This window comes from Microbispora sp. NPDC088329 (assembly GCF_040685655.1).
GTDB lineage: Bacteria > Actinomycetota > Actinomycetes > Streptosporangiales > Streptosporangiaceae > Microbispora.
Map to the genome: position 1 here is coordinate 57672 of NZ_JBFBIP010000023.1, position 54589 is coordinate 112260.

Here is a 54589-nt window from a genome sequence, read left to right on the forward strand (position 1 = left end):
CGGGCCGCGTTCACCTTCCTGTCGGCTCAGCACGACTGCCCCGAGCCGTGGGCGCGAGCCGTCGCCCGATACGTGTCGGGCTTCGGCGCCCTGGGGGACAGGGACGTCGCACCGGCGGAGCGGGACTTCGGCGCGGCCGCCGAAGAGTTCCGCGTCCTCGGCGACCGATGGGGCACCGCGCTGGCTCTCGACATGCTCGCCGGGCTGGCGGGCGGGCGCGGCGACCACGCGCGGGCGATCGCGCTGACCGACGAGGCCCTCACCCTGACCGGCCTGCTCGGCGCCCGGGAGGACGCCGCCGATCTGCTGGTCAACCGGGGCGACTACCTTGTCGCCGCCGACGACGTGGAGGCGGCCCGCGCCGACTACGCGAAAGCCGCCGATCTTGCCCGCCGCGCCGGCAGCACCACCTGCTTGGGGGCCGCCCTGCGCGGGCTCGGCGACATCGCGCTGGGGGAGGGCGACCTGGACGAGGCGGAACGGTTGTACGCCGAGGCCGTGGAACGAATCGACCCCCACTGGATCAGAAGCCTCGGCCACCGGGTGCGTACGCTCGCCGGGCTGGGCCGCGTCGCCGAAGCGCGCGGCGATCACGCCACGGCCCGGGCACGTTACCGGGAGGCCGCCGAGGCCGCGGCGGTGGGCGGAATCCCGGTCTCGGACACGCTGCGCCTGCTGGGACTTTCCGGTGCCCTTTCCGTCGCCCTCACGGAGGCGGTGAGCCGGTGGTGAGCCTCCGGTGAGCCCTCACCGGCAGGCTCACCACCATGAACGACGCCATGACCAACCGCAGCGTGCTGATCTCCGGCGCCTCCGTCGCCGGCCCCGCCCTCGCCTACTGGCTCCACCGCCACGGCTTCACCCCCACCATCGTGGAACGCGCTCCGGCGCTGCGCGACGGCGGCTACGCCGTCGACTTCCGGGGCGAGGCGCACCTGTCGATCCTGCGCCGGATGGGCATCCTGGACGCCGTCGAACGGGCACGCACCGGCATGGGCTCCATGTCGTACGTCAACAGCACGGGCAAGCCGGTGGCCGAGCTGCCCGCCGACCTGTTCAGCGGAGACGTCGAGATCCTCCGCGGCGATCTGGCCCGCATCCTCTACGACGCGACCAAGGAGCGCACTGAGTATGTCTTCGGCGACTCCGTCACCTCGCTCACCGAGGACGCCGATGGGGTGACCGTCACCTTCGAACGCGGCGAGCCCCGCCGGTTCGACCTCGTGATCGGCGCGGACGGCCTGCATTCCACCACCCGGCGCCTGGCCTTCGGCCCCGAGGAGGACTACGTCCGGCATCTTGGCCTCTACTGCGCGATCTTCACCACCGGCAACCATCTCGGCCTCGACCACACCGGCCATGCCTACCGCACGGCGAACAAGCTGGTGGCGATGTACAGCGCCCGCCGCAACGCCGAGGCGAAGGCGGTTTTCTACTTCGGCTCGCCGCTCCTCGACCTGGACCGCCGCGACGTGGCCAGGCAGCAGGCCGTCCTCGCCGAGCAGTTCACCGGCAACGGCTGGCAGAGTGACCGGCTGCTGCGCGACATGCGCGTCGCGCCGGACTTCTACTTCGACTCGGTCGGCCAGGTTCACATGGACTCCTGGACCCGGGGCCGGGTGGCCCTGGTCGGGGACGCCGCCTACTGCCCGTCCTCCCTGTCCGGTATGGGGTCCGGCCTCGCCCTGGTCGGCGCGTACGTCCTGGCGGGCGAACTGGCGGCCGCGCGTGGCGACCACCGTGTGGCGTTCGCCCGCTACGAGCGGGAGATGCGCGAGTACGCGGAGGGCTGCCAGAAGATGGGCGACGGCGTGGCCAAGCTCATGGTCCCCGGCAGCCGTTTGCTGGCCTCGGTCCTCAACCGCTACTACAAGATCATGCCCTACCTGCCGGGGAAGAACATGGCTGCCAAGATGGCCCGGAAGACGGCCGAGAACATCACCCTCCGCGACTACACGGTGAACGACGCCCGCTCACGCTGATCGGAAAATCATCTCTGCCCGGGGCCGTCCACCACCTTGGCCTCCAGCAGGGCCGTCAGGGTGAGTGGCGTGCCGGCCTTGACGAGGTGGTTGGGGTCGTCGGTGTAGTCCGTCATCCGGTCCCGCACGGTCACCCCGTACGTCCCGAGAAAGTGGAAATCGACGGGATCCAGGATGAGGTCGTAACGGGTCCATCCGCCGGTGTAGCTGAACGCGACGCCCTGCCGGCCGTCGGCGTCCACGGCGTTCTGGTTGACGGTCACCCCGGGGATGGTGGCGAGGCCGCGGAACAAGGCGGCCCGCACCTCCGGCGGCAGCGCCTGGGTGGCCATGATCTGGTAGACGGCCTGGAACAGCTGCTCATCCATCGAGGGCGGCGCATCGGTTCCCCCCCACACCATGTGCAGATCCGTCAGCTTCTGACGGATCTTCGCGAGCACCGCCTCGGGAGTGACCGGCCGGCGGGCCAGCTCGTCCGCGCCCAGTCCGGGATGGTTGCCCTGCACCAGGAGCTTGCCGTTGGGGAACAGGGCCGCCGACTGCAGGCCGTCCACGCTGTTCCACTGTTCGCGTACCTCGCGTCTGGACAGGTCGACGCCGTAGCCGCCGTCCGCGGACCGCGGGGCCTGGAGCTCCTTGATGTACAGCCACTGGCCGGGGCCCGGCACCTGTCCGCGGTGGTCGTAGGCGGCCTGCGCGGCCCGCTCGCCGAGGTCGCGCACACTCGCCATCGGGACCGCGCGCGGATGATCCTTCGGCACCACCACGGCGACGCCGACGGCCACGGCCAGCGCACCCGCGAGCACCAGCCGCCGGCCGAGCCGAGGTCCGCGCCGGGGGCCGAGCCGGGGGCCGAGCCGGGGGCCGAGCCGGGGGTGACGGTGCGGTCCGGGCTCGCGTGCCGCCGCGAGGAGCCGGTTCCGGGCGGCGCTTTCCGCCTGTGCCGTCATCGGCGGGGTGTCCCGCCGGAAGTCCTTGATCGTGCTCATCACAGCTCCTCGTCTCCCAGTACGGCCCGCGTCTTCCGCCTGGCCCGGTGCAGTCGCGACCGCACCGTCCCCGGCGGGATGCCGAGCGCCTGGGCCACCTCCTCGTAGCTGAGGCCCTCCCACGCCACCAGCAGCAGCACGTCGCGGTCGCCGCGCGACAGCGACGCCAGCGCCTGCGCCAACTCGCGCTCCTTGTCCCGCGCGGCGACCCGCCGCACCACGGCGTCGGCGAGCGGTTCCGGCAGGGGATCGACACCGGTACGCGCCAGCGCGCGCAGCATCCGCTCCTCCTGCCGCCTGTGTCTGGCGACGAGCGTCGTGGCGATGCCGTACAGCCAGGGGCGTGCCAGCGGAAACGACATGTCGTACGAGCCGCGCCGCCGGAACGCGGCCAGGAACGTCTCGGCCACGATGTCGTCGGCGGCCTGCGTGCCGATGCGCCGGGCGGCGTACAGGTGGATCTGCCGTGCGTACCGGTCGAACAACGCCGCGAACTGCTCCGGGTCGCCGACGGATCGCCTGATCAACTCGGCGTCGTCGATCTCGGCCGTCTCAACGGTCAACGGCCCTCCTTAGGGTCGGTCGGTCACCCTGCTGTCTCCCGCACCCCGCGGTAGGGTTCTCGACCCGGAGGAAAAGCGACGGACGCCACAGGCGCCCCCGTCGAACGGCGCTTACGGCCGCGCTGTCAGAACAGGGCCAGGCCGAGGGTGAACAGGGCGCCGAAGACGAGTTGCAGCCGGCCGGTCTGCTGGAGGGTCGCGATGAGCGCGGGACCGGTCGCCCCCGAGCGGACCGTCTTGATCGGCGTCACCACGAGGGGGAGCGCCAGCACGGTCAGCGCGGCGAAGGGCCGGGCCGGCACCAGGGCGAGCGCGAACACGAAGGGCAGCACCAGGGTCGCCGAGTAGGCCAGGCGTGTACGGGCGTCACCCAGCACCACGGCCAGCGTGCGCTTGCCCGAGGGACCGTCGGTCACGATGTCGCGCAGGTTGTTGACCACGAGGAGCGCGCAGGCGAGCAGCCCCACGGGCACGGCCGCGGCCAGCGAGAGCCAGGTCAGCCGCTCCACCTGGACGTACGTCGTCCCGGCGACGGCGACGAGGCCGAAGAACACGAAGACCGAGATCTCCCCGAGCGCGCGGTAGCCGTACGGACGAGAGCCTCCCGTGTAGAACCAGGCGGCCAGGATGGAGGCGAGGCCGACAAGCAGCAGCCACCAGGCCCGGGTGGCCACGACCAGGACGAGACCGGCGACCGCGGCGGCGAGGAAGCAGCCGAGAGCGGCGGCGAGCACCTGCTTGGGGGCCGCGACGCCCGAGCCGACCAGCCGCAGGGGCCCCACCCGGTCCTTGTCGGTGCCCTTCACGCCGTCGCTGTAGTCGTTGGCGTAGTTGACGCCGACCTGCAGCGCCAGCGCGACGAACAGCGCGAGCAGGGCTCGCCACCAGACCGCGCCGTCCTCCGCGACGGCGACTCCGGTGCCGACGGCGACCGGGACGACGGCGGCGGGCAGCGTACGGGGGCGTGCGCCCGCTAACCATTGAGCTGGGGTGGCCACGTGACTCCCTTTTCCTACCTGTGCGTAGCCGGTGAGGGCGTACCTAGTCTGGCCAATCCCCCGTCACCTCGTGACGGCGGGGTTGGCGGACGCGACGCCACCGGGGGCTGAACGCCATGCGGACGGGCAGCGGGGGAGGTGTGACCATGGTCCGGCGCGGGCTCGGTGAGCGGATGGCCGTGGTCAGGACGGCCCTCTCCGCGGCGGATTCTCAGCTGATGTCGGTGGTGAGGCGGATCATCCTGATCGGGCGGCCCATGTCGAGGACACGCTCGGCCTCGTCCTCGCCCCAGCCGGTCGACTCCAGGAAGCCGAGCATCGGATGGTTGTCGGCGAACACCCAGGTGACCACCGTGCTGTAGCCGTCCTCGCGCAGGTGGTCGACCGTGGCGTTGAGCAGCCTGCTGCCGTGCCCGCGCCTGATGTGGTTGGGATCGACGAGCAGCGTCATCAGCTCGGCCGTCGTGGCCGGGTGAAGGTCGGGATCCTCGGCGGGTCCGTGCGACGCCAGTCCCACGACCCGGTCGGAGGCGCGCTGCGCCGCCGTCGCCAGGATGCCGCCGGGCCCGAGCGCGGTGAACGCGTCGGTGTCGGGCACCACCCGCTCGACGGCGACGAGCAGGCGGTGACGCGGCGTGGGCGGCGAGAGGATCGCCTCCTCCCACTGGCGGCGCCACATCTTCTCCGCTGCCGGCCCGGTCATCTGCTCCAGCGGGATCGGTGGCAGGAAGTCGCGATAGACCGCCTTCCACGCCCGGATCTGGGTGCTGGTCACCGCGTCGACGTCCTCGAGGCGGGCAGCTCTAACACCCATTCGGCGGGCTCCTTTCTTAGCCTGTAACACCGTACTGGTCAGGAGGGCCTCGGCGTACCTTCCGCGTGGCGTCGTGCCCGATATGCCCGGGTTTTTGTGCGGTTTCCGCAGACGCGCATGGAGCACCAGGAGCGAGACCGGTTTTTTGAGGAGTCAATGAACGCCCATTGACAGGTGCTCTCGGCACAGACCTTCAGCCGCGGCCAGGTGCCGTCGGCGTGGGCGGCCGGGATCAGCGCCGCGAGCCGCGCCAGCCCGCCCGCCACTCCGGACGCCGTCGGCTCCAGCGCCGGCGTCCCGGCCGAGAGCGTCACACGTATCGGCAGTCCCGCCAGCGCCGCGTCCAGCCCCTCCGGCACCTCGTACGGACCCCCGTCGTGGTTGCCGCGCAGTGCGGCCCGCAGTCCCTCGCGCAGCTGGGCGGCCACGGCGAGGTCCTCGTCGGCGGCGCGGTCGTCGTCGCCGATCAGTCCCCGTTCGCGCAGCCAGACGGACAGGTCGGCCGGCGAGGCCAGTTCGTCGGCGTCTCCCTCGACGTCGTAGGTGTTCACGAAGTCGCGGAGCAGCTCCGCCGGGCCCGTCATGATCGATCACCCCTCGTGACCACTGTACGACAGTCGGAGGTCGCGGAATAACAACACCGCCATAGACGTTTCACTGGTGTTCGCCATTCCCGAGGGGGATCTCATGCGTTTCGGTTACCTGGCCTATCTGGCGCTGCGGAACAGCGAGCGCCGCGAGCGTCTGTCACGGCACGGCCGGCGGGAAGAGCTCCGGGAAGAGCGCCGCTCCGGCCGCGAGCGTCGCTGACCCGGGGACCTAGAGTCCGAGCCGCCGCACGGCGGTCCGCCAGTCCTTGGCGATCGCCTGCTGCGCCTTGGCGAGCGGCACCTCGCCGTGGCAGACGGCCCTCCACAGGGTGAGCTCGACCTTGTCCTTGTCGGCCGGGGTCTTCCCCTTGCCCGCCAGCACCGGCTGCGGCCAGAGGTTCTTCACGCTCTTCGGCGCCCCGCCGAGGGACAGCGGGATGAGGTGGTCCTCCTTGTAGTGCGACGGCTTCCTGTCCGTGTGGCCGTACTGGGCGATCTGCGTGAGACGCAGGGCGTTGGTGTAGCTCGCCGGGGGCGCGGCCTTCCTGCTGTATCCGGCCGTGCAGATCGTCGACGTGATCGTCGCCTGGGCGACCTTCGGGTCACGCGCTCCGGGCTGGCACTTCGGGTCCGGGAGAGGCAGATACTTCCGCGAGCACTTCGACCCCGTCGGCTTGGCCGTCGGTTTCGGGGTCGGCTTGAGCGTCGGTTTCGGGGTCGGTTTCGGGGCCTGGCCGGTGGAGGAACCGGCCGGCTTCCACCGCCAGTAGGAACCGTCCTGCACGCATCGGTAGGAGTCCCCGTCTTCCGCGTACCCGTTCTTGCCGTGGGCCGCCGCAGGGCAGAACGCGCCGGGCGTGACGCACTCCCAGTGGTCCCCGGCCTGGCGGTAGCAGCCCGAGGAAGCCGAGGCCGAGGCCGCCGTCGCGGCGGACGGGACGACGAGCAGGCCGGCCGTCGTGAGCACGGCGTATAACGCGATCAACAGAGAGCGGACGCGCACGATGTCTCCTCTGTGAAGGGGTTTTTACAGAAGAGAGACGGTTCTGACGGGTCGCAGGTTGACCCGTGGGGCTGATGCGGCTGCTGTGACTAGTCGCGCCCTGCTCGCGACGCGGCCAGGACCGGGCCGAGGCGGCGCACGCCCTCTTCGAGCTCGGACAGGCCGGCCGCGGCGGTGTGAGTCAGCCGCAGATGCGGGCCCGGAGGCTCGGAGGGGTAGTAGATGCGCCCCGGGCTCACCAGCACCCCCTGTGCCTGCGCCGCCTCGGCCACCTCCGTTTCGTCGGCGCCGGGCGGCAGCCGCACCCAGACGTGCAGGCCGCCGGAAGGCACCAGGTGCACCTCGGCGGCGGGCGCGTGCCGGGCGAGCCCCGCCAGCAGCGCCGCCTGCCGTACGCCGATCTCCTGGCGGACGGTGCCGAGGTGGCGCCGCCAGGCGGGAGAGCCGGCGAACTCGGCCGCCGTCTCCTGCAGGGGCCGGGCGACGAAGAACGACTCCACCACTTGGCAGGCCCGCAGCCGGTGCGCGGCCGGGCCCCGCGCGATCAGGCCCGCCACCCGCAGGCTGGGTGAGGTGATCTTGCTCAGTGACAGGACGTGGACCGCCGTGCCATGGGCGTCCATGGTCACCATCGGCGGCGGCACCGGGCCGGTGGCGAGGTATCGCGCGTAGTCATCCTCGATCACGAACGCTCCCGCCGCCCGGGCCACGGCCAGCACCTGCTGCCTGCGCTCGCGGGTCAGCGTCGCCCCGGTGGGATTGTGCAGCGTCGGCTGGCAGTAGAACACCCGCGCTCCCGTCATCGCGAACGCCTCAGCGAGCAGGTCGGGCCGTACCCCGTCGTGGTCGACCGGCACGGCGGCCGGCCGTAGTCCGGCCGCCGTGGCCGCCGCGAGCGCTCCCGGGTAGGTGGGGGTCTCGACGAGGATCGGCGCGCCGGGGGCCGCCAGCGCGCGGAACGCGAGGGTGAGCGCCGTCTGGCCGCCGCTCACGACGAGCACGTCGTTCTGCGTCACCGCGCCGCCGACCTCCGTGGCGAACCATCGGCGCAGCTCCGGCAGGCCGTTGAGCGGGGGCATGCTCCACGCCTCCGCCCGGCGTACGGCTCGCGCGGCCGCCGCGGCCAGCGCCGCGACCGGACGCAGCTCGGGATTGAGGTAACCGCCGGTGAGCGGCACGACGCCGTCGGCGGGCTGGGCCAGCAGGCCGGTCACCGCCGAGTCGTCCACCATCCGATCGCCCAGGGCCACGGTTTGCCACGACAGATCGGGCGCCTCGGCGACCGGCCGCCGGGCCGGCGCCACGAACACGCCCGCGCCGGGGCGGGTGACGACTCGTCCCTCGGCCGCAAGCTGCGCGATGGCCCGGGAGACCGTCACCGGGCCGACGCCGTGGCGGCGCATGATCTCCCTGCTGGACGGCAGCCGGTCGCCGGGCCGCGACCGTTCCGTCTCCTCCCGCAGGATCGCGGCGAGACGGGCGATACTGCTATCGTCTTGCATGAAAGCCGACAATAGCGCTATCGCCGTCCTTTCGATAGCGGACGACTCTCACCGCCGAGCATCGAGGGGCAGCCTCCTGGCCGGCGCGGGCGTCCTGTCGTTCTCGGGGTCGCTTCCCGCGACCGCGCTCGCGATGCGGGGGTTTGATCCGTACCTCGTCGCGATCGGGCGCGCGGTGCTCGCCGCGCTCGTCGCGGTGATCTGCCTCAGGGCCGCCGGGGCGCCGCTCCTGCCGCCCCGCGCGCACCTGCGGGCGTACGCGTTGATCGTGCTGGGTGTGGTGATCGGTTTCCCGCTGTTCAGCGGCCTGGCCCTGGCCGCCGGTGCCACCACGGCCCACTCGGCCGTGGTCGTCGGCCTGCTCCCGGCCGCCACGGCCGTGTTCGCGGTGCTGCGGGCGGGGGAGCGGCCGCGGCCCCTGTTCTGGACCGCCTGCGCGGCCGGGGCGTTGTCGATCACCGTCTTCACCCTGACCCGGGGGACCGGCCGCTTCGCCGGGGCGGACGTGCTGCTCGTTCTCGCCCTGCTGTCGGCCGCGGTCGGCTACACCGAGGGCGGGCGCCTGGCCCGCGAGACGCCCGGCTGGCGTGTCATCTCGTACGCCCTGGTGCTGGCGGCCCCGATCACCGTGCCGGTGACGGCCGTGCTGGCGGTCGTCACCCCCCTGGAGCCCTCGGCCGAGTCGCTGGCCGGATTCGCGTACGTCGGGCTGGTGTCGATGTTCCTCGGGTTCATCCCCTGGTACGCCGGGCTCGCGATGGGCGGGATCGCGCGCGCCGGGCAGATCCAGCTCGCGCAGCCGCTGCTCAACCTGGTGTGGGCGTGGCTGCTGCTGCATGAGGAGATCGGCGCCGCGACGATCGCGGCGGCCCTGGCCGTGCTCGTGTGTGTCGCCGTCACGCAGGCCAGCCGGAGGCGGCCCGGTGTGGGCACTTGATTGGTGTGACGGTAGAGCGCAGGATGGGGCTGATGCTGTTACATGGTGACGTGGATCACAAGCTGCGGGGATGGTGAGGCGATGTCGGACGTCGTGGTTCCTGAGGGTGGCTTCTGGCCGGCGCCCGAGATCCCGCAGCCCAACATCTACCCGATGGAGTGGCGGGTGGAGACCGCGAAGCTCGCGGCGATCTACGAGAAGTCCAAGCGCGTGGTCTGGAACCCCGCCGACCTGCCGTGGGACCTGCTCGACCCCGGGGAGTTCACGGCCGAGCAGCGGCTGGGGATCATGTACTGGTTCTCCGTGCTGGCCAACTTCGACGCCTCGGGCCCCGCCGTCTTCGCCCGCGCCACGATCCAGGCGTTCGAGAAGCACGAGGAGGATCCCGTACGCAAGTGCTTCTTCTCGATCACCCGGGACGAGATGAACCACGAGGAGTGCTGCCAGCGCGCCATCGCGCGGTTGTGGCCCGGCGGCCCGCTCGACTGGCAGCCCTCCACCGACCTGGAACGGGCGGCGCACAACAACATCGGCTGGCTCTACCACAACGGCGGCCGCTACTGGAACGGCTACAACGCGGCCGTGGGCAAGTACTCCCTCGCCGTGCTGTTCACGAGCTTCATGATGGGGGAGATGGCGGCCTCGACGCTGTTTCGCGGGATGGCCTCCGGCACCGAGCACCCCCTGTTCTCGGACATGTTCCACAAGATCGGCCGGGACGAGTCGCGGCACCTCCAGATCTGCATGACGATCCTGGAGAACGAGTGGCCCGGGCTCACCGACGACGTACGCGGCCTGATCACGCGGCAACTGCGCGCCGGGTTCGTGTTCCTGTCGATGATCCTGTGGGAGCCGCCCGAGGGATTCTGGGAGCTCCCGCCATACTTCCTGCACAACCACCGCGTGCTGATGGACCACGCGCGGGAGGCCGGCCTCGGCGTGCTGTCGTACGAGGAGCAGGCCGACAACTGGCGGCTGGCGATGGCCCGCGTCCGCGCGATCGTCGAGCGGTGGGGCATCGAGTTCCCCGCGATCCCCGAACTCGACATCGACGGCGTGGACGTCGACGTCATCGACCCGGAGGACATCATCCCGGTGTTCTGATCCCTGTCGAACGCTCTATTGGACGGCGGAACGCAGGGCCGAGATCAGGGCGACGACGGCGGGGTGACCACCGGCGCCGCGGCGGAAGGCGACAAGGGTGCGGCGCCGCATGGACAGCCCGGTCAGCGCGACGCCTTCGGGCGGGTCGGCGGCTCCCAGCTCCGGCACGAGCGCCACGCCCTGCCCGACGGCGACCATGGAAAGGACCGTGGCGAAGTCGTCGATGTGGTGGCGTTCGCGAGGGGAGAAGCCGGCCGCCTGGCAGGCGCGCACGGTCATCGCGTGACAGAGCGTGCCGGGAGTGGAGACGATCCACGGCGCGTCCCTGCAGGTGAGGAGCGTGGCCGCGTCCCCCTCGCCGCCGACGGGGCGGACGGTGGCCAGATACATGGGTTCGTCGAGGAGGGGGACGGCGTCCAGGGCGAGGTCGGGCTCGGCCGGGACGAAGTCGTACTCGTGGACCAGCGCCACGTCGAGCTCGCCGGCGCGCAGGCGCGGCGCGACCTCGGCCGGGTCGACCTCGTCCACCATCGGATCCAGGCCCGGGTGGCTGCGCGCGAGCGCCGCCAGGGCCGAGGGCAGGATGGCGCGGGTCGCCGTGGGAAACGCGCCGATCCGCACGGTCCCGGCCAGGTGGGTTCCGGACAGGTCCGTCCTGGCCGCGGCGAGCTCCGCCGCGGCCTGCTCCAGCCGTTCGAGCACGGCCTCCGCGTGCCGCACCAGCGCCACTCCGGCGGGGGTGAGCACGACCCGGCGTCCGGTGCGCTCCAGCAGCGCGACCCCCGCTTCGCGTTCCAACGCGGCGAGCTGCTGGGAGACGGCCGACGGGGTGAACGTCAGCGCCTCGGCCACCGCCGCGATCGTGCCCCGATAGGCGAGCTCACGAAGCAGGCGGAGCCTGCGGACATCGAGCATCAGTTCACCTTAATGGTTTCGACAGAAATGCGAACTGGACCTACACAGTTGCTCGCCGGAAGGATCGCGGTATGACTCTTTCCGGTATTCATGTCCCGCTGATCACGCCGTTCGCCGAGGACGGCGAGATCGCGTTCGACGCGCTCGAAGGCCTGGCTCGCGGCGTGCTCGACGACGGCGCGTCCGGGCTCGTCGCGCTCGGCACCACCGCCGAGGTCGCCACCCTGACCGAGGAGGAACGGCGCGCGGTGATCGAGATCTGCGGCCGGGTCTGCCGCGAGCGGGGCGCCACGCTCACCGTCGGCGCGGGGTCGGCCGACACGCGGAGCACGGCCGAGGCGCTGCGCGCCCTGAAGGGGGAGGCGGACGCGGCGCTGGTGACGGTTCCCGCGTTCGTCCGCCCGTCCGAGGCCGGAGTGCTCGCCCACTTCACCGCGCTGGCCGAGCAGACCCCGGTGCCGCTGGTGGTCTACAACATCCCGTATCGGACCGGGCAGTCCGTGGGCGCGGCCACGCTGCGCCGGCTGGGCGAGCTGCCCATGGTGGCCGGAGTCAAGCACGCGGTCGGCGGCGTCGACCTCGACACGGTCGCCCTGCTCGCCGACCCGCCGGCGGACTTCGCGGTGCTCGCCGGGGACGACCCGTTCCTGTCCGCGCTGCTCGCGCTGGGCGCCTCCGGCGGCATCCTCGCCTCCGCCCACCTGCGTACCGGCGAGTTCGTCGAGCTCTTCCGGGCGTGGCGGGCCGGAGAGGCCGAGCACGCCCGTGCCCTCGGTCACCGGCTGTCGCTCATGTCGGCGGCCATGTTCGCCGAGCCCAATCCGACCGTCCTGAAGGGCGTCCTGCACGCCCAGGGCCGCATTCCCACCGCCGCCGTACGGCTCCCGCTCGTCCCGGCGAGTCCGGCGTCGATCGAGGCGGCCCTGCGGACGCTGTGACCTTTGGAGATAATCCGCAACCGGACGAATTGGTAGCCTGGACGCATGACCGCCATGGCGCCCTCGCGTAACGAGCCCGACCTGTCCTTTCTGCTCGATCACACCAGTCACGTGCTGCGGACGCAGATGGCGGCGGGCCTCGCCGAGATCGGCCTGACGGCGCGTATGCACTGCGTGCTCGTCCATGCCCTGGAGGAGGAGCGTACGCAGATCCAGCTCGCCGAGCTCGGCGACATGGACAAGACCACGATGGTGGTCACCCTCGACGCCCTGGAGAAGGCCGGCCTCGCCGAGCGCCGCCCGTCCAGCACCGACCGGCGCGCCCGGATCGTCGCGGTCACCGAGAAGGGCGCGCAGGTGGCGAAGCGGAGCCAGGAGATCGTCGACGGGGTCCACAGGGCCGCCCTCGGGTCGCTGCCGGAGGAGGAGGCGGAGGTGCTCGTACGCGCGCTCAACCGGCTGGTCACGGGGCATCTGGCCGCTCCGGTGGAGGCGCCGCAGGTGGTTCGGCGGGCGCGTCAGCGCGGATGACCGGTCCATAAAGGATCGTCTACAACAAAACTATCTGATACGGTCCTTCTTGTTCCCATGAACAGGAGGCGACCCCATGTCGCGCATATCCCGATCCCGTTGGCTCGTGCTGGGCGTGCTGTCCGCCACGATGCTGATGACGGTCCTCGACGGCAGCATCGTGACCGTGGCCATGCCCGCCATCCAGCGGGATCTCGGCTTCGCGCCCGCCGAGCTGAGCTGGACCGTGAACGCCTACCTCATCGCGTACGGCGGACTGCTCCTGCTGGCCGGCCGGCTGGGCGACCTGATCGGCCGCCGGGCCATGTTCCTTGCGGGCAACGTCGTCTTCACCGCCGCGTCCCTGCTGGCCGGAGCCGCCACGGGGCCGGGGACGCTGATCGGCGCCCGGTTCCTCCAGGGCGTCGGCAGCGCCATGGCCTCGGCGGTCGTGCTCGGAATCCTGGTGACGACCTTCACGGAGGCGGGGGAGCGGGCGAAGGCGATCGGCGTCTTCAGCTTCACCGGCGCCGCCGGGGCGTCGCTGGGCGCGGTGCTCGGCGGAGTCCTCACCGACGCGCTGGGCTGGAACTACATCTTCCTCATCAATGTGCCGATCGGCGTGGCCACGATCGTGCTGGCGCTCCGGGCGCTGCCCGCCGAGCGGGGGCTCGGGCTGTCGGCGGGCGCGGACGGATTGGGCGCCCTGCTGGTCACGGCCGGTCTCATGCTGGGCATCTACGCCGTGGTCCAGATCGAGCGGTATGGCATGCGCTCCCTGTGGTTCGGCGCGGTGTCGCTCGTGCTGCTGGCCGCGTTCCTCGTCCGCCAGGCGACCGCCCGGACCCCGCTCATGCCGCTGCGGATCCTCCGCTCGCGTTCTGTCGCCGGGGCCAACCTGGTGCAGATCCTGACGGTGGGTGCGATGTTCGCCTTCCAGGTCGTCGTGGCACTGTTCATGCAGCAGGTGCTCCGATATGACGCGCTCGGCACCGGCCTGGCCATGCTTCCGGCGGCGGTGTCCATCGCAGGCGTGTCGCTGTTCGTGTCCCCGCGGCTGAGCACCCGCTTCGGCGCGCGTGCCGTGCTGCTGGGCGGCCTGGTGCTCCTGATCGGCGCGATGGCCTGGCTCGCCCGCGTCCCTGTCGACGCCCGCTATGTGACCGACCTGCTCCCCGTGATGGTGCTCATCATGGGCGGAGGCCTGGTGCTTCCGGCGCTGACCGCGCTCGGCATGTCCGGCGCCCGTCCCGACGACGCGGGCCTGGTCTCGGGGTTCTTCAACACGACCCAGCAGGTCGGGATGGCCGTCGGCGTCGCGCTGCTGTCCACGCTGGCCGCCTCCCGCACGGAGGGGCTGCTGGCGGGCGGCGCGGGCGAGGCGGTCGCGCTGACCGGCGGCTACCGACTGGCCTTCACGGTCTCCCTCGTCCTGCTGGTCAGCGCCCTCGTGGCCGCGTACGTCATCCTGCGACGGCCCCGGGCCGACGTGGAACAGACGGCGGAGCTCCAGCCAGAACGGGTCTGAGAACCACGACCCGGGGCTCTGGTGACACCGGGTCCGGGCGCGGGACAAGGACGATTTCCCGATGATCAATTGTCAGGCTGTTCCTGACGATCTAGCCTGGAGTTGGACGTCAGGAACAGCCTGACACATGATCTCCCGGAGGGCGACATGCCGGCTCCTTCTCTGCAGGAACAGGACATCCGCTGCTCGTTTTGCTCGAAGTCCAAGAACGACGTGACCAAGATGATCGCCGGTGCCGGCGTCTACATCTGCAACGAGTGCGTCGGGCTCTGCGCCGAGATCCTGGCGGCGGAGTCCGTCGGGACTCCGGAGATTTCCTACACCGAGAGCATGACCGTCGAGCAGATCCTGGAGCTCCTTCCGCGCGTCGCCGAGGTGGGCGCGCGGGTCGAGGACAGCCTGCGGGTCTGGGTGCATCGGGCGCGCGACCGCGGCGCCACCTGGGCCAGGATCGGCGCCGCGCTCGGCATGACCCGCCAGTCCGCCTGGGAGAGGTTCTCCGGCGAGGAGTGACGCTCGCTCAGGGGGATTGTCGGTGCGGCCTGCCACGATGGCCCGCATGACGGCGACCGACCCTTTGGTTCCGTTTCAGTGGCTGAACGCTCCCGAGGTTGAGGGAGGCGTCCGCCGGCTGGGCGTGATCTTCAGCGTGGCCTTCTTCCGCGGGCTCGACCCGGCGGAGGTGGTGCGCCGCTTCAGCCGCGGCACGGACTCCGGCCAGGAGTCGGACTTCGACGCGCTCGACGACAAGGTGTACGAGTTCCTCGAGGAGACGGACGGCGGAGACGGCGGCGGTCACGTGGGCGTCTTCCGGGCCGGCGAGTGGTGTGTGGCCATCGAGCCCTTCGGCTGGATGGTCACGCTCGATGTGGTGCTGCCCAGGCTGTCGCGGGGCTGCGAGGTGGTGGGGGTGAGCCGGCACGACTACGCCGCCGAGCACGGCTTCGAGTACGCGATCGACGGCACGATCGTCACCGGCTACAGGCTGAGGCACCCGTACGAGCGGTACGGCTAAGATCCCGACCGGCTCAACGGCCTGATGCGCGAGCTGGGCATGGGACTGGACAGGCCGGAGGACGGTGATGCGCGGGACGCCGCCTGGGCGGACGACTACGACACCGCGGTGCCGAGGCGCTTCGCCCTGGCACCGCAACGACCGACGGAGTTCGCCCCGACGGGGATCGGGTGAATGGGAGCGCGTGACGCTGGACCCCCGGTTGTGATGCACATACTGTGCTATTTGACGGCTGATCAGCACATCCGAAGGCGAGGCCGGAATGCGTCCCGTGATGGTGTGTTTGACGCTGGCCGCTCTGTTGTCGGTCTCCGCCTGCTCGGGGGGCGGCTCTGAACGAAACGGCGCGTCGGACGACTCGGTGAAACGCGCCGTCGCCGGGTGGGGGGAATTCCCGGCTGAACGTCATCCTCGTCCCATTGTTCTCCTGGACGCCCTTCCTGCGACGAGCGGACCAGCCAAAGGTGTGAATCGCGCCGAAACATCCATTCCGCTTCCGACCAAGAACCCGGGGACCACCGTTGTCGCGCTCAGCGACGGAGACGCACCTCTCGAGCAGATCTCCGCGGCCGAGGCGTTCGGCGGATTGGCGGCACATGTCGCCAGAACTCCCGGCGAGCCGAAGCCGATCCGGATAGTCGGCAGCCGATACGGTGTGCGGGAATGGGCTACGGATCGCGGTTCGGCGAAGCTCCCCACCTGGACGTTCTTCACCGACTCCGGTGGAACGGCCGAGTGGCCGGCACTCGCCCCCGGCGCGTTCTGGAAGCTGGGCGAGCTGCGCTCCTCCGTATCCGTGCAGGTGACATCCGCCGGTCCGGAGCAGACCAGCCTGTCCGCGACCATGCTGGGGCCCGCGTCCGATTGCGGCGATGACAAATCCCAGGTCGACCTGCTGCGATACGAGTCCGAGTCGGCGGTGCTGATCGGTCTGCGGGAGGCCGGTCCCATCCGTAACGACTGCGATCAGAACGCCCTCGGCCGCACGAGCGAGCGCGTGATTCGGCTCGGCAAGCCGCTCGGTGGACGCGTCATCATCGATCCTCATGGCGACCCGATCCCAGTCCGGCAGTGAGCGGTCTTCTCCGGGGTGTGGCAGGAAGAAACAGGAGCGGCGGCGCCCGCCGTGACGGGTGAGGCCGCCGCTCCCTCAGGTGATCACCCGGTGTGGATCGTCACCGAGAAGTCTTGGAAGGCTGTGACGACGTCCTGGAAGATAAGGCCGTCGCTGCCGCGACGTCCCGAGATCACTCCGTTCGCGATGACGGTGTTGCCGGCCGGAGTGAAAACGGGCCCTCCGCTGTCACCCTTGATGGACCCCGGAAGCCCGTTGTACTGAATGGCTACGAACAGGTCGTTGTAACATTCGTAGGCGCCGAAGGCGTCGTAGCCACAGTAGCTTTCCTGACCGTTCGTGGCGACCTGATAGTTGCACACGGCGCCACTGACCGCTCCCGACTGGCACAGCCACTGGCCGTAATACACGTTGCCGTATCCGGCGATGCTCTTGCTGAACTCGGGGGTGGTGTTGGTGCCGCCGGGGACACCCCCGTCGTAAATCTGGTTGCCGACGTGATCCGGGGCATCGATGAGCAGCAGGTCGTGGCCCTGGTTCTCGCCGACCACGCGGCCGATCGAGCGTGACCTGTTGCCGTTGCGCCAGTTCTCGTACGGGCGGCCGCAGTGGCCCGCCGTGAGGATGTAGTGATAATTGGAGTTACTCGTCGAGTGGACGGGCCAGCCGGCCGTGCATCTCGCCCCGGTGTCGTCCGACACTATTTGTGCGCCGCCCCACCACGGAGGGCTGTCTATCGCGCGGCTGGCGAACTCTCCGCGGGGTGCCTGCTGCACGACCGTCGGCACCTGGGCGTCGAGTTTCGGATAGGTGGAGGTGAGGCCGGCCTTGTTCTCCCCCGAATCGGTCAGCGCATACAGCCCGCTGCTGTCCGGCTGGATGCCCAGCGCGTGGATCGGCCCCCCCGGATTCTTGGAGAGCTCCTCCCGCAGGGGCGCCGCGGCGGCCTGGAGCTCGGCCAGGGAGTACTTCGCGGGCGACACACGCACCGGGGAATAGGCCTTCGCGCTGCTCAGCGCTCCACGGATCGCCGCAGGGGGCTCGCCCTTCCACCAGACCTGCACGAAGCCGTCGTCGAGTTTCAGGCCCGCGAACCCGCGATCCTTCTTGTCGCTTCTGACCGCGTCCATAATGCGGTCGGCGGCTTTTATCAGCGGCTCCTGGGCCACCATGCGTTGTTTTGCCTCGGGCGTCAGGTAGCTGAACGGCTCCTTCTCCACCTGGGTTCCCGCTTTCGTGGCGGGTGAAGGCTCGGTCACATCGGCCCGGACGGATGGAGTGAGTATCGACGCCGACAGGGCGATCGTCAGCGCAGAAATCGATATCACGCGTAAGCGCAAGTCGCTCTCCTTTCCTCGTGGTTATGGCCGAAAAGGAGTAGATCATGGTTGATTTGCAGGGTCAATGAACGGTTTGACAACTTCCGGTAATCGATGCGACTTGACCTCGCCCGGTGACTGACAATTACCGCGACCAAGCATTACTTCTGCTGTTCGCCGTGACCGTGTGGCCGGTCGGTGAGCGCGTGAATCTTTCTTGAGCAGGCGCGATGGCGTAATGTGCAATATCTGTGTCGTTGACGCCGTGAAGTCCTGATCGGAAGCATTGGGGCCATGCAGCGACGCGTGGTCATCGTGATCTTCGATGGCTTCCAGATGTTCGATCTCGCCGGGCCGGCCGACGTGTTCACCACGGCGAACCTGCTCGCGCCCGACCCCGGCTACCGCGTCGAGGTGACGGCCGTGCGCGCCGGGGCCGTACGGGCGCAGAACGGGATCGCGACGCTCGCGGAGACTCCGCTGGCCGAGGTCGCGGGGCCGATCGACACGCTGCTGCTCGTGGGCGGGCTGTCGGTGCCGGAGCACCTGCGCGATCGAGAGCTGGTCGCGGGTGTCACCCGGCTGGCGGCCGGGGCCCGGCGCGTCGCCTCCGTCTGCAACGGGAGCTTCCTCCTCGCGGAGGCCGGGCTGCTGGGCGGCAGGCGTGCGACCACCCACTGGCTGGTCGCGCGGGAGATGGCCGACCGCTATCCGGACGTCGAGGTGGACGCCGATCCCATCTACGTCCGCGACGGGAACGTCTGGACCTCGGCAGGGGTCAGCTCGGGAGTGGACCTCGCCCTGGCGCTCGTGGCCGACGACCACGGCCACGCGCTCGCCAGGAACGTCGCGCGGGGGCTCGTCGTGTACCTGCACCGTCCGGGCGGGCAGAGCCAGTTCAGCGCCCCCATGCGGGCCGCCGTCCCACGCGCCGAGCCGCTGCGCGAGATACAGGCGTTCATCGACGCCAACCCGGCCGAGGACCTGAGCGTGCCCGCGCTGGCCCGGCGGGCGGGGATGAGCGAGCGGCACTTCTCCCGCGTCTTCACCGAGCAGACCGGGGTCTCACCCGGCAGGTACGTCGAACGCAGCAGGGCCGACGCCGCGCGGCGGCTGCTGGAGACCACCGCCCATCCCCTGGACAGGGTGGCCAGGGAGGCCGGACTCGGTGCTCCCGAGACCCTCTATCGCGTCTTCCGCCGCCATTGGCGCGTCTCACCCGGCGACTACCGCCGCCGGTTCCGATCGAAGGAAAGCAGCAGATCATGAACATCGCCATCCCCCTCTATCCTCGGTTCACCGCGCTCGACGCCGTCGGGCCGTACACGGTGCTGGCCTTCGCCCCCGGCTGCACGGTCACGTTCGTCGCGGCCGAGCCCGGGCCGGTGCTCGACGACAGGGGAAGCCTTAGCCTCGCGGCCACCGCGTCGTACGGCGACCTGCCCACGCCGGACGTCATCGTCGTGCCGGGAGGTCCCGGGACGATCGAGGCGTTGTCCGACGCGGAGCTGCTGGGCTGGATCGCGCGGGCCCACGAGCGGACGCGGTGGACCACCTCGGTGTGCAGCGGCGCGTTCCTGCTGGGCGCGGCGGGGCTGCTGAAGGGCCGGAAGGCGACCACGCACTGGGGGTGGCTGGACCAGCTCGCCGGATTCGGCGCCGAGCCGGTGAGCGAGCGCGTGGTGATCGACGGCAAGATCGTGACGGCGGCGGGCGTCTCGTCGGGCATCGACATGGCCTTGACGTTGCTGGCCGCGATGCGGGACGAGGAGACGGCGCAGGCGGTGCAGCTCGCGATCGAGTACGACCCGAGGCCGCCCTTTGCGGCCGGCAGCCCGAAGACCGCCCCGGTGGGCCTGAGCGAGAAGGCGTTGGCCCTCATCAACTGAGCCTGTGCAACTGACGGGCTTCGGGCGGGCGCAGGCCGCGGATGATACGTAGATGGGCGCTTTCTCACCGGACGACCCGGTGGTTGCCGACCGCATCCGGTGGGCTCGAAGGCGCTGCCGGGCGCTGGTCCGCGCATGTCCAACGCGTTAGCCGTGCGTGAACCGGGGCCGGGTAGCGTCGGGAATGTGCCGTCAGCGCATGGACCGGCAAGGGCCTCACGGCCGCCCCCGTGGCCCTTCCTGGAGATCGTTCCGCCTCGCCCCAGAAGCAGTCAGTGAGGCCGGCGGGTGAACGGGTGTGATGCCACCGGGCGCATCTGGGGCGGGCTGGTGCGCGACCATCATCTGACGCCACTGGACGACCTGGCGTCCTCGGTCATCGAGCACGTCAGGCCGCTCGGCTTCACCGAGATCATGCTCTACGTGGCCAGCCTGCGGCCGCTGTATCTCGTGCCGCTGCCCGGACAGTGTGACGCGTACGGGGAGCCGCTGAACCGCGTCGCCATCGACACGACCCTGGCCGGTCGCGCCTACCGCAACCTGGAGATCGTCCAGGCGCGTCCCGCCACCGATCCGTACGTCGCCGAAGCCGCGGAGCCGCTCGGCAGTGAAGGGCCGCGGCGTTTGTGGGTGCCGATGCTGAACGGCACGGAACGCGTGGGCGTGCTCGGGGTGACCGTGCCCGTGGTCGACGAGGCCACCGAGCAGATCGCGACCGAGCTGGGCAGCCTGGTCGCGCTCCTGGTGGTGAGCAAGCGGGCCTACAGCGACGCTTTCGTGCGGCTGGTGCGCACCGAGGAGATGCACCTGTCGGCCGAGATGCTGTGGACCCTGCTGCCGATCAGGAACTTCGCCACCGACACGATGACGGTCAGCGCCGCGCTGGAGCCGGCCTATGACGTCGGGGGAGACGCCTTCGACTACGCCCTCGACGGCGCCACTCTCCACATCGGCATCTTCGACGCCATGGGGCACGACACCTCGGCCGGTCTGACCGCAGCCATCGCCCTGAGCGCCTACCGCAACAGCCGGCGCCGGCGCCGCTTCGGGCTGCTCGAGATCAGCGACACGATCGACGAGGCGATCGCCGGGCAGTTCGCCACGTCCCGGTTCGCCACCGGAGTCCTCGCCGACCTCGACTTGCGGACCGGATGGCTGACCTGGGTGAACCGGGGCCATCCACCGCCGCTGGTCCTGCGGCAGGGGCGGGTGGCCTCCGCACTGGACAGCCCACCGGACACCCCGATGGGTTTTCGCCTCGGCCCGGCCACCGTGCTCGCGCGGCGCCAGCTGGAGCCCGGCGACCGGCTGCTGTTCTACACCGACGGCATCGTCGAGGCGCGGACCCCGGACGGGGAGAGGTTCGGGCTGGACCGTTTCGCCGACTTCGTCATCCGCAAGGAGATCGACAACGTCTCCGCCCCGGAGACGCTGCGCCGCCTGATCCACTCGATCCTCTCCTACCAGCGCGGCCAGCTGCAGGACGATGCCACGGTGATGCTGGTCGAGTGGCGCACCGAACGGCATTACCAGCTCACATTGTGAGGTCACGTCGTGCGCCGGTCGCTGCGCGGGCCGTTCGGGTTCCGGCCGTACGGCCGGTGGTGCGCGTGCTCGCCGGGCGACTCCCGTCGTGCCCGAGGAAGCGCGGAGGGGAAGTGGGGAGTCGCCCGACGTTCGCGGCTACGCGTCGAGGCCCTCGCTCTTGGCGATCACACGAGCGAGCTTGTGGGAGAACTCCTCCCGCCACGCCTTCTGCTGCCGGACCTCATCGAGCACGACGGCGAAAGCGGCGCGGAACTCCTCCAACGTCTCGCGGATCTCCTCCTGCCCCTTGCGGAGCTCGTCCTGGCCGGTCCGGAGGTCGTCCGTGATGGCGCGCAACTCCTCCTGTCCCGTGCGCAGGCCGGCTGTGATGGTGCGGAGCTCGTCCTGTCCCGTGCGCAGGTCGGCTGTGATGGTGCGGAGCTCGTCCTGTCCCGTGCGCAGGTCGGCTGTGATGGTGCGGAGCTCGTCCTGCCCCTTGCGTAGCTCGTGCTGCCCCGTGCGCAGATCGCTCATCTGCTCACCGCACTTGATCAGCATGGCGTTCTGCAGCCGGACATCGCTCCTGATATCGGTGATCTCCTGCTCTATGGCGTCGATGCGTTCCTCGGTCTGTGGCATGCCCGACAGGATAGGGATGTAAGGGTGATCACGCACGGTGAAATCGCGATCGCTTTGCGCTTTGATCCTGTCGTTCGGGCCTACCGGATCCGGCCGGGCGTCACAACAGGAGGTCGGCCAACTCCTCCAGCAACTCGGTCGCCCGGCGGGCCTGAGCGGGGTCGGTGACGGTGTGGGCGATGACCTGGCGGATGTCACGGGCTGCGCGACGAGTGATCGCCTCCAGGGCTTCGTCGGCGATGGTGACCCGTGTGCGCCGCCCGTCGTCCGGGTCGGTCGCGGCTTTCACCAGCCCACGCGATTTGAGGCGCGACACCGACGTGGACACGTGACTCTGTACGAACCCTGTCCGTTGGTGGATCTCGCTGATCGAGCTGGCGGGGTGCTTGATCACATCCTCCAGGACGGCGGCCTCCCCGGGGGTGAGCGACAGGTCGTCGTCCTCGCCGGTGACCTGCGAGGACAGTTCGATGAGGCGCTTGCCCAATCGGTGCAGTCGTCCGCCGTCCATACGCCGCAGATTACATCGTGCGCGAATCATCTCTAACGATGTATCGTTGGCGATGAAAAGAGGAGGCTTATGAACCCGCAAGGTGTGCTGAAGGGCGTGGCGAAGACGGCCCTGGGGATGGCAGTGGTGAGGGCCCACGAGAGCCTCAGGGGCGACCGCCTGTTCGACGACCCGTACGCCCAGAGATTTCTGGACGCCGCGCCGGGGGCGTTCCCCGGGCAGTCCGCCTCCGCCGAAGACCTCGCCGCGATGGGGCCGTCGGCCTCCCTGGGAGCGTTGTTCGCCTTCCACGGCGTACTGCGCACGCGGTTCTTCGACGATTGTCTGCTCGCCGCGACGGCCGCCGGTTGTCAGCAGGTGGTTCTGCTTGCCGCAGGGCTCGACGCCCGTGCCTTCCGGCTGTCGTGGCCGGACGGAGTGAGAGTCTTCGAGCTCGACCTCCCGGAGGTGTTCGCGTTCAAGGAGGCGGTGCTGGACGGACTGGGCGCGATGCCCGCGTGCGAGCGCAGAACCGTTCCGGTCGATCTGCGCGCCGGCTGGGCGGGCCGGCTGGTCGCCGCCGGGTTCGACCGCGCCGTACCGGCCGCGTGGCTCGCCGAAGGACTGCTGCTCTACCTGACGGCCGACGAGGTGACGCGTCTACTGTCCGAAGTCGGCGAACTCTCCACGCCGGGCAGTCGACTCGCCTTCGAGCACGGCGGCATCGCCGATCCCGCGGTTCTCGCTCAGGCTCGCGGTATGCCGACGCTGGACGAGTACACCCCACTGTGGAGAGGAGGACTGGGCGAAGACGCCCCCGGCCGGCTCGGCCGGAACGGCTGGCGGCCGCACATCCACGATCGCGCCGAACTCGCCGCCTCCTATGGCCGTCCCATCCCGGGACCGTCGGGCGGAGGTTTCCTCACCGCCACCCGTACGGGCCGCTGACCATTTCCGGGAACCCGCCGCTTCGTCTCGTGCCCACCGCGCTCGCCGTGCTCGTCCGCTCGCGGTTCCTCAGTTCCGTGGCCAGTTGCCGGGCGGCGACACATAGGTCCCGCGTTGGGGAACGGTGTAGACCCAGCCTTCCTCTCGAAGTACGGCTATGGCTCGTCGCACGGTTTCGCGGGCTACGCCATGTCGCTGCACCAGGGTCGCCTCGCTCGGTACCGAACGGCGGGGTGCCAGGCTGCCCTGTCGTATCGGCTCGACAATCTCCTGGGCGATCTGCCGGTAAGCAGGGGTCGAGCGAGGTGCTGCAGCTACTGCGTCGGAGTCGCCGGCGAATGTCCCCCGGCCGTGGACCGTGTATACGAGTCCGTCATCCCGGAGTCGCCGCAGGGCCCGGCGTGCGGTGGTGCGCGCGACGGCGAACTCGCGCTGAATGGCCGCCTCGCTGGGAACGGGTGAGCCGGGGGGAGGTCTTCGATCCGCCGACGAAGGATCTCGGTCACCTGAAGGTAGAGATGCGTGTCGCCGTCGTGGTCGAGCACGCCACTACGTTAGGAGCCGGACGCCCCGGTGCGACGCGTCTTCTTGAATCGCGTAGTCAGTCCTGCGGCCAGTTACCCGGAGATGACACATAAGTGCCGCGATGGGGGACGGTGAAGACGTAGCCCTGGTCCCGGAGGAAGCCGACGGCCAGTCGCACGGTCACCTTGGCCACGCCGTACTGCTTCATAAGTGCCTTTTCGCTGGGGATGGCGCGGTTCGGCTTGAACTCCTGTCGTCGGATGCGCTGCGCGACCTCTTCGGCGATCTCCTGGTAGAGGGGTTTCTTCCGGCGCACACGCGGAGCGGCCTGATCGCCGACGAAGGTGCCCTCGCCCTGAACCGTGTAGACGAGGCCCTGCTCGCGTAGCTCCCGGGCAACCCGGCGTGCCGTTGTCCTCGCTATGCCGTACTCGACCTCGAGCTGCGCCTCGCTCGGCATTGGATTGCCGGGGGCCAGTTCGCCGCTGTCGATGCGTTCTCGAAGGATCTCGGCGATCTGCTTGTAGACAGGTACGGGTCCATCTCGATCGAGCACGCTCAAACCATAGACCGAAACAGACATCTTCGCACAAAATGCTACAGCTTAAGGCCCTGGCGCATACGGGTAGGTAGACCGGCAGTGACGCTAGAACTTATAGTGACGATTCTGCTACTCATCGTGCGGCACTCGGCGCCAGGCGGTGTCGGTGACGATCACGTGGTCGAGGAAGCGGAGGCCGACGGTGTCGGCGGCCTCGTGGAGGCGGGCCGTGACCTCGACGTCGGCGGGGCTGGGGTCGAGCGATCCGCTCGGGTGGTTGTGGGCGAGGCCGAAGGCGGCCCCGCCGGAGAGGAGGACGGTCGTGACGATGTCGCGGACGGGTGCCGGGGTGTGGTCGCTGCCGCCCTCGGTGACCACGGTCCGGCGCAGCACGGCGCCACGGCCGTCGCACACGACCACGACGAGCCGCTCGCGCGGCTGTCCGTGGAGCAGGGGAGCGACAGCCGAAGCGATGTCGGCCGAGCAGGTGATCCGGCTTCGCTCCGGCTCCGCCTGGGCCCGCCGTACGAGGTGGAACGCGGCCGCCACGCGGGCCGCCTTGGCGGGGCCCACGCCGGGGACGGCGAGCAGCCGATGGGCCTCGGAGCGGGCCAGCTCTCCGAGGTCGCCGCAGTGGGCGATGAGCTGGGAGGCGAGTTCGACGGCGCTCACGCCCCTGCTGCCCGAGCCGAGCAGCAGGGCGAGCAACTCCCTGTCGGCGAGCGCCGTGGCTCCCGACGCCAGCAGCCGCTCACGCGGCTGGTCGGCCAGGGGCATGTCCTTGACGCGCATCGGCACCTCCGGAGGGGGGATCCGGATCGGTTGTACCAGTGGGCACCGACAGTCAAAGGAGGCTGGGGATGCCGTAGACCAGGCGGAACCGGTCACCGGGCACCACGGCGTCGCTCGTCTCCACCGGACGCTCCCCGGCCCAGTACGTGCGCTCGATCTGAAGCACCTGGACGCCGGCGGGGAGCTCCAGCAGGTCGCTCTCGGTCGGCTGGGGGACACGGATGAGCACGGTCTCGCTGATCTCGGTGAGCGGCAGGCCGCTCGCCGCGAGGCGGAAGGCCGCGCTCCTGCGTTCGTACGTGCCTTCCTCGAGCGCCTGGCTCTGCCCGGGCTCGACCGGTTCGTACGAGGTGAGCAACTGCACCGGGCGGCCGTCGCCGCGGAAGACGTAACGGGTCCTGATCACCGGGCTGCACTCGCCGACGCGCAGCCGGTGGGCGATGTCCGGAGGGGCGTCGGCGAGCTCGCTGCGCCAGCTCCAGCTGGGTTGCCGTCCGCCCGCCTGCATGTCGCTGGCGAAGGCGGCGTGCGGTTCGGGGAGGCGGCTGCGGTGGAGCGGGAGCAGGATCGGTTTCTCCCGCACCCGGTGCCCGGAGCCCACCCGGCCGATGATGAGGCCCTCCTGGGCGAGCACGCGCAGCGCGTGGCGGGCGGCCGTCTCTCCGACGCTGTACTTCCTGGTTATCTGGTGCCGCGAGGGGATCGGTGCGCCCGGGGGGAGCGTGCCGTCGACGATCTGGCGGCGAATGTCCTCGACTACGCGCAGGTAGACCGGATCAGAGTTTGCCATCAATCCATCCCTGAGGGGGTGACGGGTCTTCCAAATCTTGGCGTATTCGCCGGGCAACCGAGAGTGACGGAGATGGCCTGTGACTCCAACTTTGCCTGCCGAAAGGGCTGCTAATGGGTGATTGTGCCGCTAAGCGGCCAGGTGCCGATATTCCCCTCCCGCCCCCCTATCACGGCATCCATGCCAGCCCTCCTCGGGACGGTCATAAGAGGATCAATTGGTTGAAAGCCGTCAACCGTAGCGATCGCGTACGCGTACGAAGGCACACGTGTGAATGCAAGGCGACGATCTACGAGCTGTGCTCGGCGGGCGGGCTGCTGTTCATCCGGCGGACGAAACGGGGTAAGAAGATGGAGATCCACGAGACCGAGCGGCTCGTCGCCGCGCGGATGGAGGAGCTGTGGGTGAGGCTCCTCTCGGGGGAGGTCAACTGACCGCCCCGCGTCGTCCGCCGAGTCCCGTCACCGACCCCCGGACCGGCCGCCATCCCCGGACCGTTCGCCGAATGCCGAGCCTGCCATCCGGGCGATCGCCCGCCGGCGGCCGTGACTGACGGCGGTGCTCAGGGACGGGCAAAAGCCGCGGTTCGCGGCCTTCCGGAAAAATTTCGCCAGAGGCGTGTAACGTCCGCGTAAGGCGCGGCGATTCCCGGTTAGAGGTCGCTGATGTGTGTACCCCCGAGCACATATCGGCGGCCTCTTCCGCTGTCTGGCGGCGCCCGCGGGGCGGTACTGGACATAACGGGGTGGCGAGGTCCATCACTCCTGCGGATCCGGGTACCGTTCGGTCTATGGCATCGCCTACTGGAACCTCCGACGCCCCCTTCGGCCGCACGCTGACCGCCATGGTCACACCGTTCACTTCCGACGGCGCCGTGGACTATGAGGGCGTCCAGCGGATCGCCGCTTATCTCGTCGACGAGCAGCGCAACGACGGCCTGGTGGTCAGCGGCACCACGGGGGAGTCCCCCACCACCTCGGACGAGGAGAAGGACCGCGTTCTGCGCGCGGTCGTCGAGGCCGTGGGCGACCGGGCCACCGTCGTGGCCGGTGCCGGCACCAACGACACGCGGCACAGCGTCGAGCTGGCCCGGGCCGCCGAACGCGCGGGCGCCCACGGCCTTCTGGTGGTCACCCCGTACTACAACAAACCGCCGCAGGAGGGTTTGCTCCGGCACTTCACCGCCGTAGCGGACGCGACCGGTCTTCCAGTGATGCTGTACGACATCCCCGGGCGCGCGGGCGTGCCCATCACGACCGAGACCCTGTTCCGGCTGGCCGAGCACCCGCGCATCACCGCGGTCAAGGACGCCAAGGGCGACCTGTTCGCGAGCTCGCAGGTGATGGCCTCCACGGACCTTGTCTTCTACTCCGGGGACGACGCGCTGAACCTGGCGTGGCTCTCGGTCGGCGCGGTGGGGTACGTCAGCGTGGTGGGCCATGTGGCCGGCGCCGAGCTGGCCTCGATGGCCGACTCCTACCGGTCCGGTGACGTCGCGAACGCCCTGGCCGTCCACCGCCGGCTGCTTCCGGTGGTCTCGGCGATCATGACCCGCACCCAGGGGGCGATCATGGTGAAGGCCGCGCTGAAGCTGGTGGGCCAGGACGCGGGCTACGTCCGGCCGCCGCTCGTGGACGCCACGCAGGAGCAGATCGCAGCGCTTCGTGAGGACCTCATCACGGGAGGTCTCAAGCTTGTGGATTAGATCAACAGATGGAGCCGAATGAGCGACTTGACCAGAAGAAACGAAGATAGGGGACCGCGCGTGGGCGGCTCCCGGCCTCAGAACGGGGGCGGCGAGCGGCACGGGTCGGAGCACGGGGCGGAGGGAGCGGCATGAGTCATCCGCATCCCGAGCTCGGCTCGCCTCCGCCGCCGCCGGAGAACGGCCTGCGCATCGTCGCGCTGGGCGGTCTCGGCGAGATCGGCCGCAACATGGCGGTGTTCGAGTACGACGGCCGTCTGCTCGTGGTGGACTGCGGTGTGCTGTTCCCCGAGCCGGACCAGCCGGGCGTCGACCTCATCCTGCCCGACTTCGACTACATCCGGGGGCGGCTCGACGACATCGAGGCGCTCGTGCTCACGCACGCCCACGAGGACCACATCGGCGCGGTGCCGTACCTGCTGCGCGAGCGGCGCGACATTCCGATCGTCGGCTCCCGGCTGACACTCGGGCTCATCGAGAGCAAGCTGACCGAGCACCGGATGCAGCCGGTCAAGGTCGAGGTGATCGAGGGCGAACGGCGCTCGTTCGGGCCGTTCGAGTGCGAGTTCGTCTCGGTCAACCACTCGATCCCCGACGCGCTGGCCGTGGCGATCCGCACCCCTGCGGGCCTCGTCCTGCACACCGGCGACTTCAAGATGGACCAGCTTCCGCTGGACGGGCGGCTGACCGACCTCGGGGCGTTCGCCCGCCTCGGGGCCGAGGGCGTCGACCTGCTGATGTCCGACTCCACCAACTCGGAGGTGCCGGGCTTCGTCACCAGCGAGCGGGAGATCGCGCCGGTCATCGACGACGTCTTCCGCAGCGCGTCCAAGCGGATCATCGTGGCGAGCTTCGCCTCGCACATCCACCGCGTCCAGCAGATCATGGACGCGGCCGAGAAGCACGGCCGCAAGGTCGCGCTCATCGGCAGGTCGATGGTCCGCAACATGGGTGTGGCGCGCGAACTCGGCTACCTGAAGGTGCCCGGGGGCCTGCTCGTGGACTCCCGGGAGATCGAGGAGTGGCCGCCGGAGGACGTGGTGCTGATCTGCACCGGTTCCCAGGGCGAGCCGATGGCGGCGCTGTCGCGCATGGCCAACCGCGACCACCCGATCAGGATCGCCGAGGGCGACACCGTTCTGCTCGCCTCGTCGCTGGTGCCGGGCAACGAGACGGCGGTCAGCAAGGTCATCAACGGCCTCAACCGCTGGGGCGCGCGGGTGGTCCACAAGGGCAACGCGCGGGTGCACGTCTCCGGCCACGCCGCCGCGGGCGAGCTGCTGTACGTGCTCAATCTCACCAAGCCGTCCAACTTCATGCCCGTGCACGGCGAGTGGCGGCACCTGCGGGCGCACGCCGCGCTGGCCGAGCTGACCGGCGTCCCCCGGGAGAACATCGTGATCGCCGAGGACGGCGTGGTCGTCGACCTCGTCGACGGCCAGGCGAGGATCACCGGCGCGGTCCCGTGCGGGTACGTCTTCGTGGACGGCACCTCGGTGGGCGACATCACCGACGTGGCGCTCAAGGACCGGCGCATCCTGGGCGACGAGGGGTTCATCTCCATCGTCGTCGTCGTGGACTCCACGACCGGGAAGCTCACCGGCGGGCCGGAGATCACCGCTCGCGGCTCGGGCATCGACCCCGACGCGTTCGACGCGGTCGTCCCGCAGATCGAGGCCGCGTTGCAGGAGGTCGCCGCGTCCGGAGTGGCCGACGAGATGCAGATCCGCCGGACCATCCGGCGTACGGTGGGCCGCTGGGTGAGCGACACCTACCGTCGCCGCCCGATGATCATCCCGGTGGTCGTCGAGGTCTGACCGGTAATTCCGTTGTACTCGGAGACGGGCGTGGCGTAGCGTCCCGCCCGTGTCCGAGGTAATGATCATCTACCGCAAGTACGGCGGGTCGCTGCACTGGCACCACCCGGCCCGCCTGCTGGGCGAGGACGAGCACGGCACGTGGGCCGGCTGCCCTTCGGGGACCGTGACTCAGCGGGGACACGACCCCAAGACGGTTCTGCCCTGCGCGTCGGTCATGTTGTTCCCCCGGAACGCGTGGTGGACGGCCACGTTCAACGCCGCGCCGAACAGATGCGCGATCTACTGCGACATCACGACGGTGCCGGTCCGGCGCGACGGCCGGATCACCATGGCCGACCTCGACCTCGACGTGCTCCGCATGCGCGACGGCCGGCTGATCCTGGACGACGAGGACGAGTTCGCCGTGCACCAGGTGCGGTACGCGTACCCGGAGGAGATCATCCGGCAGGCGGAGCGGTCGGCCGCCTGGCTGATGGAGGCCGTGGGCGCGCGTACCGGCCCCTTCCGCGGCGCGCACGACCACTGGCTGACCCAGGTGACGTAAGCGGACAGGTGACCCTCGCGGGCACACGGGTGCCCTGCCTCAGCGGACCACGGCCGGGCTCTCGGCGGGCTCCTCTTCGCCGGTCTCCGGGATCACCTTGGGGACGCCGCGCATCGCGAACGGGACGGCGACGGCGAGGGCGAGCAGGATCGCCGCGCCGGTCAGCACGGTGACCTGGATGCCGTCCACGAACGCCTGCCGCGCGGCCGTGGCGACGGCCCCCGCGGCCTCGCCGGGCAGTGTGGTGGCGGCCTTCAGCGCGCCCGCGAGCGTGTCGCGGGCCTCGGCCTCCACGCCGTCCGGCAGGCCGGGCGGAAGCGCCAGGCCGTTCCGGTAGGCGGTGGTCAGGACCGTGCCGAGCACGGCGATGCCCAGCGCGCCGCCCATCTCGTGCGCGGTCTCGGAGATCGCGCTCGCCGCGCCGGCTCGTTCCCTGGGCACCGAGGCGAGCAGCGTGTCGCCGGTCACGGCGAAGGTGAAGCCCATCCCGACGCCCTGGACGAGCATGGCCGCGAGCATGTAGAGGTAGGGCGTCTCCATGTCGATCCGGCTGAACAGGATGAATCCGGTCGCCGTCAGCGCCAGCCCCGCGGAGACGACCGGCCCGCGTCCCCACCGGTGCACGAGCACGCCCGACAGCGCCCCGCCGGCGCCCGCGGCGAGGCCGCCCGGCATGCCCGCGAGCCCGGCGAGCAGCGGCGACCAGCCGAGGACGAGCTGGAAATACTGCGCGAAGACCACCGACATGGCGAGCATGGCGAAGACCGCGACCAGTTCGGCGCCGACCGTGGCCGCGAACGCGCGCCGCCGGAACAACGCCACGTCGATCAGCGGCTCGGCCAGCCGGGTCTGGCGGCGCACGAACAGGACCAGAGCGGCGACGCCCACGACCGCCGCGGCGGCGACCGAGGGCCGGGCGACGCCGCCGGTCGCGGCCTCCTTCAGCGCGTAGATCAGGCCGAGCACGCCCGCGGCCGACAGCGGGACGCTGACGAGGTCGATGCGGCCGGGGCGGGGATTGCGCGACTCGGGCAGCACGACGAACCCGGCGGCCAGGACGACCACCACGACGGGCACGTTGATCAGGAAGACCGAGCCCCACCAGAAATGGGCGAGCAGCAGGCCGCCGACGATGGGGCCGAGGGCGAACCCGACGGCCGAGACGCTGCTCCAGATGCCCACCGCCGTGGTCCGTTCCTTCGGGTCGGTGAACACGTTGCGGACCAGCGACAGCGTCGAGGGCATGATGGTGGCCCCGGCGACCCCGAGCAGGGCGCGGGCGGCGATCAGCAGCGGAGCGTTCGGCGCGTACGCCGTCAGGGCAGAGGCCGCGCCGAAGGCGGCCAGGCCGGCGAGCAGCAGGCGCCTGCGCCCGATCCGGTCCCCGACGTTGCCCATCGTGACCAGCAGCGCGGCCAGGGCGAACCCGTAGATGTCGGCGATCCACAGCAGCTGGGTGGCCGAGGGCGACAGGTCCTCGCCGAGCTTCGGCAGGGCGAGGTGCAGCACGGTGAGGTCGACGGACAGCAGGAGCACGGCCGCGCACGCGACCGCCAGCGTGCCCCACTTTCGCGAGGTGTCGTTCATGACGGCAGCGTCCGCCCGGGCGCTGACGGTTCATCCACCGAGCGCTGACAGGTGCCCTTCGACGACGGTCAGCGCGGGCGCCGCCGAGCCGGCGGTGATCTGCACACGCTGCCGGGCGTGCGCCCTGGCCTCGGCGTACGCCCGCTCGTACGTCTCGTCGCCCAGGGCGGCCCGGCAGTGGGCGGCGACCCGCTCGACGTCCGGGTCGGCCACGGCGGGTGTGCCGCGCAGGGCCTCGCCGACGCCCAGCAGCCACACGGCCCGCTCCGGATCCCCCTCCAGGAGGGCGACGCCGGCGACCCCCTCGGCCACACCGGCGACCATCGAGAGGTTGCGGTCGCCCAAGCCCGTCGTCAGGGCGCGGCGGTGCCAGGCCAGCGCCTCGGCGGCCTCACCCGACATCTCGGCGGCCAGCCCGAGAGCCAGGTAGACGCGCGAGCGGGTCTCCTCCGCCGCGAACCACTCGGCCGTGCACTCCGCCAGGGCGGCCTGGTACAGCCGTCGTGCCTCGCCGATGTCGCCGCCGAGGCGGGCCAGCTCGCCGAGTCCGAGACACGCCTCCGCGACCAGTTCCGGGGCGCCCAGCCGCCGGGCCAGCCCGGCCCCGCGCTCGTAGTCGGCGTGCGCCTCGGCCGTCTTCCCCAGGCGCACCCGAGCACGCGCGCGACGGCACAGGGTCTCGGCCGCGTCCAGGGGAGCGCCGAGGCGCTCGGCCAGCTCCAGTGCCTCACCGGCCAGCCGTTCCACCCGTTCGTGATCTCCGCGCCACTCGGCGACGTCGCCCAGCGCCGTCAGGATCAGGACCCGGGTCCAGAGGTCGCCCAGCGTGCGGGACTGGGCCAGCGCCTCGGTGATCGCCTCCTCGGCCTCGGTCAGGTGGCCGTCGAACAGCCGGAGGTATCCCATGCTGAAGTTGCTGAGCATGCGGGTCCAGGGATCCTTCACCAGCACGTCGTAGGTCCGCTCGATCTCCCGGAGCTCCTCGTCGGCCGGAGGGCCGCTGACCATCGCGCGGAGGATGAGGAGGAACGGCTGCCTGGGCGGGACCGGCAGGGTGGCGGCCATCCGGAGCGCGCGGGCGATCAGCTGGTCCACGTCGGCGTGGCCGCCCCTGGCCGCGACGCAGGCGCACAGGACGTACTCCTCCTCCAGCCCTTCCGGGGGAGCGTCTCCGATGGCGGCGAGCAGGTCGGCGGCGGGTCCGGCGACCTCGGCGCGCAGGCCGCGCAGCATCCAGTAGCCGGCCGTGGCCGACAGAAGCCGCAGCGCCCCCGTCAGGTCGCCTGCCCGGACGGCCCGGCGTAGCGCCGTCGTGAGGTTCTCGTGCTCGCCGTCGAGCCGCCGCAGCCACTCGACCTGACGCGGGCCGCGCAGGTGGGGATCGGCCGTGGCGGCCAGGTCCAGGAAGTACGCGAGGTGGGCCGCCCGCATGCGCTCGCCCTCGCCGGCCTCGGCCAGTCGTTCCGCGCAGAACGCCCGGATCGTCTCCAGCATCCGGTAGCGGTCGTCCACCACCTCGACGAGGGACTTGTCCACCAGGGAGGCGAGCGCGCCGTCGGTGTCGGCCAGGCCGCACACCCGCTCGGCCGCCTCCAGCGTCGCACCGCCCGCGAAGACCGTCAGCCGCCGGGCGAGCGTGCGTTCCGGCTCGTCGAGCAGGTCCCAGCTCCACTCCACGACGGCGCGCAGCGTGCGGTGGCGCGGCTGTGCCGTACGGCTGCCGCGCGACAGCAGCGCGAAGCGCGGGGCGTCGCCCTCCGCGGCCGGGTCGCCGTCGTCGCCGCCCAGCCGGGCGGCGACCTGGGCGAGAGGCAGCGAGCGCAGCCGCGCGGCCGCCAGTTCGAGGGCCAGCGGCAGCCCGTCCAGCGCCCGGCAGATCCGCAGCACGTGCTCGGCGTCCTCGGGGCCGAGCGTGAGGCCGGGCCGTACGGCGGCGGCCCGCTCGACGAACAGCCGGACCGCCGGGTAGGCGAGCGCGTCCCCGGTCCCGGGCGGGGGCACCTCCAGCGGGGAGACCGGGCACAGCCGTTCCCCGGTGATCCCGAGCGCCTCCCGGCCGGTGGCCAGGACGCGCAGGGACGGGCAGACGCCGAGGAGGCGGTCGGCGAGCCGGGCGGCGTCCTCCACGACGTGCTCGCAGTTGTCCAGCACCAGCAGCACCGGTCGCGGGGTCAGGGCCGCGGCCAGGCGGGCGACCGGGTCGCTCGCGCCCTGCCGTCCGCCGGGGGAGGCGGGCACGGCGGTCTCGCGCAGCCCGAGCGCGCCGAGGACTGCCCGCGGCACGTCGGCGCCGTCGGTGAGCGGGGCGAGTTCCACGAAGCAGACCTCGTCCTGCCCGCAACCATGCCTACCGCTGTGTCCACCACCGTGCCCGCCGCTGTGCCAGCGCGCCGCCGCCTCGACCGCCAGCCGGGTCTTCCCCGTTCCGCCGGGGCCGGTGAGCGTCACCAGGCGCGACTCGGCGAGCAGCGCGCCTATCCGCTCCAGTTCGGCGTCGCGGCCGATGAGAGGGGTGAGCGGGACCGGCCGCCCGGCGGGGGAGGCGGAGGCGGGAGCGAGGGCGGGGTCGGAGCGCAGCACGGCGAGGTGGATCGCGGCCAGCTCGGGCGAGGGGTCCGCGCCGAGCTCGTCGGCGAGCCGGCGACGGCCGTCCTCGAAGGCGGCCAGCGCCTCCGCCGCACGCCCCGACGCGTACAGCGCGCGCATGAGCTGGCCGCGCGTGCGCTCACGCAGGGGATGGGCCATCACCCTCTCCTGCAGCTCCGGCAGCAGGTCGCGGTGCCGCCCGAGGGACAGCCCCGCCTCGGTCAGGTCCTCGGCCGCCGACAGCCGCAGCTCCTCCAAGCGCGCCGCCTGAGCGGGGGCGAACGGCGCGTCGGGCAGGTCGGCGAGCGCCGGGCCGCGCCACAGGGTGAGCGCCCGGCCGAGCAGGTCGGCGGCTCCGGCGTGCTCGCCCGCGTCGAGGGCCCGGCGTCCCTCGGCCGCGAGCCGTTCGAAGCGCAGCGCGTCCACGTCGGCGGGGTCGACCGCCAGCCGGTATCCGGCAGTCTCCCGCACCACCAGGTCGCCAAGGCCTGCGAGGTGCTGGCGCAGCCGCGACACCTGGGCCTGCAGGGCGTTGGTGGCTCCGGCCGGGGGCTCGGAGCCGTACAGGCCGTCGATCAGTCGGTCGGTGGTGACGACCTTCCCCGCGTTGAGCAGCAGCAGGCCGAGCAGCGCCCGCAGACCCGGTCCACCCACCGGGACCGGGCGCTCGCCGTCGAGCCGTGCCTCCGTCGGGCCGAGGATGCCGAACCGCATGCCCGAGATTGTCCCGCAATGCCGCGCGTCGATGCAGGGGGGTAGCCGCTGACCCGGCCTACTGACCCGGCACGGCCGCCGTACGACGTGATGGGCCGGACTTGTTGACTCTCACGCTACGGGAGGCCGCAGGCTGGGTCTCGAAAAGGAGAAGGGGTCGTATTCACAGGGATACCGGCGCCGGGTGAATCCGCTCTCGTAGCCGGAATGCCGTGCCGGAACCCGGTGGCTCGGCAGGGGGAATTTCCCGTCGAGGCGCATGTGTGCTCTTCGGACCCGTGATCACCAGGAAAGGTGCTGAGCATGACGGTTTTCAGGAAGTCCGCCGTCGTGGCCGCGATCTGCGCGGTTTCTTTCTCTACCGCGCTGCCGGCCTTCGCCGGCCCCAAGGTCTTGAGCAGTGGAGAGACGTGCGGTTATTGGGGGCCGGTCGACGGATTCGGCGACGACAAGTTGCCCGGTCTCCAGATTCAGTCCTGCGTCCGCTGGGCGGTGGCGGACGACGGGCACGTCCCGAAAGGCGCGCGAGTCAGGATCCGGAACACACACCCGTCCAACACCTACACGGTGACCGCCGCGCAGTCGAAGATGTCCTGGGAAAGCTACTACACCGATCAGGACCTGGTGGGCGATTATCTGCCGGGCGCCCAGGCCGAGGCCATCCATCCCGCCGGATGGGACCCGTCCCCGGGTGTCGCCGATTATCAGATCTCCAGGGCTTACGCGGCGAAGACGAACGCGAACTGGACGCTGGACATGACCACCTTTTCCGGAACGGTCAGAACCTCTCCCAACGACTACCACTGACACGGCCGGCGCCACAGGGAGAACATGCGGCGAGGTGAGTTCCCGTCGCGTTGTCTTGGCCGCTCCACCTGAGGGGCGCTGCCGTATTCGAGAGCGGAGTTCCGATGCCGACGAGAACGATCAGGCGATCTTTCCGCGCGGCGACAGCCGTGCTTGCCGTGATGGCCGGGCTGGTTCTGCCGGCGCCGGCGGCAACCGCCGCCGGCGGACTCAGATTCGAAGAGTTCAAGTGCTACATGGCCAGTGCCGAGGACGGGGACGACAGCCCGTACTTCGTCGTGTTCGTGGGACGGCCTGACGGCACCAACATGACCACCAGGGTCCGAAAGTCCTGGTGGGACGACAACGTGGACACCGGATACGTGTCGAAGCCGCAGCATCTCGTCACCTCCTATGCCCCCGTTGATTCGCTCGTGGTGGTGACACTGGTCGAAGAGGACGTCAATCCGGACCTAGGGCAGAGCGAGATCGACAGCCTCGCCTTCGCCATGAACAACTACTGGCAGGCCTACCGGCACGCGGATAAGGCGTACACGAGCGAGAAGATGAGGAAGGCCATGAGCGCCAGCCTCGACGCCAGACTCGCGAACGACGATTTCATAGGCACCGACAGCGAATGGGTGACAACCCAGTCGGGCTGGCTCCCGCGTTTGGAGTTCGACGACCACTCGAGCCTGTACCGAGCCTGGCTGCGCATGGCCTGACGCCGCGCGGAACTCAGTCGAAACACCCTGTACGAGGATAGGGAATTCATGCCAGTCAAACTCACACCGCACATCCTCCGCATGGGAGTGCTGGGTTCGGCCCTGCTCCTGGGAGTGTCACCGCAAGGGTCCGCGATCGCGGCCGCGAATCCTCCGTTCCGCGTCATGGGTTACGTGGTCGAAGTGGAGTTCGCCGATGTGCGGCTCAACTCCGTGGACGACTGCGAGGCGATAGCATCGAACTGTGATCGGGCCGAGGTGTATGGCACGATCTTCGCTCAGTCCAGTTCGGGAAAGAGCGATCCCTATCCGTACCGGAACCTCGGCAAGTGGGGCGGCGCTCCCGGAGTGTGCCCGGGGACCAGCACTCCCGACTATTACTTCTGGTGGGAAGACAACAAGAGTTGCCTGCGCGGCATGCTTGAGGGCACGACGTACGCCTTCGCCGACGCCCACATGTGCTCGGCTGAGACATATTCGTCCTGTGGGACGGATTACCGGAAGCCGAACAACAGGTTCCGCGTCAAGGTCAGGCACAACGAGTCGATTAAAACCTACATCCATTTCCGGGACTTCGACGAGTTGAGCGGTGACGAGGACGTCTGCCGGACCTGGCAGTGGTGGGGGCCGTACACCTTGGACCAGCTGAAGACGCTGGACAGCACGGGAACGATCAATTCCTCCCCCGGCAACGGAGCCGGCGACTGCACCCTGCACGTCCGCCTACGGGCCGTCCAGCCGTTCGCCGGCCTCGGCTGAGGTCAGGGATACGTGGCCTGCCATGCCCGGAACGGCGCGGTGAGCGGGTTCCGGGCATGGAGGCGGCTCCGCCGGCAGGCGATCAGCGGCGGACGGCCTCCGCGATCGCCTTCAGCCGGGCCGCGGAGGTTAGGCCGCCGTGGTACCAGTGGATCTCGGCGGCGCCGGCCGCCGTGTAGGCCTCGGCCAGGAACGACAGCGCTCCGCCGTCCGCCGGCCGCGGGGGCAGGGCCAGCACGTACGCGCCCACGCGGGGGCCGAGCCGGCCCAGGGCGCGCAGCCCGGCCTCGTCCACCTCGGGCGCGTTCCAGCAGTTGCCGACGAGCAGGTCGACGTCCACCCCCTCGGGGACGGTCGCGAACGGGCCGGTCGCCCACGGGTCGGCGTTGGCGTGCAGGGCGATCTTCAGGTCGGGCCGCACCGCCCTGGCCTCGGCCAGCAGCAGGTCACGCAGCTCGCCCGCGAGCCCCGTGCGCAGGTCGCGCATCGGCCCGGCCAGGTCGCCGAGCGCGTCCTCGACCGAGCCCGGCGCGCCGTCGACGCCCGCCCGTACCCGCGCGCGGACCTCGGCGACGTCCAGCCCGGCCGCCTCGTAGCGGCGTACGCAGGCCGCGCAGAAGCACAGGGACAGCAGCGCGATCTGCGCGGCCGACCAGTCGGCCCCGTCGCTCTTCTCGTGATGGCCGCCGTGACGGAAGCCGAGGGCCCCGCACGCCTCCAGGATCAGCGCGTCGGGGTCGCCCGCCTCGACGACCTCGCGGACCAGCGTGCGGCAGTAGTCGCGCACGTCCGCCGCCGCCGGGCACAGCGCGTACGGGTAGCGCTCGCCGAAGGCGTTGGTGACGACCAGGTCGGGGTTGGCCGAGCCGAGCAGCGTGTTGTGGGTCAGCACGGTCCACGCCTGCACCGGCAGACCGACGGCGCGCAGCGCGTCTCTGGCCTCCCCGTACGGATCATCCGAGTCCACCCAGGACGGCGTGCCGGGCACGAGGCGGTTGCCCTTCCACGCCTCCTCGCGCACGGGGACATAGCAGGCGGCGTGCCGTGCGTCGACCAGTCGGTGCGCGGGATGAAAAGGGGTCGCGGCGCGGGTGGTGTGGTAGGACGCTGCGAGCGCCACCGCGTCGACGCCGAGCGCCTTGAGGCGTCCGGCGGCGCCGGGGTCGCCGACGATGTCCCAGGGGTAGGCGTAGATGACGTTCACCAGCGTGGCCTCCGTGCGGAGAAGGACGGGTCGACGGACCTCATGTACGTCGTGTCGTCGCGGGAGCGGACCCCGCACTTCTCATACTGCTCGTTCATGATTGCGAGGGCGTCGCGGTCGAGCTCCACCCCGAGCCCCGGGCCGTCCGGCACCGGGACCGCGCCGTCCACGAACCGCAGCGCGCCTTCACCGCCCGATGACGGGACGACCACGTCCTGGCCGTCCTGCCAGGGGGTGTGGGTGTCGCAGGCGTGGGTGACCGCCGGGGTGGCGGCGGCCAGGTGGGTCATCGCGGCGAGGCTGATGCCGAGGTGGGAGTTGGAGTGCATGGACAGCTCGATGCCGAAGGTCTCGCACAGCGTGGCGATGTGCGCCGAGCGCACCAGGCCGCCCCAGTAGTGGTGGTCGGTCAGCAGCACGCCGATGGCGCCCTGGCGCACGGCGGGCGGGATGTGCTCGGGGGTGACGACGCACATGTTCGTGGCGAGCGGCATCGGCACCTCGGCGGCGACCCGCGCCATGCCCTCGATGCCCTCGGTCGGGTCCTCCAGGTATTCGAGCACGCCGTCGAGTTCGCGGCCCACCCGGATCGAGGTCTCCACGCTCCACACCGCGTTGGGATCGAGGCGCAGCGGATGCTCGGGGAAGGCCTCCCGCAGCGCGCGGATCGCCTCGATCTCCTGCTCGGGCGGGAACACGCCGCCCTTGAGCTTGATCGAGCGAAAGCCGTAGCGGCCGATCAGCAGGCGAGCCTGCTCGACCACCCCGTCGGGGTCGAGCGCGGCGCCGAAGCCGTCCTCCGCCGCGCCCGGGTGCCCGGCCCACTTGTAGAAGAGGTAGGCGCTGTACGGCACGGCGTCGCGCACCCGGCCGCCGAGCAGGTCCACGACGGGCCGGCCCGCCGCCTTCCCCTGAATGTCCAGGCAGGCGACCTCGAAGGGGGAGAAGATCCGGTCGACGGTCTTGGCCCGTGAGGAGGTGCCGGTCAGACCGTGCAGGTCGGTGACGACGTCGGCGCCGACGAGGCCGGCCACGGTGGCGTACATCGCGTTGTGGCCGTAGACGTCGTGACCGATGAGCGCCTCGGCGGCGGCCCGCACCCGCACGAGGTGGTCGAGGTCGCCGTAGGTCTCCCCGAGGCCGCTCAGCCCTTCGTCGGTGACGACCTCGACGACCGTGCGCAGTGCCCACGGCTCGTGGACGCCGGCGGCGTTGAGCAGCGGCGGGTCGCGGAAGGCGACCGGCGTGACGTTGATCTCGCGAATCCTCATCCGGCTCCTCATCCGACGATGTCCAGTCCGGTGGCGATCAGCTTCTCCAGCCGTGCGACGTGCTCGGGGGCCGCGTCGACCAGCGGCGGCCGCACCCGGCCCACGTCGAGGCCGCGCAGGGCGACGCCGGCCTTGACGAGCGAGACGGCGTAGCCGGGCACGAGGTCGCGCAGCTCGACCAGCGGGCGGTAGAAACCGGCGAGAAGGCGCCGGACGAGGTCGTCGTCCCCGGCGGTCACGGCCTTGTGGAAGGCCAGGGCCACCTCGGGGAGGAAGCAGAACACGGCGGAGGAGTACAGGCTCACGCCGATCCCCCGATAGGCGGGCACGGTCATCTCGGCCGTCGGCAGCCCGTTGAAGAAGGTGAAGTCGCGATCGGTCGCCTCCCGCACGGCGAGCACGATCCGCTGCATGGCGTCGATGTCGCCGAGGCCGTCCTTGAAGCCGGCGACGTTGGGGATCTCGGTCAGCGCGGCGGCGGCGGCCGCTGTGAAGCGGGCGTTGGCCCGCTGGTAGACGATGATCGGCAGATCGGTGGAGGCCGCGACCTCGCGGACGTAGCGCACCAGCCCGTCGGCGGGCGCGCTGACGAGATAGGGAGGCAGCAGCAGCAGGCCGTCCGCGCCCGCCTCGGCGGCCCTGCGCGCGCAGTCGCGGGCGAAGGGGAGCGAGCCGCCGGCGCCGGACAGGACGGGAACCCGGCCGGCGGCCGACTCGACGGCGATCCGCACGACCCGTGCGTACTCGTCGATGCCCAGCGCGTTGAACTCGCCGGTGCCGCAGGCGGCGAACACCCCGCCCGCTCCTTCGGCGACTCCGCGCGCCACGTGCTTGGCCAGCACGTCCTCGGCCAGCTCACCGTCCGCGCCGAACGGTGTGACCGGAAAGAAGAGAACGCCGTCGAGCTGCATCCGCTCACTCCCTCGATGTCCACATACATGGACAAAGTTCTTCAATATGTTCACGAAGCTAGCTGTGCGATCTCGCGAAAGTCAACCTGGCTGGAGGGTGTCCGGCGGAGCCCTGTCCGATGACGCCGAAGCGTGGGAGGAGTGTCATGCTCGCGCTCCTGTTCACATGCTTGAACCGGTTGCGCAATTGCGTTCACGTATCAGCAAGACCGTAGGAATTGACAACAGTTGCGTCAAGAAGGCGCTATCGGTCATATATGTGAACCATGCCCGTTGTTGTGAACGTTTGGGAATTGCTGCGAGACTGGCGCCGTTCGGCATTGACACGGTCCGTAGCTCGCGCGGACGATCACCGCGCCTAATGCAGGGCCGATCCGACAGGAGGCACATGCGAATTCTCATGACCGGCGCGGCGGGCGGCGTCGGCACCCTGCTGCGACCCCGGCTGGCCAGGGAGGGGCGCGTGCTGCGCCTGCTCGATGTCGCCCCGCTGGAGGCGGGACCGGGCGAGGAGGCGGTGACCGGCGACATCACCGATCCTGAGGCGATGGAAGCGGCGATGGACGGCGTGGACGCGGTGCTGCACCTCGGCGGCCACAGTCTCGAACAGCCGTGGGCGGACATCCTGCAGGTCAACATCAACGGCACCTACGTGGTGCTGGAGGCCGCGCGGCGGGCGGGGGTGCGCCACGTCGTGCTGGCCAGCAGCAACCACGCGGTCGGGTTCTTCCCGCGCGGCGCCGGCGAGGCGCCGGACTATCTGTTCCCGCGCCCGGACACCTTCTACGGCGTGAGCAAGGTGACCAAGGAGGCGCTCGGCTCGCTGTACCACGACCGGTACGGCATGCAGGTCACCTGCCTGCGCATCGGCTCGTGCTTCGAGCGGCCCAGGGACGCGCGCATGCTGTCGACCTGGCTGTCGCCGGACGACTGCGCCCGGCTGGTCGAGGCGTCGCTGACGGCCGACGGCTTCCACGTCGTGTGGGGCGTCTCGGCCAACACGCGCCGCTGGTGGTCCCTGGAGGAGGGCCGGGCCATCGGCTACGAGCCCAAGGACGACGCGGAGGCCTTCGCCGACACGCTGATCGCCGAGCACGGCGAGCCCGACCTCGGCGAGCTGCCGCACTCCCTGCTCGGCGGGGCGTTCTGCGGCCCCCGCTACGATGTCGAAAATCTCACGGCGGGGGGATGAGGTGACCGATCAGGTGAACCAGGTCGTCCAGGAAGCGGTCGAGCGGGCCGCCGCGGCGGGCGAGGCGTGGCGGGCGACGCCCCCGGCCGAGCGCGCCACCGTGCTCGAAGGCGTCGCCGACGCCCTGCTCAAGCACGCCGAGGAGCTGTGGCCGGCCGCCGCCGAGGAGACCCGGCTGCCGGAGGCGCGGCTCCGCGGCGAGATCGCCCGTACGGCCGCGCAGTTCCGGCTGTTCGCCGACGTCCTGCGGGACGGCGGGTGGGTCGAGGCGGTGATCGACCACCCCGACCCCGGTGCCACCCCGCCGTGTCCCGACGTGCGCAGGATGAACCACCCGCTCGGCGTCGTGGCCGTCTTCGCGGCGAGCAACTTCCCCTTCGCGTTCTCGGTGGCGGGCGGCGACACGGTGTCGGCGCTCGCGGCCGGCTGCCCGGTCGTGGTCAAGGCCCACGAGGGGCACCCCCGCACCTCCGACCTGACCGCCTCCGTCGTACGGCGGGCTCTGCCCGACCCCGGCCTGCTCGGGCTCGTGCACGGGTTCGAGACGGGCGCCCCGCTGGTGAAGCACCCGCTCGTCACGGCGGTCGGCTTCACCGGCTCGCTCGCGGGCGGGAAGGCCATCCAGAAGCTGATCGACGAGCGGCCCGACCCCATCCCGTTCTACGGCGAGCTCGGCAGCGTCAACCCGGTCGTCGTGCTGCCCTCGGCCGACCCCGCCGAGGTGGCCTCCGGGTTCGCGGCCTCGCTGACGCTGGGAGTGGGGCAGTTCTGCACCAACCCCGGCCTGCTGTTCGTCCCCGCGGAGGGAGGCTTCGAGCGGTCCGTCGCCGAGGCGGTCGCCGCGACCACCGGCGGGCCCATGCTCACCGCGAAGATCCGAGAGGGTTACCTGCGAACGTCCGGCCGGCTGGCCGAGCGGCTCACCGTGCTGGCCGGCGGGGGAGCGGTGGACGGCGTCACCCCGCAGGTCTTCGCCGCCGACCTGGAGGCGTTCGCGGACGGGCTCCCCGAGCTGGCGGAGGAGTGCTTCGGCCCGTCGGCGATCGTCGTCCGCTACCGCGACCCCGCCGACCTGCCCGCCGTGCTGCGCCGGCTGCCCGGGTCGCTGACCGCGACGGTCCACGCCGCCGGGCCCGAGGAGGCCCGCGACCTCGTGCCGGTCCTGGCCCGGCTGGCCGGACGGCTCATCTGGAACGGCTGGCCCACCGGTGTCGCCGTCTGCTGGGCGATGCATCACGGCGGTCCTTGGCCGGCCTCCACCGCCCCGGCGCACACCTCCGTCGGCGCGGCCTCGATCAGGCGCTGGACGACCCCTGTGGCGTACCAGGACTGGCCGCAGGATCTGCTGCCGCCGGAGCTGCGTGACGACAACCCGCTCGGCGTGCCGCAACGCGTGGACGGCCGCCCGCGCGTCTGACGCCGAGCCGCCGACGCGCCGCTCCCCTCTGCGGGAGCGGCGCGGATCGCTATTCGGGATCGAGCCCGAGGAGCCGGGCGACCAGAGAGACCTGCTCGGCGTAGTGCCGGACGAACTCGGGGGAGCGGGGATCTGCTCCGCAGACGCCTTCGACGACGTGCGGCAGCGTCGTGGTCGCCATCGCGGCGGCCATCAACATGACGCTCAGGCAGGCCGGGTCCACCTCGTCCGGCAGCCGGCCCGCCGCCTGCCGGGCGCGGACCTCGTCCACGTAGCCCCGCAGCCGCTCCGAGCGCGGCGCCTGGTCGGGGTCGGTCCGCGGCCCTTCGTACTCCAGTCCGCTCCATGCGAGCAACCGGACACCGTCCGGGTTGTCCAACGCCTCCAACGCGTACCGGCGGAGCTGCTCGGGCAGCGGCGTGCCGGGCGACACCAGCTCGTTCTGGCGCTCCCGCCAGCGTTCCCCGAGTGCCCGGTAGAGGCCTTCCTTGCCGTCGAAGTAGTACGAGATCAGCTGCTGGTTGACCCCGGCTCTGGCGGCGATCGCGCTGAGCCGGGCCCCCGCGTACCCGTGCGCGGCGAACTCCACCGTCGCGGCGTCCAGGATGGCCCGGCGGGTGCGGTCCGGGTCGCGCTGCCGTTCCTGGGGCTTGGGAGACCGGCGTGGCTTCGTGGGCACGCCCCGATCGTATAGCCGGCGACCGCGATCAATCGGATGATTGACACAATTTTATGTCCGGTTGATTATCGTGGGGCGGGGCCGGCATCCCGGGCGACCCCGCCGGGCACAGACGGGAGCCGCAGCGATGACCGGACCGTACGACCGCAGGACCGCCGTCCTCATCGTGGGAGGAGGCATCACCGGCCTGTCCACCGCGCTCTTCCTCACGCGTCTCGGGATCTGCCCGCTCCTGGTCGAACGGCATCCGTCCACGGCGATCACGCCCCAGGCCCGCGCGTTCAACCCGCGCTCGATGGAGATCTACCGAGCCGCGGGCCTGGAGGAGGAGATCCGCGGGCGTCAGTCGATCCTGGCCGGTCTCCCGGAGATGATCGGCGCGGACACGCTGGCCGGCCGGGAGCGCTTCCGCGTCGACCTGCTCGCGCGCGTCCGGCCGCCCGCCGCGGTCAGCCCCGCCGACTGGGCGCTGATCGACCAGGACGAGCTGGAGCGCGTCGTGCGCGCCCATGCCGAAAGCGGCGGCGCGGAGGTGTGCTTCGGCACCGAGCTGGTCTCCGTCGACGCCGACGACGACGGCGTGACGGCCGTCGTCCGCGACCTCGGCACCGGCGCCGCACGCCGTGTCCGCGCCGACTACCTGGTCGCCGCCGACGGCAACCGCGCGGGCGTCCGCGACCGGCTCGGCATCGGCGCGGACCGGCCCGGACCCACGACCGAGGTGTCATATTTCGTCTTCGACGCCGATCTGTCCGCCGTGCTGCGGGGGCGGCGCTTCCTGCTGGCCTATCTCGACCGGCCGGCGCCGGGCACGGTCCTGGTGCCGCTGCGGACGTACGGACGGTGGATGCTCGGGGTGCCCGCGCATTCGGAGCAGGGCGAGCCCCACGGCGACTTCCCGGAGGAGCGCTGCGCCGAGCTGGTCCGCCTCGCGACCGGGGTGGCGGACCTCGACGTCACCCTCGTGCCCCCGGTGCCCGGGCGGCCGGAGATGGTGTCCCGCAGCACGATCGGCGGCTGGGTCGCGCACCGGTTCCGGGCCGGGCGGGTGTTCTTCGCGGGCGACGCCGCCCACGTCGTGCCGCCCGCGGGTTCGTACGGTGCGAACACCGGCATCGCCGACGCGCACAACCTGGCGTGGAAACTCGCCGCCGTGCTCGCGGGCCGGGCCGGACAGGCGCTGCTGGACACCTACGAGCGGGAACGCCGCCCGGTCGCGTGGCTGACGCTCGAGACCGCGATGCGGCACATCACCGGACGGCATGGCGGCACGGGTAAGGACGTCACCGCGATCGACGACGTCACGATGATCTTCGGCTATCGGTACGACTCCGCGGCGATCCTGCCGGAGACGCCGGCCTCCGTGGCACCGGCCTCCGTGGCGCAGGCCGAGGACCCGCGCGCTCCCAGCGGGCGCCCGGGTCTGCGCGCACCGCACGTGTGGCTGGAGCGGGCGGGGGCCAGGCTGTCCACGCTCGACCTGTTCACCGGCGCCTTCACGCTGCTGACCGGCCCGGACGGCGGGGAGTGGGCCGCCGCGGCCGCGGGGGAGGCCGGGCTGGCCGTCCATCGGATCGGCGCCGGCCTACGCGACCCCGAGGACCGGTTCCTCGGCGCCTACGGCATCACGGGGACCGGCGCGACCCTCGTCCGGCCCGACGGCTTCGTCGCCTGGCGCGCACGCGAGTTGCCCGCGCGCCCGGGGCGCCTGGTGCGGGACGCGCTGACGCGCCTGCTCGGCCTGGACGGCGCGCCGCCCGATCGGCCGGTCCTCCCGGCCTGGCCCGGCCCGCCGCCGCCTCGATAACCTGGACTACCAGGTGCGAGGATCGGGGGTCTCGCCGTGGCCGACGTGGTGGACCGGTATTTCGACGCGTACAACGCCCACGATCTGGACGCGGTGATGCGGTGCTACTGTGCCAAGCCCGTCGCGGTCGGCCCGGGCGGGCCGGCGGAGGGCCGCTCGGAGGTGGCGTCGTACCACACCGGCATCTGGCAGGCCTTCCCCGACGTCCACGCCACGGTCCTGCAGAAGGTCGGGGACGGCGAGGCCACGGCGGTCGCCGCGGTGGGGACCGGCAGGCACACCGGGCCGTTCCCGCTCACCACGGGCGAGGTGCTGCAGGGCACCCGGCGGTACGTCAGCGTGCGATGCTGCTGGTTCTTCGCCGTTAAGGACGGCCTGATCGTCAATCAGCAGGTCTTCTACGACCAGCTGGAGCTCTATCTCCAGCTCGGGCTGCCGCCGTCCCGTCCGGGTCCCGCGCCCTGAGAAGCGCGTGAGCCGGACGGGACGGCGCGGCCCCGGGGAAGGGCCGCGCGTCATCGGTCGCGATCACCAGGACGTCCGGCGGCGCCGGTCGTCAGTGGATCTCGCCGGCTCCGGCGTGCCGGGAGACCTCCCTGCGCACGGCTGCGGCGGGGTCGACGTTCGAGTGGAGGGCCGGGGTCCAGCCCGCGTCGGCGCCGAGGTCGGGGTCGTTCTTGGCGTTGTAGGCGGCGACCAGGTCGATCGGGGTCTCCTTGCCGCCGACCCGCAGCAGGTTGCCCTTGGCCGTCAGCGTCGTGCCGCCCCAGTTGTAGAGCAGGTCGGCCGGGTCCACGCTCCGGCTCAGCCGGAAGTAGTTGTTCTCGGCGTAGATCTGGGACTCCACGCCCACACCCAGCGCGTACTCGAAGGGCTCGGCGTCGGGCACCTGGTAGTAGTTGTTGTAGACGTGCACCTTGCCGAACCGCACGCGGGGCAGCCGCTGCAGGTTGCCGGAGAACTCGTTGTGGTGCACGGTCACGCTGAGCTTGCCCCGGTCGTTGGCGGGGTTGTTGGTCGAGCCGATCAGCATCGTCTTGTCGTGGTCGGAGAACTTGTTCCACGACACGGTCACGAAGTCGGACGCGCTGGTGATGTCCGCCTGGCCGTCGTGCACCTGGTAGGGCCGGCCGAAGTAGACCGGCTGGTTCGCGTCGGGGTTGTCCCCGTCGGTGAAGGTGTTGTGGTCGATCCAGACGTGGGTCGAGCCGGTGACCGAGATGTTGTCGTAAAGGGAGTTCCAGTTGCCCTCGTCGCCGTCGGTCGGGTCCCACTGGGGGAAGCAGTCGGCCGCGTCCTCGAAGCGGATGTTGCGGATGATGACGTTGTCGGCCTTGTCCACGTGCAGGTTGATGTGCCGGATGACGGCGCCGGGCAGGCCCACGATGGTCGTGTTCGACGGCACCTTGAGCTTGATGTACTTCGTCTGCGCCGCGGCGGAGGCCGCCCGCGCGTCCTCCATCGGCCCCGAGGGCTCGGTGTCGCGGCCCCACACCGCCGGGTCGTACGCCGCGAGGTAGCCGGCCAGTGTGTATCCCCCGGTGGCGAAGTCGGCGCAGGTCTTGTCGACGTCGATGACGCCCTTGACGTAGATGATCCGGGGGCCGGGGGAGGCGAGCGCCGCGGCCAGGCCCGCGCGGTCGGCGACCACGTGGACGTTCGCGGCGGGGGCCGCCGCGCCGCCGGTGGTGCCGGTGCCGGCCGAGGCCCAGCCGTCGTTCGCCGGCAGCGTCTGCCGCCCGAGATCGGCCTGCTGTCCCACCGGCTTCCCGGCAGGCGTGGTGGCCGCCCCGGCCGGGCTCGCCGCCAGGGCGGGGGCGGCCGCCGCGAGCGCGAGGACGGCCGAGAGGAGGAGGTGTCTTGCGGGCATGACTGATCTCCGTTCCGCGGTCGCTCCCCCGAGACGAGTCCGTACGTGTCGCCGGCGCTCAGGCCGGGTCGGGCGACCGCTCCAGTTCTTCGAGAAGGGCGAGACCGCGGTCGATCAGTGCGGCGAGCCGGTGAACGTGCTCGGGGCCGGGATCGGACAGCGGCCGGCGGACGGGTCCCACGTCCAGACCACGCAGGCGCACACCCGCCTTGATGAGCGAGACCGCGTATCCCGGTCCCTCGCGCCGGAGGTCGACCAGGGGGCGGTAGAACCCTTCGATCAGACGGTTCGCGACGTCGTCGCGGCCGTCCCGCAGCGCCTGGTAGCAGGCGAGCGCGAGGTCGGGGAGGAAACAGAAGACGGCGGAGGAGTAGCGGGTCACGCCGAGGTCCCGGTAGCCGAGTTGGGACAGCTCCGCCGTCGGCAGGCCGTTGAAGTACAGCAGGCCGGACGGGGCGGCCTCGATGATCCGGCGCATGAGGCCGAGATCGCCGTAGCCGTCCTTCAGCCCGATGACGCCCGGGTGCTCCGCGAGCGCCGCGACCGTATCCGGCTCGAAGACGGCGTTGTCCCGCTGATAGAGGATGATCGGCAGCCGGGTGCCGTCCGCGATCGCCTCGTAGTGGCGGCGCAGGCCGTCCTGGCCCGCCTGGACGAGGTACGGCGGCAGCGCGAGCAGGGCCGAGGCCCCGCCGTCCTCGGCCGCCCTGGCGAACTCCAGGGCCATCGCGGTGCCGTAGCCGGTGCCGGCGACCACCGGGACGCGGCCGGCCGCCTCCTCGACGGCCGCGGCCACGCAGGCGGCGTAGTCCCGCATGCTGAGCGAGGGGAACTCACCGGTGCCGCAGCAGGCGAACACCGCGCCGCACCCCGCCTCGACGCCCTGCCGCACGTGCCGGCGGAACGTCTCGAGGTCGAGCCGCTCCTCCTCGTCGCACGGCGTGACCGGGAAGAACAGCAGGCCGTCCAACGTCACCGGCTTCCTCCGTCATCATTCTGAACCGAATTCATATTCGTGAACACCGGGACCGTACGGCGAGTGGCGGCGTGCGGTCAAGACGCGCACGCCCAAGAGAGTGAATGTTTCGAATAGGACACGGATCCTTGACAGGACCGCGGCCCGAACATCACCGTTGATCCGTCCACGCTTGTGAACGAGGTTCAGGAATATGTCTTGACCGAAGTTCGGGAATCTCTACCAGAGGAGATGCGCCGGTGACGACGATGCGCCGCAAGGCCGTGCCGTACCTGCTGATCTCACCGACGGTGGCGCTCATCGCCGCGTTTCTCGTCTACCCGATCGGCAGCGTCGCGTACTACAGCCTGCAGCACCGCAACCTCACCCGGCCATGGGCGGACGGTTTCGCCGGGCTCGACAACTTCCGGCAGATGCTGTTCGAGGACGAGGTCTTCTGGCACAGCCTTGGATTCACCGCGAAATGGGTGATCGTCGAGATCGCCCTCCAACTGCTCCTCGGACTGGCTCTGGCCCTTATCGTCAATGAAAGTTTCATCGGCCGGGGGCTCGCCCGGTCGCTCGTTTTCTCCCCATGGGCCGTCTCCGGGGTTCTGACGACGGGCATCTGGATTCTGCTCTACACGCCGAGCACCGGCGTGCTGCGTTTCCTCGGGCAGCCCGAGGCGGCGGTCCTCGGCAACCCCGACACGGTGTTTCCGGCCGTGGTGGTGACCGAGCTGTGGCGCGGCGTGCCGTTCTTCGCGATCCTTCTGCTCGCCGGCCTGCAGGGCATCCCGGGCGAGCTCTACGAGGCGGCCGCGGTGGACGGCGCCGGGCGCGTCAGGCGCTTCCACCACGTCACACTGCCGCACCTGCGGGACGCGATCGTGCTGGCCACGCTGCTGCGCGGAGTCTGGGAGTTCAACAACGTCGACCTGCTCTACACGCTCACGGGCGGCGGTCCCGCGCAGGCGACGATGACGTTGCCGCTGTACGTCGCGCAGCGCGCCGTCGACTCCAAGGACTTCGGGTACGGCTCGGCGCTGACGATGGCGGGCTTCGTGATCCTGCTGTTCTGCTCCATCCTCTACCTGCGGCTCAGCCGGTTCGGCGAGGAACGATGAAGAGGCGAGGGGTTTCGCAATGAGCGCCGACGTCATGACCCGCCCGCACACGCGAGCGGTGCCCGCGGGGGCCCGCCGCCGACGGAAGAGGCGCGACCCCGGCCGCGTGCTGCGGCTCTACGTCCCCCTCGGGCTGTACCTGGTCTTCACCCTCGTGCCGTTCTACTGGATGCTCGTGTTCGCCCTGCGGCCGGCCGGATCGACCGATCCCGTGCCCTGGCCGATCACGTTCGAGCACTTCGAGACCGTCTGGAACGACATCGGCTACGCGGTGTTCTTCAAGAACAGCGTGATCGTCGGGGTCTGGTCGCTGCTGTTCACCACGGTCGTCGCGGTGATGGGCGGTTACGCGCTGTCGCGCTACCGGTTCCGCGGCCGGAGCCTGTTCATGGTCGTGCTTCTGTGCACCCAGTTCATCCCCGGCGCGATGATGCTGATCCCGCTGTTTTCGATCTTCAGGACGCTCGGCCTGATCAACAATCTGGCCAGCCTCGTCGTCGCCGACACCGTCTTCAACCTGCCTCTGTCGATCATCCTGATGAGCGGGTTCATCTCGGCCGTGCCGTTCACGGTGGAGGAGGCCGCGATGGTCGACGGCTGCACCCGGTTCCGCGGCTTCCTCGCGATCGTGCTGCCGCAGTTGCGGCCCGGCCTGATCGCCGTCGGGTCGTTCGCCTTCATCCACACGTGGAACAACTTCCTGTTCGCGCTGATGTTCGTCAGCAGGCAGGACAGCTTCACGATCCCCGTCGGGCTCAGCTACACGATCGGGGAGTACAGCGCCGACTTCGGGGCTCTCGCGGCCGGGGGCGTCGTCGCCGCCCTGCCGGTGGTCTGCGTGTTCGCAGTGGTCCAGCGCTATCTCGTGCACGGCATCAGCGCCGGCGCGGTCAAGGGATAGCACCCCCCATCAAAGAGACCAGCCTGTTGTGAGCAGGAGGAACCATGAAGATGAAAGTGGCCTGGGCGGCGCTCGCCGTTCTCGCCGTCACCGCTTCCGGATGTGGGTCGGACTCGGGTTCCGGCGACGGCTCCGGCAAGACGACCATCACGTTCTGGGACAACAACGGGGGCGCCCGCACCCCGATCTACCAGGAGCTGATCAAGCGGTTCGAGGCGGCGAACCCCTCGATCCACGTCGAGTACGTCGGCATCCCGATCGCCTCCGTCCAGCAGAAGTACGACACCGCCATCGCGGGCGGGGACACCCCCGACGTCGGCGGCGTCACCACGTCGTACCTGGCCAACCTGACCGGTCAGCAGGCGCTGGAGGCGGCGGACGAGTGGCTGGCCAAGAGCTCGGTGAACGGCAAGCTGGCCACGCCGATGCTCGACTCGGTCCGCAAGACCGTGCCCGACGGCAAGCTCTACCTGGTGCCGGGCACCTCCAACATGGACGTGGTGTGGTACCTGAAGGACAAGCTCCAGCAGGCGCCGAAAACCTGGGACGAGTTCTTCAAGGACGCCGACGACCTGACCAAGAAGCCCGACGAGTACGGCTACACCATCCGCGGCGGCGCCGGCTCGATCTTCCAGATCCTGGCCGAGATGTACTCCTACTCGGGCGTCTCCGAGTTCTTCGACGCCTCCGGTAAGAGCACGGTCAACGACCCGAAGAACGTCGAGTTCCTCACGAAGATGGCAGGGCTGTACAAGAAGGACACCCCCGAGGCCGACGTCACCAACGACTTCCCGAAGATGGTCGCCGCGTTCGGCACCGGGAAGATCGCGATGATGCACCACAACCTGGGCTCGTACAACGACCACAAGAAGGCGCACGGCGAGGGCAAGGTCGGCGCGTTCGCGCTCCCGACGGGCCCCGGCGGCAAGCGGACCATCGTGGCCAACCCCGTGGACGGCTTCGCGGTCTTCAAGAACAGCGAGCACAAGGACGCCGCCTGGAAGTTCGTGGAGTTCCTGGTCTCCCACGACAGCAACAGTTACTGGAACCAGCAGACGGGCCAGATCCCGGCCAACACCGAGGCGCAGGGCGACTCCTGGCTGCAGGGCCTGGAGCACCTCAAGACGGCCGTCGACACGTTGAACGACCCGAACACCCAGGTCGTGTCGCCGCCCTACTACCTGCCGCAGTTCTCCTCCATCACCAAGGCCGACACCGAGCCCCTTTTCCAGAAGGTCCTGCTCGGCCAGATGAAGCCCCAGGAGTTCCTCGACACCCTGGCGCAGAAGCTGACCGACGCCCAGGCCGAATGGAAGAAGGCGACCGGCGGCTGATCCGTCGCCGCCGCGTCCCGGGGACCGGGCCGGTGCGTCCCTGACCGCGCACCGGCCCTCCGGGCCTGGACGGCACGGTCCCTCCCGAACTCACCTACGGAAAGGGAAGATCCCATGGCGGTCGTCGAACGCGTCATCGTCACGGTCTTCGCCACGGTCACCAAGTCCGTGGTGGACGGGCACGGCCACCGGCATCCCGGCCCGCCCCGGGAGGTGCGGGAGGCGCTGCTGGCCGTCACCGACAGCGACGGCGCGACCGGGTACTGCCTGGCGGCGCCGGACACCGTCAGGGAGGCGGTGATCACCGGCCACATCGGGCCGGCGCTGATCGGCCAGGACAGCCTCGACCGGGAGCGGCTGTGGCACCGCGTCGCCCGCCGGCAGCGGGGGGCCCAGGGCAACCTGTCCGACCGCGCGCTCAGCGCCGTCGACCAGGCCCTGTGGGACCTCGCGGGACGCAAGCTCGGCCTGCCCGTCTGGAAGCTCCTCGGCGGCGCGCGCTCCGAGGTGCCCGCGTACGCGAGCACCATGTGCGGCGACGACATCCCCGGCGGCCTGGCGACTCCCGAGGACTACGCCGCCTTCGCGAAGGAGCTGGTGTCCCGCGGCTACCGCGGGATCAAGCTGCACACCTGGATGCCGCCCATGCCGTACGGCGTGGACCGCGACATCGAGGCGTGCGCCGCGGTCCGCGACGCGGTCGGCCCGGACGTCGCGCTCATGCTCGACAGCAACCACTGGTACTCCCGCTCCGAGGCCCTGGCCCTCGGCCGGGCTCTCGACGAGCTGAACTTCACGTGGTACGAGGAGCCCATGGAGGAGGCGTCGGTGCAGTCGTACCGATGGCTCGCCGACCAGCTCAGGACGCCGATCCTCGGGCCGGAGACCTCCTGGGGCAAACACATGGCCCGGGCGGAGTGGGTGGCCGCGGGGGCCTGCGACATCCTCAGGGTGGGGGTGGTCGGCTCCGGTGGGATCATCCCGGCGATCAAGGCCGTCCACCTGGCCGAGTCGTTCGGCATGGACTGCGAGATCCACGGCAACGGGTCCGGCGCCCTGTCCGTGATCGGTGCCACGTTGTGCGGGCGGTGGTACGAGCGGGGGCTGCTGCACCCGCACTCGGACTACGACACGCCCGCCCCGCACCTGCGGTCGATCGTCGACCCGCTCGTCGGCGGCAAGGTGCGGATGCCGGACACTCCCGGACTGGGGGATGATCTGGATATGGACTACATCGCCTCCCGGACGGTCGCCTCCTGGGGAACCGGCTCACAATAGGAGGCGGACAGGCGGGTCAGGGAGGTAACACCAATGGCGGAACCCGTGCCGCACGTGAAGTCGGCACTCCGGACGGTCGAGCTGCTCGACTTCTTCGCGCAGTATCCCGGGCTGCACAGCCTCACCGACCTTCAGGGCAAGCTGGGCTACCCCAAGAGCAGCCTGCACGCCCTGCTGCGCACGCTGGTCGACCTCGGCTGGATCGAGACCGACGTCACCGGCACGCTCTACCGGATCGGCATGCGGGCTCTGCTGGTCGGGGCGACGTACATCGACGGCGACCCGGTGGTCCAGATGGCGCACGACGCCCTGGACTGGCTGGCCGAGGTGACGGGGGAGACGGTGCACCTCGCCCGTCTCGACCATTTCGACATCGTGTATCTCGCCACGCGTGCCTCGCGGCACTACCTGCGGCCGTTCTCGCGGGTGGGCCGCCGTCTGCCGGCGAGCACCACCTCGCTCGGCAAGGCGATCCTGGCGAGCAGGGACGACGACGAGGTGCGCGCGCTGCTGCCCGCCGAGCTGCCCTCGCTGACGGCCCACACCATCGTGGACGCGGAGGAGTTGCTGGTCGACCTGCGCCGAGTGCGCAAGCAGGGCTACTCGGTGGACCGCGAGGAGAACACCGAGGGGCTGCGGTGCTTCGGCGTCGCGCTGCACATCAGCGACCCGCCGCGCGACGCCATCAGCTGCTCGGTGCCGATCCCGCGCCTCACCCCCGAGCGGGAGAAGGAGATCGCGTCCTGCCTGCTGGAGGCGCGCGAGCGTATCGAGCGCTCCGCCATGCGCCAGCGCCGGGCGTACTGACCGCCTGAGGCCCTCCCGGCCGGAAATCCGGCCGGGAGGACCGTAATCAGCAGTATTCGCCGGTCACCTGCTGCCGGAACTCCTCCTCGGAGAGCCGCCTCCCATCGAGGTCGATCACCTGGTCGGTGCCGGCGAGTTCTTCCGGCACTTCGTCGAGCAGGAACGCCCGGCCGATGGTGGGAGCGTCCGGCACGGCCGCCGAAACACTGATGTTGCGCGGAAGGGGAAGGGTCAGCCTCACTTCTTCTTCGGCGAACCCCTGTGCTCTTCCCAGAACGACGATTCCCCGCCGCTCATCCGGCTGCGTGGGCTGCGACACCCTCCACAGGGGAGCCCACGTCTCACGGTCCTTCACCTCGAAGGCGGACACGGTCTCCCCTTCGCAGAGCGGAACGACGAACCGGAACCGCCCGTCGGCCGTCCGGCCGATCCCCACCGGTCTGGGCTGGGGATCGCCGAGAGGGACGCCACAGGCCGCGATCGGCAGCAGGGCGGAAAGAACGATCAGGAACTGTCGTCGGCACCGTACGGAATCATTCATGGACCGGCCCATCAGCAGTCGTAGGTCTGGCCTTTGAGTTCGGCTTCCTGCTCGTAGACATTGGTACACGCGCTGACGCCCGCCGAGAGGTAGTAGACGAGGAATGTGGGCCAGAAACCGGTCTGGCCGACGTACCAGTTCCACTG

The 54589-nt window shown here is 70.6% G+C and carries 56 protein-coding genes and 1 pseudogene (2 of these 57 only partly in view); 32 read left to right on the forward strand and 25 right to left on the reverse strand.

From position 1 onward, the window contains the following. Together AB0O28_RS32290 and AB0O28_RS32295 are read left to right on the forward strand one after the other, a co-directional pair. Window positions 1-732: the 3' portion of a BTAD domain-containing putative transcriptional regulator gene (locus AB0O28_RS32290; protein ID WP_363646351.1), read on the forward strand. The gene continues 2163 nt to the left of window position 1, outside the view; only the last 732 of its 2895 coding nucleotides appear in the window; the start codon falls outside the window, past its left edge; the stop codon is at window positions 730-732. A 35-nt stretch (window positions 733-767) separates the two neighbouring features. Beyond that, window positions 768-1982, forward strand: a complete 1215-nt coding sequence (locus AB0O28_RS32295) for an FAD-dependent monooxygenase (protein ID WP_363646352.1) — start codon at window positions 768-770, stop codon at window positions 1980-1982. An 8-nt stretch (window positions 1983-1990) separates the two neighbouring features. Here the strand turns inward: AB0O28_RS32295 and AB0O28_RS32300 are convergent, their stop codons facing one another. The 5 genes from AB0O28_RS32300 to AB0O28_RS32320 all read right to left on the reverse strand — a co-directional run bounded on the left by AB0O28_RS32300 (window position 1991) and on the right by AB0O28_RS32320 (window position 5930). Further along, complete coding sequence (locus tag AB0O28_RS32300) at window positions 1991-2971, reverse strand: CU044_5270 family protein (protein ID WP_363646353.1); 981 nt, start codon at window positions 2969-2971, stop codon at window positions 1991-1993. Then, a complete protein-coding gene (locus tag AB0O28_RS32305) occupies window positions 2971-3534 on the reverse strand; it encodes an RNA polymerase sigma factor (protein WP_363646354.1) in 564 nt (187 codons plus the stop codon). The genes AB0O28_RS32300 and AB0O28_RS32305 overlap by 1 nt, the downstream gene beginning before the upstream one ends. Window positions 3535-3659: 125 nt before the next feature. Further along, entirely contained in the window at window positions 3660-4532 is an 873-nt protein-coding gene (locus AB0O28_RS32310; protein WP_363646355.1) for a 1,4-dihydroxy-2-naphthoate polyprenyltransferase, read from the reverse strand. Window positions 4533-4743: 211 nt separating this feature from the next. After that, the gene (locus AB0O28_RS32315; protein WP_363646356.1) at window positions 4744-5346 is read right to left on the reverse strand and encodes a GNAT family N-acetyltransferase; all 603 of its coding nucleotides are present in this window, start codon (window positions 5344-5346) and stop codon (window positions 4744-4746) included. A 38-nt stretch (window positions 5347-5384) separates the two neighbouring features. Next, window positions 5385-5930 carry a CGNR zinc finger domain-containing protein gene (locus AB0O28_RS32320; protein WP_363646357.1) on the reverse strand — a complete coding sequence of 182 codons (546 nt, stop codon included), beginning with the start codon at window positions 5928-5930 and terminating at the stop codon, window positions 5385-5387. A gap of 76 nt (window positions 5931-6006) precedes the next feature. Between AB0O28_RS32320 and AB0O28_RS32325 the strand changes: the two genes are divergently transcribed. Further along, entirely contained in the window at window positions 6007-6156 is a 150-nt protein-coding gene (locus AB0O28_RS32325) for a hypothetical protein (protein WP_363646358.1), read from the forward strand. A gap of 9 nt (window positions 6157-6165) precedes the next feature. On the opposite strand, the gene AB0O28_RS32330 is transcribed toward AB0O28_RS32325, so the two are convergent. Then, window positions 6166-6939, reverse strand: coding sequence for a hypothetical protein (locus AB0O28_RS32330; RefSeq protein WP_363646359.1), 774 nt, complete (start codon window positions 6937-6939; stop codon window positions 6166-6168). Between the two features lie 89 nt (window positions 6940-7028). Next, complete coding sequence (locus AB0O28_RS32335) at window positions 7029-8441, reverse strand: PLP-dependent aminotransferase family protein (protein ID WP_363646360.1); 1413 nt, start codon at window positions 8439-8441, stop codon at window positions 7029-7031. Here AB0O28_RS32335 and AB0O28_RS32340 point away from each other — a divergent pair. Both AB0O28_RS32340 and AB0O28_RS32345 read left to right on the forward strand, forming a co-directional pair. Beyond that, complete coding sequence (locus tag AB0O28_RS32340; protein WP_363646361.1) at window positions 8440-9378, forward strand: DMT family transporter; 939 nt, start codon at window positions 8440-8442, stop codon at window positions 9376-9378. The two genes, AB0O28_RS32335 and AB0O28_RS32340, sit on opposite strands and share 2 nt — an antisense overlap. A gap of 81 nt (window positions 9379-9459) precedes the next feature. Next, complete coding sequence (locus tag AB0O28_RS32345) at window positions 9460-10482, forward strand: hypothetical protein (protein WP_363646362.1); 1023 nt, start codon at window positions 9460-9462, stop codon at window positions 10480-10482. A 15-nt stretch (window positions 10483-10497) separates the two neighbouring features. Here the strand turns inward: AB0O28_RS32345 and AB0O28_RS32350 are convergent, their stop codons facing one another. Beyond that, a complete protein-coding gene (locus AB0O28_RS32350; protein WP_363646363.1) occupies window positions 10498-11397 on the reverse strand; it encodes a LysR family transcriptional regulator in 900 nt (299 codons plus the stop codon). A 71-nt stretch (window positions 11398-11468) separates the two neighbouring features. Here AB0O28_RS32350 and AB0O28_RS32355 point away from each other — a divergent pair, with 71 nt between their 5' ends. From AB0O28_RS32355 to AB0O28_RS32385, 7 genes and pseudogenes are all read left to right on the forward strand, one after another. Further along, on the forward strand, window positions 11469-12335 hold the full coding sequence (locus AB0O28_RS32355; protein WP_363646364.1) for a 4-hydroxy-tetrahydrodipicolinate synthase: 867 nt from the start codon (window positions 11469-11471) through the stop codon (window positions 12333-12335). A gap of 45 nt (window positions 12336-12380) precedes the next feature. After that, window positions 12381-12866 carry a MarR family winged helix-turn-helix transcriptional regulator gene (locus tag AB0O28_RS32360; RefSeq protein ID WP_363646365.1) on the forward strand — a complete coding sequence of 162 codons (486 nt, stop codon included), beginning with the start codon at window positions 12381-12383 and terminating at the stop codon, window positions 12864-12866. Between the two features lie 76 nt (window positions 12867-12942). Next, entirely contained in the window at window positions 12943-14373 is a 1431-nt protein-coding gene (locus AB0O28_RS32365; RefSeq protein ID WP_363646366.1) for an MFS transporter, read from the forward strand. A 147-nt stretch (window positions 14374-14520) separates the two neighbouring features. After that, window positions 14521-14658: pseudogene (locus tag AB0O28_RS32370) on the forward strand (ClpX C4-type zinc finger protein); the annotation flags it as partial. Window positions 14659-14932: 274 nt separating this feature from the next. Further along, the gene (locus tag AB0O28_RS32375) at window positions 14933-15388 is read left to right on the forward strand and encodes a DUF6461 domain-containing protein (RefSeq protein WP_363646367.1); all 456 of its coding nucleotides are present in this window, start codon (window positions 14933-14935) and stop codon (window positions 15386-15388) included. A 24-nt stretch (window positions 15389-15412) separates the two neighbouring features. Then, window positions 15413-15562, forward strand: coding sequence for a hypothetical protein (locus AB0O28_RS32380; RefSeq protein WP_363646368.1), 150 nt, complete (start codon window positions 15413-15415; stop codon window positions 15560-15562). 88 nt (window positions 15563-15650) lie between these two features. Further along, window positions 15651-16463, forward strand: coding sequence for a hypothetical protein (locus AB0O28_RS32385; protein ID WP_363646369.1), 813 nt, complete (start codon window positions 15651-15653; stop codon window positions 16461-16463). An 83-nt stretch (window positions 16464-16546) separates the two neighbouring features. On the opposite strand, the gene AB0O28_RS32390 is transcribed toward AB0O28_RS32385, so the two are convergent. Continuing rightward, a complete protein-coding gene (locus AB0O28_RS32390; protein WP_363646370.1) occupies window positions 16547-17803 on the reverse strand; it encodes a trypsin-like serine protease in 1257 nt (418 codons plus the stop codon). A gap of 273 nt (window positions 17804-18076) precedes the next feature. Here AB0O28_RS32390 and AB0O28_RS32395 point away from each other — a divergent pair, with 273 nt between their 5' ends. From AB0O28_RS32395 to AB0O28_RS32405, 3 genes are all read left to right on the forward strand, one after another. After that, on the forward strand, window positions 18077-19051 hold the full coding sequence (locus tag AB0O28_RS32395) for a GlxA family transcriptional regulator (protein WP_363646371.1): 975 nt from the start codon (window positions 18077-18079) through the stop codon (window positions 19049-19051). Continuing rightward, window positions 19048-19671, forward strand: coding sequence for a DJ-1/PfpI family protein (locus AB0O28_RS32400; protein WP_363646372.1), 624 nt, complete (start codon window positions 19048-19050; stop codon window positions 19669-19671). Before AB0O28_RS32395 ends, AB0O28_RS32400 begins: the two co-directional genes overlap by 4 nt. Window positions 19672-19959: 288 nt before the next feature. Further along, the gene (locus AB0O28_RS32405; RefSeq protein WP_363646373.1) at window positions 19960-21216 is read left to right on the forward strand and encodes a GAF domain-containing SpoIIE family protein phosphatase; all 1257 of its coding nucleotides are present in this window, start codon (window positions 19960-19962) and stop codon (window positions 21214-21216) included. A gap of 138 nt (window positions 21217-21354) precedes the next feature. On the opposite strand, the gene AB0O28_RS32410 is transcribed toward AB0O28_RS32405, so the two are convergent. Both AB0O28_RS32410 and AB0O28_RS32415 read right to left on the reverse strand, forming a co-directional pair. Beyond that, window positions 21355-21837: a hypothetical protein gene (locus AB0O28_RS32410; protein WP_363646374.1), complete on the reverse strand. Its 483-nt coding sequence runs from the start codon at window positions 21835-21837 to the stop codon at window positions 21355-21357. A gap of 100 nt (window positions 21838-21937) precedes the next feature. After that, a complete protein-coding gene (locus AB0O28_RS32415; protein ID WP_363646375.1) occupies window positions 21938-22348 on the reverse strand; it encodes a MarR family transcriptional regulator in 411 nt (136 codons plus the stop codon). Window positions 22349-22417: 69 nt separating this feature from the next. Here AB0O28_RS32415 and AB0O28_RS32420 point away from each other — a divergent pair, with 69 nt between their 5' ends. Continuing rightward, window positions 22418-23275, forward strand: coding sequence for a class I SAM-dependent methyltransferase (locus tag AB0O28_RS32420; protein WP_363646376.1), 858 nt, complete (start codon window positions 22418-22420; stop codon window positions 23273-23275). 69 nt (window positions 23276-23344) lie between these two features. Here AB0O28_RS32420 and AB0O28_RS32425 read toward each other — a convergent pair whose 3' ends face one another. The 4 genes from AB0O28_RS32425 to AB0O28_RS32440 form a co-directional block, all read right to left on the reverse strand. Beyond that, window positions 23345-23713 carry a winged helix-turn-helix domain-containing protein gene (locus AB0O28_RS32425; RefSeq protein ID WP_363646419.1) on the reverse strand — a complete coding sequence of 123 codons (369 nt, stop codon included), beginning with the start codon at window positions 23711-23713 and terminating at the stop codon, window positions 23345-23347. Window positions 23714-23876: 163 nt separating this feature from the next. Then, window positions 23877-24383, reverse strand: a complete 507-nt coding sequence (locus AB0O28_RS32430; protein WP_363646377.1) for a GntR family transcriptional regulator — start codon at window positions 24381-24383, stop codon at window positions 23877-23879. Between the two features lie 87 nt (window positions 24384-24470). After that, window positions 24471-25133, reverse strand: a complete 663-nt coding sequence (gene radC / locus AB0O28_RS32435; RefSeq protein WP_363646378.1) for a DNA repair protein RadC — start codon at window positions 25131-25133, stop codon at window positions 24471-24473. Window positions 25134-25185: 52 nt separating this feature from the next. Continuing rightward, a complete protein-coding gene (locus AB0O28_RS32440; RefSeq protein ID WP_363646379.1) occupies window positions 25186-25923 on the reverse strand; it encodes a GntR family transcriptional regulator in 738 nt (245 codons plus the stop codon). A 221-nt stretch (window positions 25924-26144) separates the two neighbouring features. On the opposite strand from AB0O28_RS32440, the gene AB0O28_RS32445 reads away from it, so the two are divergent. The 4 genes from AB0O28_RS32445 to AB0O28_RS32460 all read left to right on the forward strand — a co-directional run bounded on the left by AB0O28_RS32445 (window position 26145) and on the right by AB0O28_RS32460 (window position 29992). Next, a complete protein-coding gene (locus AB0O28_RS32445) occupies window positions 26145-26357 on the forward strand; it encodes a hypothetical protein (RefSeq protein WP_363646380.1) in 213 nt (70 codons plus the stop codon). Between the two features lie 356 nt (window positions 26358-26713). Next, complete coding sequence (gene dapA / locus AB0O28_RS32450) at window positions 26714-27628, forward strand: 4-hydroxy-tetrahydrodipicolinate synthase (protein WP_363646381.1); 915 nt, start codon at window positions 26714-26716, stop codon at window positions 27626-27628. Window positions 27629-27759: 131 nt separating this feature from the next. Further along, window positions 27760-29445 carry a ribonuclease J gene (locus AB0O28_RS32455; RefSeq protein ID WP_363646382.1) on the forward strand — a complete coding sequence of 562 codons (1686 nt, stop codon included), beginning with the start codon at window positions 27760-27762 and terminating at the stop codon, window positions 29443-29445. A gap of 49 nt (window positions 29446-29494) precedes the next feature. Next, complete coding sequence (locus AB0O28_RS32460; protein ID WP_363646383.1) at window positions 29495-29992, forward strand: DUF402 domain-containing protein; 498 nt, start codon at window positions 29495-29497, stop codon at window positions 29990-29992. 39 nt (window positions 29993-30031) lie between these two features. On the opposite strand, the gene AB0O28_RS32465 is transcribed toward AB0O28_RS32460, so the two are convergent. Both AB0O28_RS32465 and AB0O28_RS32470 read right to left on the reverse strand, forming a co-directional pair. Further along, window positions 30032-31579 carry a DHA2 family efflux MFS transporter permease subunit gene (locus tag AB0O28_RS32465; RefSeq protein ID WP_363646384.1) on the reverse strand — a complete coding sequence of 516 codons (1548 nt, stop codon included), beginning with the start codon at window positions 31577-31579 and terminating at the stop codon, window positions 30032-30034. A 30-nt stretch (window positions 31580-31609) separates the two neighbouring features. Further along, complete coding sequence (locus tag AB0O28_RS32470) at window positions 31610-34879, reverse strand: BTAD domain-containing putative transcriptional regulator (RefSeq protein WP_363646385.1); 3270 nt, start codon at window positions 34877-34879, stop codon at window positions 31610-31612. Window positions 34880-35173: 294 nt separating this feature from the next. Here AB0O28_RS32470 and AB0O28_RS32475 point away from each other — a divergent pair, with 294 nt between their 5' ends. From AB0O28_RS32475 to AB0O28_RS32485, 3 genes are all read left to right on the forward strand, one after another. After that, window positions 35174-35686: a hypothetical protein gene (locus AB0O28_RS32475; RefSeq protein WP_363646386.1), complete on the forward strand. Its 513-nt coding sequence runs from the start codon at window positions 35174-35176 to the stop codon at window positions 35684-35686. A 104-nt stretch (window positions 35687-35790) separates the two neighbouring features. Then, window positions 35791-36390 (forward strand): hypothetical protein, encoded by a 600-nt coding sequence (locus AB0O28_RS32480; protein ID WP_363646387.1) that lies wholly within the window; start codon window positions 35791-35793, stop codon window positions 36388-36390. Window positions 36391-36438: 48 nt separating this feature from the next. Continuing rightward, complete coding sequence (locus AB0O28_RS32485; protein WP_363646388.1) at window positions 36439-37149, forward strand: hypothetical protein; 711 nt, start codon at window positions 36439-36441, stop codon at window positions 37147-37149. Between the two features lie 82 nt (window positions 37150-37231). Here AB0O28_RS32485 and AB0O28_RS32490 read toward each other — a convergent pair whose 3' ends face one another. From AB0O28_RS32490 to AB0O28_RS32500, 3 genes are read right to left on the reverse strand one after another with little or no spacing between them, the layout of a single operon-like run. Then, window positions 37232-38353 carry a hypothetical protein gene (locus AB0O28_RS32490; protein WP_363646389.1) on the reverse strand — a complete coding sequence of 374 codons (1122 nt, stop codon included), beginning with the start codon at window positions 38351-38353 and terminating at the stop codon, window positions 37232-37234. Then, window positions 38350-39624 (reverse strand): glucarate dehydratase family protein, encoded by a 1275-nt coding sequence (locus tag AB0O28_RS32495; RefSeq protein WP_363646390.1) that lies wholly within the window; start codon window positions 39622-39624, stop codon window positions 38350-38352. Before AB0O28_RS32495 ends, AB0O28_RS32490 begins: the two co-directional genes overlap by 4 nt. 8 nt (window positions 39625-39632) lie before the next feature. Then, complete coding sequence (locus tag AB0O28_RS32500; protein WP_363646391.1) at window positions 39633-40535, reverse strand: 5-dehydro-4-deoxyglucarate dehydratase; 903 nt, start codon at window positions 40533-40535, stop codon at window positions 39633-39635. A 388-nt stretch (window positions 40536-40923) separates the two neighbouring features. Here AB0O28_RS32500 and AB0O28_RS32505 point away from each other — a divergent pair, with 388 nt between their 5' ends. After that, window positions 40924-41727, forward strand: a complete 804-nt coding sequence (locus tag AB0O28_RS32505; RefSeq protein ID WP_363646392.1) for an NAD(P)-dependent oxidoreductase — start codon at window positions 40924-40926, stop codon at window positions 41725-41727. Further along, a complete protein-coding gene (locus AB0O28_RS32510; protein WP_363646393.1) occupies window positions 41699-43144 on the forward strand; it encodes an aldehyde dehydrogenase (NADP(+)) in 1446 nt (481 codons plus the stop codon). The genes AB0O28_RS32505 and AB0O28_RS32510 overlap by 29 nt, the downstream gene beginning before the upstream one ends. Before the next feature lie 49 nt (window positions 43145-43193). On the opposite strand, the gene AB0O28_RS32515 is transcribed toward AB0O28_RS32510, so the two are convergent. After that, window positions 43194-43823: a TetR/AcrR family transcriptional regulator gene (locus tag AB0O28_RS32515; RefSeq protein WP_363646394.1), complete on the reverse strand. Its 630-nt coding sequence runs from the start codon at window positions 43821-43823 to the stop codon at window positions 43194-43196. A gap of 127 nt (window positions 43824-43950) precedes the next feature. Between AB0O28_RS32515 and AB0O28_RS32520 the strand changes: the two genes are divergently transcribed. Then, window positions 43951-45630 (forward strand): FAD-dependent monooxygenase, encoded by a 1680-nt coding sequence (locus tag AB0O28_RS32520; protein WP_363646395.1) that lies wholly within the window; start codon window positions 43951-43953, stop codon window positions 45628-45630. A 36-nt stretch (window positions 45631-45666) separates the two neighbouring features. Further along, entirely contained in the window at window positions 45667-46095 is a 429-nt protein-coding gene (locus AB0O28_RS32525) for a nuclear transport factor 2 family protein (RefSeq protein ID WP_363646396.1), read from the forward strand. 91 nt (window positions 46096-46186) lie between these two features. Here the strand turns inward: AB0O28_RS32525 and AB0O28_RS32530 are convergent, their stop codons facing one another. Together AB0O28_RS32530 and AB0O28_RS32535 are read right to left on the reverse strand one after the other, a co-directional pair. Next, entirely contained in the window at window positions 46187-47500 is a 1314-nt protein-coding gene (locus AB0O28_RS32530; protein WP_363646397.1) for a pectate lyase, read from the reverse strand. 58 nt (window positions 47501-47558) lie between these two features. Continuing rightward, complete coding sequence (locus AB0O28_RS32535) at window positions 47559-48476, reverse strand: 5-dehydro-4-deoxyglucarate dehydratase (protein ID WP_363646398.1); 918 nt, start codon at window positions 48474-48476, stop codon at window positions 47559-47561. A gap of 248 nt (window positions 48477-48724) precedes the next feature. On the opposite strand from AB0O28_RS32535, the gene AB0O28_RS32540 reads away from it, so the two are divergent. From AB0O28_RS32540 to AB0O28_RS32560, 5 genes are all read left to right on the forward strand, one after another. Beyond that, entirely contained in the window at window positions 48725-49582 is an 858-nt protein-coding gene (locus AB0O28_RS32540; RefSeq protein ID WP_363646420.1) for a sugar ABC transporter permease, read from the forward strand. A 19-nt stretch (window positions 49583-49601) separates the two neighbouring features. Beyond that, the gene (locus AB0O28_RS32545) at window positions 49602-50483 is read left to right on the forward strand and encodes a carbohydrate ABC transporter permease (RefSeq protein WP_363646399.1); all 882 of its coding nucleotides are present in this window, start codon (window positions 49602-49604) and stop codon (window positions 50481-50483) included. A gap of 44 nt (window positions 50484-50527) precedes the next feature. Further along, window positions 50528-51817, forward strand: a complete 1290-nt coding sequence (locus tag AB0O28_RS32550; protein WP_363646400.1) for a sugar ABC transporter substrate-binding protein — start codon at window positions 50528-50530, stop codon at window positions 51815-51817. Window positions 51818-51931: 114 nt separating this feature from the next. Beyond that, window positions 51932-53095 carry an enolase C-terminal domain-like protein gene (locus AB0O28_RS32555; RefSeq protein WP_363646401.1) on the forward strand — a complete coding sequence of 388 codons (1164 nt, stop codon included), beginning with the start codon at window positions 51932-51934 and terminating at the stop codon, window positions 53093-53095. Window positions 53096-53128: 33 nt separating this feature from the next. Next, window positions 53129-53902, forward strand: coding sequence for an IclR family transcriptional regulator (locus AB0O28_RS32560; protein WP_363646402.1), 774 nt, complete (start codon window positions 53129-53131; stop codon window positions 53900-53902). Window positions 53903-53948: 46 nt separating this feature from the next. Here AB0O28_RS32560 and AB0O28_RS32565 read toward each other — a convergent pair whose 3' ends face one another. Next, entirely contained in the window at window positions 53949-54443 is a 495-nt protein-coding gene (locus AB0O28_RS32565) for a hypothetical protein (RefSeq protein WP_363646403.1), read from the reverse strand. Window positions 54444-54454: 11 nt separating this feature from the next. Continuing rightward, window positions 54455-54589: the 3' end of a LamG-like jellyroll fold domain-containing protein gene (locus AB0O28_RS32570; RefSeq protein WP_363646404.1), read on the reverse strand. Its footprint extends 7203 nt past the window's final position; only the last 135 of its 7338 coding nucleotides appear in the window; its start codon lies beyond the right edge, outside the window; the stop codon is at window positions 54455-54457.

Excerpts from the sequence above, each read along its gene's own strand:
- AB0O28_RS32455 (WP_363646382.1), top strand. The coding sequence starts at position 27,760 with ATGAGTCATCCGCATCCCGAGCTCGGCTCGCCTCCGCCGCCGCCGGAG.
- AB0O28_RS32335 (WP_363646360.1), bottom strand. The coding sequence starts at position 8,441 with ATGCAAGACGATAGCAGTATCGCCCGTCTCGCCGCGATCCTGCGGGAG.
- AB0O28_RS32410 (WP_363646374.1), bottom strand. The coding sequence starts at position 21,837 with ATGCCACAGACCGAGGAACGCATCGACGCCATAGAGCAGGAGATCACC.
- AB0O28_RS32430 (WP_363646377.1), bottom strand. The coding sequence starts at position 24,383 with ATGTCTGTTTCGGTCTATGGTTTGAGCGTGCTCGATCGAGATGGACCC.
- AB0O28_RS32355 (WP_363646364.1), top strand. The coding sequence starts at position 11,469 with ATGACTCTTTCCGGTATTCATGTCCCGCTGATCACGCCGTTCGCCGAG.
- AB0O28_RS32510 (WP_363646393.1), top strand. The coding sequence starts at position 41,699 with ATGTCGAAAATCTCACGGCGGGGGGATGAGGTGACCGATCAGGTGAAC.
- AB0O28_RS32400 (WP_363646372.1), top strand. The coding sequence starts at position 19,048 with ATGAACATCGCCATCCCCCTCTATCCTCGGTTCACCGCGCTCGACGCC.
- AB0O28_RS32345 (WP_363646362.1), top strand. The coding sequence starts at position 9,460 with ATGTCGGACGTCGTGGTTCCTGAGGGTGGCTTCTGGCCGGCGCCCGAG.
- AB0O28_RS32465 (WP_363646384.1), bottom strand. The coding sequence starts at position 31,579 with ATGAACGACACCTCGCGAAAGTGGGGCACGCTGGCGGTCGCGTGCGCG.
- AB0O28_RS32500 (WP_363646391.1), bottom strand. The coding sequence starts at position 40,535 with ATGCAGCTCGACGGCGTTCTCTTCTTTCCGGTCACACCGTTCGGCGCG.
- dapA (WP_363646381.1), top strand. The coding sequence starts at position 26,714 with ATGGCATCGCCTACTGGAACCTCCGACGCCCCCTTCGGCCGCACGCTG.
- AB0O28_RS32415 (WP_363646375.1), bottom strand. The coding sequence starts at position 22,348 with ATGGACGGCGGACGACTGCACCGATTGGGCAAGCGCCTCATCGAACTG.
- AB0O28_RS32365 (WP_363646366.1), top strand. The coding sequence starts at position 12,943 with ATGTCGCGCATATCCCGATCCCGTTGGCTCGTGCTGGGCGTGCTGTCC.
- AB0O28_RS32485 (WP_363646388.1), top strand. The coding sequence starts at position 36,439 with ATGCCAGTCAAACTCACACCGCACATCCTCCGCATGGGAGTGCTGGGT.
- AB0O28_RS32545 (WP_363646399.1), top strand. The coding sequence starts at position 49,602 with ATGAGCGCCGACGTCATGACCCGCCCGCACACGCGAGCGGTGCCCGCG.
- AB0O28_RS32530 (WP_363646397.1), bottom strand. The coding sequence starts at position 47,500 with ATGCCCGCAAGACACCTCCTCCTCTCGGCCGTCCTCGCGCTCGCGGCG.
- AB0O28_RS32375 (WP_363646367.1), top strand. The coding sequence starts at position 14,933 with ATGACGGCGACCGACCCTTTGGTTCCGTTTCAGTGGCTGAACGCTCCC.
- AB0O28_RS32505 (WP_363646392.1), top strand. The coding sequence starts at position 40,924 with ATGCGAATTCTCATGACCGGCGCGGCGGGCGGCGTCGGCACCCTGCTG.
- AB0O28_RS32300 (WP_363646353.1), bottom strand. The coding sequence starts at position 2,971 with ATGAGCACGATCAAGGACTTCCGGCGGGACACCCCGCCGATGACGGCA.
- AB0O28_RS32495 (WP_363646390.1), bottom strand. The coding sequence starts at position 39,624 with ATGAGGATTCGCGAGATCAACGTCACGCCGGTCGCCTTCCGCGACCCG.
- AB0O28_RS32350 (WP_363646363.1), bottom strand. The coding sequence starts at position 11,397 with ATGCTCGATGTCCGCAGGCTCCGCCTGCTTCGTGAGCTCGCCTATCGG.
- AB0O28_RS32420 (WP_363646376.1), top strand. The coding sequence starts at position 22,418 with ATGAACCCGCAAGGTGTGCTGAAGGGCGTGGCGAAGACGGCCCTGGGG.
- AB0O28_RS32540 (WP_363646420.1), top strand. The coding sequence starts at position 48,725 with ATGCGCCGCAAGGCCGTGCCGTACCTGCTGATCTCACCGACGGTGGCG.
- AB0O28_RS32555 (WP_363646401.1), top strand. The coding sequence starts at position 51,932 with ATGGCGGTCGTCGAACGCGTCATCGTCACGGTCTTCGCCACGGTCACC.
- radC (WP_363646378.1), bottom strand. The coding sequence starts at position 25,133 with ATGCGCGTCAAGGACATGCCCCTGGCCGACCAGCCGCGTGAGCGGCTG.
- AB0O28_RS32385 (WP_363646369.1), top strand. The coding sequence starts at position 15,651 with ATGCGTCCCGTGATGGTGTGTTTGACGCTGGCCGCTCTGTTGTCGGTC.
- AB0O28_RS32340 (WP_363646361.1), top strand. The coding sequence starts at position 8,440 with ATGAAAGCCGACAATAGCGCTATCGCCGTCCTTTCGATAGCGGACGAC.
- AB0O28_RS32470 (WP_363646385.1), bottom strand. The coding sequence starts at position 34,879 with ATGCGGTTCGGCATCCTCGGCCCGACGGAGGCACGGCTCGACGGCGAG.
- AB0O28_RS32550 (WP_363646400.1), top strand. The coding sequence starts at position 50,528 with ATGAAGATGAAAGTGGCCTGGGCGGCGCTCGCCGTTCTCGCCGTCACC.
- AB0O28_RS32520 (WP_363646395.1), top strand. The coding sequence starts at position 43,951 with ATGACCGGACCGTACGACCGCAGGACCGCCGTCCTCATCGTGGGAGGA.
- AB0O28_RS32565 (WP_363646403.1), bottom strand. The coding sequence starts at position 54,443 with ATGAATGATTCCGTACGGTGCCGACGACAGTTCCTGATCGTTCTTTCC.
- AB0O28_RS32395 (WP_363646371.1), top strand. The coding sequence starts at position 18,077 with ATGCAGCGACGCGTGGTCATCGTGATCTTCGATGGCTTCCAGATGTTC.
- AB0O28_RS32440 (WP_363646379.1), bottom strand. The coding sequence starts at position 25,923 with ATGGCAAACTCTGATCCGGTCTACCTGCGCGTAGTCGAGGACATTCGC.
- AB0O28_RS32360 (WP_363646365.1), top strand. The coding sequence starts at position 12,381 with ATGACCGCCATGGCGCCCTCGCGTAACGAGCCCGACCTGTCCTTTCTG.
- AB0O28_RS32480 (WP_363646387.1), top strand. The coding sequence starts at position 35,791 with ATGCCGACGAGAACGATCAGGCGATCTTTCCGCGCGGCGACAGCCGTG.
- AB0O28_RS32320 (WP_363646357.1), bottom strand. The coding sequence starts at position 5,930 with ATGACGGGCCCGGCGGAGCTGCTCCGCGACTTCGTGAACACCTACGAC.
- AB0O28_RS32295 (WP_363646352.1), top strand. The coding sequence starts at position 768 with ATGAACGACGCCATGACCAACCGCAGCGTGCTGATCTCCGGCGCCTCC.
- AB0O28_RS32315 (WP_363646356.1), bottom strand. The coding sequence starts at position 5,346 with ATGGGTGTTAGAGCTGCCCGCCTCGAGGACGTCGACGCGGTGACCAGC.
- AB0O28_RS32560 (WP_363646402.1), top strand. The coding sequence starts at position 53,129 with ATGGCGGAACCCGTGCCGCACGTGAAGTCGGCACTCCGGACGGTCGAG.
- AB0O28_RS32380 (WP_363646368.1), top strand. The coding sequence starts at position 15,413 with ATGCGCGAGCTGGGCATGGGACTGGACAGGCCGGAGGACGGTGATGCG.